General features: G+C 45.2%; 47 protein-coding genes and 1 pseudogene (1 of these 48 running past the window's edge). 19 read left to right on the forward strand and 29 right to left on the reverse strand.

Translation table 11 applies throughout. The annotated features are described in order from the left end of the window. Positions 1 to 137 precede the first annotated feature (137 nt). Entirely contained in the window at positions 138 to 485 is a 348-nt protein-coding gene (locus GCHA_RS17210) for an antibiotic biosynthesis monooxygenase family protein (RefSeq protein ID WP_007990540.1), read from the reverse strand. A gap of 52 nt (positions 486 to 537) precedes the next feature. After that, complete coding sequence (locus GCHA_RS17215; RefSeq protein WP_007990542.1) at positions 538 to 1,290, reverse strand: outer membrane protein; 753 nt, start codon at positions 1,288 to 1,290, stop codon at positions 538 to 540. Positions 1,291 to 1,438: 148 nt separating this feature from the next. Between GCHA_RS17215 and GCHA_RS17220 the strand changes: the two genes are divergently transcribed. After that, entirely contained in the window at positions 1,439 to 2,323 is an 885-nt protein-coding gene (locus GCHA_RS17220; RefSeq protein WP_007990544.1) for a LysR family transcriptional regulator, read from the forward strand. A 33-nt stretch (positions 2,324 to 2,356) separates the two neighbouring features. Here GCHA_RS17220 and GCHA_RS17225 read toward each other — a convergent pair whose 3' ends face one another. The 5 genes from GCHA_RS17225 to GCHA_RS17245 all read right to left on the reverse strand — a co-directional run bounded on the left by GCHA_RS17225 (position 2,357) and on the right by GCHA_RS17245 (position 9,090). Further along, positions 2,357 to 3,466, reverse strand: coding sequence for a mechanosensitive ion channel family protein (locus GCHA_RS17225; protein WP_007990545.1), 1,110 nt, complete (start codon positions 3,464 to 3,466; stop codon positions 2,357 to 2,359). 260 nt (positions 3,467 to 3,726) lie between these two features. Next, positions 3,727 to 4,509 (reverse strand): tetratricopeptide repeat protein, encoded by a 783-nt coding sequence (locus GCHA_RS17230; protein ID WP_039992720.1) that lies wholly within the window; start codon positions 4,507 to 4,509, stop codon positions 3,727 to 3,729. Positions 4,510 to 4,642: 133 nt separating this feature from the next. After that, complete coding sequence (locus GCHA_RS17235) at positions 4,643 to 6,952, reverse strand: FdhF/YdeP family oxidoreductase (RefSeq protein ID WP_007990548.1); 2,310 nt, start codon at positions 6,950 to 6,952, stop codon at positions 4,643 to 4,645. A 73-nt stretch (positions 6,953 to 7,025) separates the two neighbouring features. Further along, a complete protein-coding gene (locus GCHA_RS17240; protein WP_039992722.1) occupies positions 7,026 to 8,021 on the reverse strand; it encodes a formate dehydrogenase accessory sulfurtransferase FdhD in 996 nt (331 codons plus the stop codon). Between the two features lie 109 nt (positions 8,022 to 8,130). Next, positions 8,131 to 9,090 (reverse strand): sulfite exporter TauE/SafE family protein, encoded by a 960-nt coding sequence (locus GCHA_RS17245; protein WP_007990550.1) that lies wholly within the window; start codon positions 9,088 to 9,090, stop codon positions 8,131 to 8,133. A gap of 228 nt (positions 9,091 to 9,318) precedes the next feature. Between GCHA_RS17245 and GCHA_RS17250 the strand changes: the two genes are divergently transcribed. Then, on the forward strand, positions 9,319 to 9,816 hold the full coding sequence (locus GCHA_RS17250; RefSeq protein WP_007990551.1) for a DUF2244 domain-containing protein: 498 nt from the start codon (positions 9,319 to 9,321) through the stop codon (positions 9,814 to 9,816). A 283-nt stretch (positions 9,817 to 10,099) separates the two neighbouring features. Here the strand turns inward: GCHA_RS17250 and GCHA_RS17255 are convergent, their stop codons facing one another. Further along, positions 10,100 to 11,236, reverse strand: coding sequence for a DUF2855 family protein (locus GCHA_RS17255; RefSeq protein ID WP_007990552.1), 1,137 nt, complete (start codon positions 11,234 to 11,236; stop codon positions 10,100 to 10,102). A gap of 170 nt (positions 11,237 to 11,406) precedes the next feature. Here GCHA_RS17255 and GCHA_RS17260 point away from each other — a divergent pair, with 170 nt between their 5' ends. Then, complete coding sequence (locus GCHA_RS17260; protein ID WP_039992725.1) at positions 11,407 to 12,363, forward strand: MBL fold metallo-hydrolase; 957 nt, start codon at positions 11,407 to 11,409, stop codon at positions 12,361 to 12,363. A gap of 175 nt (positions 12,364 to 12,538) precedes the next feature. Here the strand turns inward: GCHA_RS17260 and GCHA_RS17265 are convergent, their stop codons facing one another. From GCHA_RS17265 to GCHA_RS17275, 3 genes are all read right to left on the reverse strand, one after another. Then, positions 12,539 to 13,042: a DUF2059 domain-containing protein gene (locus GCHA_RS17265; protein WP_007990557.1), complete on the reverse strand. Its 504-nt coding sequence runs from the start codon at positions 13,040 to 13,042 to the stop codon at positions 12,539 to 12,541. Between the two features lie 474 nt (positions 13,043 to 13,516). Beyond that, complete coding sequence (locus GCHA_RS17270) at positions 13,517 to 16,168, reverse strand: TonB-dependent receptor (protein ID WP_007990559.1); 2,652 nt, start codon at positions 16,166 to 16,168, stop codon at positions 13,517 to 13,519. 1,249 nt (positions 16,169 to 17,417) lie between these two features. Continuing rightward, positions 17,418 to 18,404, reverse strand: a complete 987-nt coding sequence (locus tag GCHA_RS17275) for a DNA topoisomerase IB (protein WP_193362834.1) — start codon at positions 18,402 to 18,404, stop codon at positions 17,418 to 17,420. A gap of 292 nt (positions 18,405 to 18,696) precedes the next feature. Between GCHA_RS17275 and GCHA_RS17280 the strand changes: the two genes are divergently transcribed. The 4 genes from GCHA_RS17280 (at position 18,697) to GCHA_RS17295 (ending at position 23,063) form a co-directional block, all read left to right on the forward strand. Further along, entirely contained in the window at positions 18,697 to 19,221 is a 525-nt protein-coding gene (locus GCHA_RS17280) for a TetR/AcrR family transcriptional regulator (RefSeq protein ID WP_007990565.1), read from the forward strand. Further along, entirely contained in the window at positions 19,214 to 20,284 is a 1,071-nt protein-coding gene (locus GCHA_RS17285; protein WP_007990567.1) for an alcohol dehydrogenase family protein, read from the forward strand. The genes GCHA_RS17280 and GCHA_RS17285 overlap by 8 nt, the downstream gene beginning before the upstream one ends. Before the next feature lie 162 nt (positions 20,285 to 20,446). Further along, on the forward strand, positions 20,447 to 20,941 hold the full coding sequence (locus GCHA_RS17290) for a GNAT family N-acetyltransferase (protein ID WP_007990568.1): 495 nt from the start codon (positions 20,447 to 20,449) through the stop codon (positions 20,939 to 20,941). Between the two features lie 154 nt (positions 20,942 to 21,095). Continuing rightward, positions 21,096 to 23,063, forward strand: coding sequence for an alkaline phosphatase D family protein (locus GCHA_RS17295; protein ID WP_007990570.1), 1,968 nt, complete (start codon positions 21,096 to 21,098; stop codon positions 23,061 to 23,063). Positions 23,064 to 23,086: 23 nt separating this feature from the next. On the opposite strand, the gene GCHA_RS17300 is transcribed toward GCHA_RS17295, so the two are convergent. The 6 genes from GCHA_RS17300 to GCHA_RS17325 all read right to left on the reverse strand — a co-directional run bounded on the left by GCHA_RS17300 (position 23,087) and on the right by GCHA_RS17325 (position 30,595). Next, positions 23,087 to 23,836, reverse strand: a complete 750-nt coding sequence (locus tag GCHA_RS17300; protein WP_007990571.1) for a GntR family transcriptional regulator — start codon at positions 23,834 to 23,836, stop codon at positions 23,087 to 23,089. 213 nt (positions 23,837 to 24,049) lie between these two features. After that, a complete protein-coding gene (cydC, locus tag GCHA_RS17305; protein ID WP_007990575.1) occupies positions 24,050 to 25,879 on the reverse strand; it encodes a thiol reductant ABC exporter subunit CydC in 1,830 nt (609 codons plus the stop codon). Further along, positions 25,872 to 27,659, reverse strand: a complete 1,788-nt coding sequence (gene cydD / locus GCHA_RS17310) for a thiol reductant ABC exporter subunit CydD (RefSeq protein WP_007990577.1) — start codon at positions 27,657 to 27,659, stop codon at positions 25,872 to 25,874. The genes cydC and cydD overlap by 8 nt, the downstream gene beginning before the upstream one ends. Continuing rightward, positions 27,649 to 27,801 carry a cytochrome bd-I oxidase subunit CydX gene (gene cydX, locus GCHA_RS17315; RefSeq protein ID WP_007990579.1) on the reverse strand — a complete coding sequence of 51 codons (153 nt, stop codon included), beginning with the start codon at positions 27,799 to 27,801 and terminating at the stop codon, positions 27,649 to 27,651. The genes cydD and cydX overlap by 11 nt, the downstream gene beginning before the upstream one ends. 71 nt (positions 27,802 to 27,872) lie before the next feature. Next, positions 27,873 to 29,012, reverse strand: coding sequence for a cytochrome d ubiquinol oxidase subunit II (cydB, locus tag GCHA_RS17320; protein ID WP_007990580.1), 1,140 nt, complete (start codon positions 29,010 to 29,012; stop codon positions 27,873 to 27,875). Next, the gene (locus tag GCHA_RS17325) at positions 29,009 to 30,595 is read right to left on the reverse strand and encodes a cytochrome ubiquinol oxidase subunit I (protein ID WP_007990581.1); all 1,587 of its coding nucleotides are present in this window, start codon (positions 30,593 to 30,595) and stop codon (positions 29,009 to 29,011) included. Before GCHA_RS17325 ends, cydB begins: the two co-directional genes overlap by 4 nt. A gap of 368 nt (positions 30,596 to 30,963) precedes the next feature. Here GCHA_RS17325 and GCHA_RS17330 point away from each other — a divergent pair, with 368 nt between their 5' ends. Continuing rightward, complete coding sequence (locus GCHA_RS17330; protein ID WP_039992729.1) at positions 30,964 to 31,593, forward strand: LysE family translocator; 630 nt, start codon at positions 30,964 to 30,966, stop codon at positions 31,591 to 31,593. Positions 31,594 to 31,637: 44 nt separating this feature from the next. On the opposite strand, the gene GCHA_RS17335 is transcribed toward GCHA_RS17330, so the two are convergent. The 3 genes and pseudogenes from GCHA_RS17335 to GCHA_RS17350 form a co-directional block, all read right to left on the reverse strand. Then, positions 31,638 to 31,985 carry a VOC family protein gene (locus tag GCHA_RS17335; RefSeq protein ID WP_007990583.1) on the reverse strand — a complete coding sequence of 116 codons (348 nt, stop codon included), beginning with the start codon at positions 31,983 to 31,985 and terminating at the stop codon, positions 31,638 to 31,640. Positions 31,986 to 32,023: 38 nt separating this feature from the next. Then, positions 32,024 to 32,573: pseudogene (locus GCHA_RS23330) on the reverse strand (GNAT family protein). 41 nt (positions 32,574 to 32,614) lie between these two features. Next, on the reverse strand, positions 32,615 to 34,999 hold the full coding sequence (locus GCHA_RS17350) for a multiheme c-type cytochrome (RefSeq protein WP_007990584.1): 2,385 nt from the start codon (positions 34,997 to 34,999) through the stop codon (positions 32,615 to 32,617). Positions 35,000 to 35,798: 799 nt separating this feature from the next. Here GCHA_RS17350 and hmgA point away from each other — a divergent pair. From hmgA to GCHA_RS17375, 6 genes are all read left to right on the forward strand, one after another. Then, complete coding sequence (gene hmgA / locus GCHA_RS17355; RefSeq protein ID WP_007990595.1) at positions 35,799 to 37,103, forward strand: homogentisate 1,2-dioxygenase; 1,305 nt, start codon at positions 35,799 to 35,801, stop codon at positions 37,101 to 37,103. 30 nt (positions 37,104 to 37,133) lie between these two features. Further along, positions 37,134 to 38,447 (forward strand): fumarylacetoacetase, encoded by a 1,314-nt coding sequence (fahA, locus tag GCHA_RS17360; protein ID WP_007990596.1) that lies wholly within the window; start codon positions 37,134 to 37,136, stop codon positions 38,445 to 38,447. Between the two features lie 92 nt (positions 38,448 to 38,539). Beyond that, positions 38,540 to 39,193, forward strand: coding sequence for a maleylacetoacetate isomerase (gene maiA / locus GCHA_RS17365; RefSeq protein ID WP_007990599.1), 654 nt, complete (start codon positions 38,540 to 38,542; stop codon positions 39,191 to 39,193). A gap of 176 nt (positions 39,194 to 39,369) precedes the next feature. After that, positions 39,370 to 39,831, forward strand: coding sequence for a Rossmann-fold NAD(P)-binding domain-containing protein (locus tag GCHA_RS23235; protein WP_318249011.1), 462 nt, complete (start codon positions 39,370 to 39,372; stop codon positions 39,829 to 39,831). 2 nt (positions 39,832 to 39,833) lie between these two features. After that, positions 39,834 to 40,301 carry an NAD(P)-dependent oxidoreductase gene (locus tag GCHA_RS23240; protein WP_318249012.1) on the forward strand — a complete coding sequence of 156 codons (468 nt, stop codon included), beginning with the start codon at positions 39,834 to 39,836 and terminating at the stop codon, positions 40,299 to 40,301. A gap of 31 nt (positions 40,302 to 40,332) precedes the next feature. After that, positions 40,333 to 40,758 carry a GNAT family N-acetyltransferase gene (locus GCHA_RS17375; protein ID WP_007990601.1) on the forward strand — a complete coding sequence of 142 codons (426 nt, stop codon included), beginning with the start codon at positions 40,333 to 40,335 and terminating at the stop codon, positions 40,756 to 40,758. Between the two features lie 225 nt (positions 40,759 to 40,983). Here the strand turns inward: GCHA_RS17375 and GCHA_RS17380 are convergent, their stop codons facing one another. Next, on the reverse strand, positions 40,984 to 41,910 hold the full coding sequence (locus tag GCHA_RS17380) for a bestrophin family protein (RefSeq protein ID WP_007990606.1): 927 nt from the start codon (positions 41,908 to 41,910) through the stop codon (positions 40,984 to 40,986). A gap of 273 nt (positions 41,911 to 42,183) precedes the next feature. On the opposite strand from GCHA_RS17380, the gene GCHA_RS17385 reads away from it, so the two are divergent. Further along, on the forward strand, positions 42,184 to 43,491 hold the full coding sequence (locus GCHA_RS17385; RefSeq protein WP_007990608.1) for a short-chain fatty acid transporter: 1,308 nt from the start codon (positions 42,184 to 42,186) through the stop codon (positions 43,489 to 43,491). Between the two features lie 151 nt (positions 43,492 to 43,642). On the opposite strand, the gene GCHA_RS17390 is transcribed toward GCHA_RS17385, so the two are convergent. Continuing rightward, positions 43,643 to 44,101 (reverse strand): cupin domain-containing protein, encoded by a 459-nt coding sequence (locus tag GCHA_RS17390; protein ID WP_007990610.1) that lies wholly within the window; start codon positions 44,099 to 44,101, stop codon positions 43,643 to 43,645. A gap of 96 nt (positions 44,102 to 44,197) precedes the next feature. Here GCHA_RS17390 and GCHA_RS17395 point away from each other — a divergent pair, with 96 nt between their 5' ends. Continuing rightward, positions 44,198 to 44,785 carry a TetR/AcrR family transcriptional regulator gene (locus GCHA_RS17395; protein WP_007990612.1) on the forward strand — a complete coding sequence of 196 codons (588 nt, stop codon included), beginning with the start codon at positions 44,198 to 44,200 and terminating at the stop codon, positions 44,783 to 44,785. Here the strand turns inward: GCHA_RS17395 and GCHA_RS17400 are convergent. Continuing rightward, complete coding sequence (locus tag GCHA_RS17400) at positions 44,782 to 45,615, reverse strand: DUF4437 domain-containing protein (RefSeq protein WP_007990614.1); 834 nt, start codon at positions 45,613 to 45,615, stop codon at positions 44,782 to 44,784. The genes GCHA_RS17395 and GCHA_RS17400 overlap by 4 nt on opposite strands. 149 nt (positions 45,616 to 45,764) lie before the next feature. On the opposite strand from GCHA_RS17400, the gene GCHA_RS17405 reads away from it, so the two are divergent. Then, entirely contained in the window at positions 45,765 to 46,724 is a 960-nt protein-coding gene (locus tag GCHA_RS17405; RefSeq protein WP_007990616.1) for a LysR family transcriptional regulator, read from the forward strand. 155 nt (positions 46,725 to 46,879) lie between these two features. Here GCHA_RS17405 and GCHA_RS17410 read toward each other — a convergent pair whose 3' ends face one another. From GCHA_RS17410 to GCHA_RS17435, 6 genes are all read right to left on the reverse strand, one after another. Beyond that, positions 46,880 to 49,210, reverse strand: a complete 2,331-nt coding sequence (locus tag GCHA_RS17410) for a beta-galactosidase (protein ID WP_039992732.1) — start codon at positions 49,208 to 49,210, stop codon at positions 46,880 to 46,882. A 250-nt stretch (positions 49,211 to 49,460) separates the two neighbouring features. Beyond that, positions 49,461 to 51,956, reverse strand: coding sequence for a glycoside hydrolase family 2 TIM barrel-domain containing protein (locus GCHA_RS17415; RefSeq protein ID WP_318249013.1), 2,496 nt, complete (start codon positions 51,954 to 51,956; stop codon positions 49,461 to 49,463). 310 nt (positions 51,957 to 52,266) lie between these two features. Continuing rightward, positions 52,267 to 53,859 (reverse strand): glutamate--cysteine ligase, encoded by a 1,593-nt coding sequence (gene gshA, locus GCHA_RS17420; protein WP_007990621.1) that lies wholly within the window; start codon positions 53,857 to 53,859, stop codon positions 52,267 to 52,269. Between the two features lie 139 nt (positions 53,860 to 53,998). Beyond that, entirely contained in the window at positions 53,999 to 54,841 is an 843-nt protein-coding gene (gene fghA, locus GCHA_RS17425) for an S-formylglutathione hydrolase (RefSeq protein ID WP_007990623.1), read from the reverse strand. A 113-nt stretch (positions 54,842 to 54,954) separates the two neighbouring features. Then, positions 54,955 to 56,079, reverse strand: coding sequence for an S-(hydroxymethyl)glutathione dehydrogenase/class III alcohol dehydrogenase (locus GCHA_RS17430; RefSeq protein ID WP_007990625.1), 1,125 nt, complete (start codon positions 56,077 to 56,079; stop codon positions 54,955 to 54,957). 170 nt (positions 56,080 to 56,249) lie between these two features. Next, positions 56,250 to 56,576, reverse strand: a complete 327-nt coding sequence (locus GCHA_RS17435; RefSeq protein ID WP_007990628.1) for a DMT family transporter — start codon at positions 56,574 to 56,576, stop codon at positions 56,250 to 56,252. Positions 56,577 to 56,695: 119 nt separating this feature from the next. On the opposite strand from GCHA_RS17435, the gene GCHA_RS17440 reads away from it, so the two are divergent. Both GCHA_RS17440 and GCHA_RS17445 read left to right on the forward strand, forming a co-directional pair. Beyond that, positions 56,696 to 57,562, forward strand: a complete 867-nt coding sequence (locus GCHA_RS17440; protein WP_007990629.1) for a LysR substrate-binding domain-containing protein — start codon at positions 56,696 to 56,698, stop codon at positions 57,560 to 57,562. Between the two features lie 70 nt (positions 57,563 to 57,632). Further along, positions 57,633 to 57,671: the 5' portion of a VOC family protein gene (locus GCHA_RS17445; protein WP_039992735.1), read on the forward strand. 333 nt of this gene lie beyond the right edge of the window; only the first 39 of its 372 coding nucleotides appear in the window; the start codon lies at positions 57,633 to 57,635; the stop codon falls past the right edge of the window.

Here is a 57,671-nt window from a genome sequence, read left to right on the forward strand (position 1 = left end):
TTACACTGCGTTGCATGACTTCGAAAGAGAACAACTATTCATTCAGTCATGCGCCTTGTTTAAGTCCTTTTAAACTCTCGCTGAGTGATCACTTATTAACGTGGAATGGTATAATTGTCATAACGTCACCTAATCGCTTACTTTGAATAGTGCTTCATGACCATGGTCGATGCGTCTATTTTTGCCATAAAATCTGAGGCGGCCGGTACTTGCATAAAACTGCGCATAGAGGCTTCAGCGTCTTCCTCTGTCACCCAGTGCACTACAACTAGCCATTCACCATTTTGTCCCTTGGCTGTTTCACGCGAAATAAACCCCGGCTGCTTAGCCACATGTTCCACTTCTACAGCCTTATCAATTGGTGCAAACGCCTCATATGTCACGCCTTCTTTCAATGTAAACGTTGCTACTTCAATCACCTCTGCATAGCTCAATGTTGGAATTAATAACGCCAGACTTAATAGCACTTGAGTAATCATCTTCATCTTATTCTCCGTATCTTCTTTTCAATTTTTTAACGTGACGTTGTAATAAGTACTACAACGCGTAACGCACACCAATCACCACTTCGTGACTGGCTATATCATCGATTTTAAAGCCGTCAGTGAACGAGTCTTGTCCCGTATTGATGTCGCCAAACGAGGCATATTGGTATTCACCGTATAGACTAAATTTTTGTGTGATTTGGTAATTTCCACCAAAGCCCACATTCCACGTAAATTGGGTAGCATCACCGTCGGCGTATGCATCATAATAACCGTCTACTGCTCCATCGAACGCATCGAAGCCAGCAACTCCCTGCCCACCTAAGCGCGCAGAATAACTGTTATCGGAAACGCCCACTCCAACTTTTATATACGGCGTGAAAGCGGTCTTATTTGGGAAGTCGTAAAAGCCTTCCACGGTTAGCGTTGTACTCTGAATATCGCCATCAAGAATGTATTCTTGACCTTCGCGCGTACCAGTACCGAATTGTGTTTCGCTAAAGCTACCTTCTCGATAGCTTAAGCGCCCTTCGATTCGAAAGTTATCATCGAATTTGTATCCTAAACCAATCCCACCGACCACGCCGTCCCCGGCATCAAATTCAGCTGGGAAATCAGCATCAACAGCGATGTTTTGACCAATGGCTTCAGAATCATTCACCTGTTGGCTATAGCCTACCTGTCCTGAAACATAAAAACCGACCTCAGATTTATCCGCTTGGGCAATTTCCTGTGCGTAAACCAAAGTAGGCAATGCAGATGTAAGCGCAGTGGCGGCAACCAATGCAGTATTGCGACATTTCATAGTGACTCCAATCAGTGTTTTTTTGCTTCAAAAACGTTTCAAAGCAATCTTTAAATGGGTTAGTGCTAAGTACGGAGCTATTATGACGTTTACAAATTGATATGAATATGCACAATAAACACATTTAACTATTCCGAAAAACAGAACAATGATTAATTACCTACGCCATATGGCGGTATTCGTAAAAGTGGTAGATGAAGGGGCCTTTCGCGCTGCTGCCCGTGAGTTAGGTGTGGCGCCTTCTAGAGTGAGTGAAACAGTGTCAGATCTAGAACAATACTTAGGCGTTACACTTTTCTATCGAACAACACGCAAACTGTTTTTAACCAACGAGGGCCAGCGTTTTTACGCACATGTGGTGAATATTACAAAAAGTGCTGAGTTAGGCGTCAATGAGCTCAACAGTCGTACTCAAGATTTGATCGGAGAACTTAAAGTTTCGCTCCCGGCATTTTTAGCGTCGTCTGCACTGTCGAGTGCGATTGCTGAATTTGCTCACCAATATCCCAAGGTGTCATTGCATATTAATTACACAGATACGAAAGTGGATATCCTAAAAGAAGGGCTTGATATGTGTATTCGTGCGGGTTGGCTGCAAGACAGCTCAATGATGTCCCGCAAGCTAGGAGAAAGTAGGCGCTTTTTGGTAGCAGGAAAAGCCTATGTCGATGCTCGCCCACTCGCTAAGCATCCATCAGATTTAGCCGACTGGGATTGGGTGCACTTTAGCATGCGTAACACCACTACCGAGTTTGTCTCTAAAAAAGGCGACGTAGCAAGCGTCACTGAAAAAACACGTATCAAGCTAAATAGCGCCGGGGCTTTACTGCATTTTGTTGAGCAGAATTTGGGGCTCACTATTTTACCAGAGCACTTAGTGACTCAAGGAATAAAATCCGGCGAACTGGTACATGTATTACCCCAATGGGAGATAAAGCCTCTTGGTATTTACGCTCTATGGCCTGACGCTTCTCGCAGAGAGAACCTCACCCTACAATTGGTGCGATTTTTAGCAGAGCGAGACTTATCCTAAATCTCGCTAGAGTTTAAAACGATACAATTACGTTTACTCAGCCTCACCTTTTGGCTCGCCTGCATATTTTTTGGGCATTTCTTTGATGTACAAATCGTGTTTCGAGTAAGGGATCTCAATTTTACGCTGCCTAAATTGTTTAAATATTTCGCTGTTTAAAATGTCTATGACTCGACCTCGAAGTGCTGGTTTGGTTATCCATACCAGTAATTCAAATTCCAGAGCAGATGCACCATAACGACGAAAGCGCACTCTTGGTTCTGGATCTTCACATACATATTCTTTTTCTGTTAACGCGATTTGCATCAAGACTTCACGAACCTCATCAATATCCGCATCGTACGACACACCCACAGGTACTCGGCAGCGAGATTTCTCATGCGGCCCACCAGATTCGTTAATGATTTTAGAGTTGCCCATGACAGAGTTCGGGATTGTGACCTCCACATCTTCACGGGTCAGCATTCGCGTACTGCGCATGCCGATATGGGTGACCTCCCCGCGTTCACCAGAATCAAGCACAATGTAATCGCCAATCTTATAAGGGGCATCAGCCATGATGAACACGCCCGAAAACAGATTAGCTAAGGTGTCTTTAGCAGCAAAGCCCACAGCGATACCAACAATCCCCGCTGATGCCAGCCAAGCAGTCATGTCAACGCCCCAAACCGAAAAAACGAAGTACACACAAAGCACTAAAATAATGATGTTTACCAAGTTTAAAAACAGAGGCAGTGTTTTATTGTTCACGGCGTGAAAACGGTTGGGATTGAGGGCAATTTTGCGCAGTACTACGTGGTTTGCGCGCAAAAAGAATGCGGTCCAAATCAAGATTGCTACCGACTGCAGCGAGGAAAAAATGATATATCCACTGAGCTCAGACGGAGCAACAATAGACGCCGCACTGGAAAACCCCATTAACAATAAGCTGTAGTAAATTGGTGTATGCAGTAGGTTTAAAAAACTGCTATCTAAACTTACATGAATACGTGCAATAAAGGCTTTAAGCCCCACCATCAATACGTATTTAAATATCGACGCGACGATAAATGAAAGCGCAATGACAAGCCCGGCTTGGGTGTAAATATTGTCTCCGAAAATCTCTAGAAATGGGGTTATTGCTTGGTTTAACTGCTCAAACATGTAGGTGTTTCCACGAATTTTATAGGAAGTATAAGCGAATGCGCTTTTTATAGCAGTATAAGCGCCAGCGCAACACTTATCCTAACGTCCAATTCAACCAAGATCAGATGGAAAGTTTAAAGGGCCAGTCATTTCTGCTGTACCTTTTTCGTGGTGAAAACGTCCGACAGGAACAGCATGGAAGTGAAAAGCATAGCCCATGATGACTTTCGATACGTTATGCGCACAAGTAAGAGTGTTAAACTGTAGCTATGCTCGCATCAATCCTTTGCTATTTTAACCAGAAGCTCGTCGATGGCTATCCGGCGGTACTTATCGGCAATGGGTCTATCTGCGCGCGGTGGAGCTTGTTTGGCCCGTAATAAGTAAGCTTTTGCGTCTTCACTATCTCCATCGTTAAATAAAAACTCACCAAAGAAAAAGTTAGTATCAATGCTAAATGGATGACGCTCTACAGCTTTACTCAACAATTTCTTGGCTTCTTTGTCACTGCCGAAGCTCAACGGCCAACCTGGTACCTTGTGGTACAGCGTACCTAATGAGAAGGTCGCAACGCCTTCTAAGGCGTCCCCGTCAAGTTTGAGAGATTTTTCAAACGAAGCTTTGGCTTTTTTAGCTAGCGAAAGGGCGTCAGTACCGCCGATTGCCGCAGCCGAAGTGGACTGGCAAATACCTAACCAGGCCCAATAGCCCGCATTTTTTGGCTCGCTGAGAACCAGTTCATTCGCTCGGCTGACAAGTGAGGTAAATGCCGTAATTTGCTCATCGCCCGTCATGGTATAATTCACTTTTGCCCAGCGCTGTTGCAATGCATGCAGCTCAGGCGTAACGCCAACATCAAGTTCGATACCCTCCGCGAGCGCGCTGTTCAGGTCACTATTTAACACACCGTTCTCGCTAATCGTGCTACCACTGGCTCCGTTTTCAAAGGGGAGCTCAGCGTGAGCGAATGTTGATGCTAGGCTGCAGGTAAACAATGAAATCGCAATTACGCTGTTTATCGTCGCTACTCTATGGAAAGTTTCAACCTTTGTTTTACTCACTTAGTTTTACTCACTGTATTATGTCTGCCTTTGTGTTGAGCACTGGCTATTAAAACCGGTTAGTAAAAAGTGCATATCAGTCATTCTCAGCATACTTCGATATGCAAAGCCATCGCATTTAAACCGTGAGCAATTAGCCATGCAGGCTAATAACAATCGACTTATAAGCCGGTGTATTGCTCTTATCTGCCACGCTGCCAAGTGGTATTAAGTCGTTCGTTTCAGGGTAATACGCCGCAGCGCACCCTCTTGGAATACCATATTCAACCAAAGCAAAATCAGTCACTTCACGTAACGCAGCTTTGTCATGTGGCCAATGACTACGAATCCTTACACGTTGACCGGCTTTTAAGCCTAATTCTTCCATATCTAAGCGATTCACAAACAACACTTTACGTGTACCGTGAATACCACGATAACGATCGTTATTGGTATACACAGTGGTGTTGAATTGGTCATGACTGCGGATAGTCATCATCAATAAGTGCCCCGCTGGCACGTCAATGTTTTCAATATCGTGTACCACAAAGTTGGCTTTACCTGTGGCGGTAGCAAATTGACGCGCATCTCTGACCGCATTAGGCAACACAAATTCGCCTAATTCATCAATGCGCTGATTAAAGTTTTCAAAGCCAGGGATCACATTGGCGATATGGTCGCGTATGAGACGATAATCTGAGCGAAATGCTAGCCAGCCCAACTCGTCGTTTGGAAGTGTATTAACAGCAAGCTCTGCAAGAATATCGATTTCACTTTTGAGTAGCTCAGATGCAGGAGGAATTTTACCGTGGGACGTTTGCACTACCCCCATGGAATTTTCAACCGTAATCGTTTGAATACCGCTGGCTTGGGTATCAATTTCAGTACGTCCTAAGGCGGGTAATATTAACGCTTGCTTGCCAGTATGTAAGTGTGACCGATTAAGCTTAGTGGATACTTGCACCGTTAATTCACACTGCCTTAAGCCTGCATCGTTAGCTTGGTGATCTGGCATGGCTCTGAAAAAGTTTCCACCAAGGGCGAACAAGACTTTTATTTGTCCTTTTTGCATGCCGTGAACGGTTTCGACTGCGTCTACGCCGTTCTCTCGAGGCGGGCTAAAATGAAATTCTTTTTCCAGCGCATCTAAAAATTTAGGATCTGGTTTCTCCCATATACCCATGGTGCGGTCGCCTTGCACATTACTGTGACCTCGCACTGGGCATACGCCGGCGCCGGGCTTGCCTAAATTCCCTTGCAACATTAAAAAGTTCGTCATCAATTGAATATTGGCCACCGCATTTTTGTGTTGGGTCATGCCCATTGCCCAACAACAAATCGTCTTTTTAGAGGCACACGCAATATCTGCAGCCTGTTCAATCTGCGCTTGCGTTAGCCCACTGCCTTGTTCAATAGCGTGCCAAGTCGTTTGCTCTATATCACTTTTAAACGCGTCAAAACCATGGCAATAGTGCTCAATAAATTCATGATCTAGCACTGGCTGATGATGACTGTCACGCTCTATCAATGACTTGCACAACCCTTTGAGTAAGGCCACATCACCATTGATTTTAACTGGCAAATACAGGTCGCGTAACGCGGTTCCCTTTCCTACCACCCCAGACACCTCTTGGGGGTTTTTAAATCGTTTTAATCCTGTTTCATCCAGCGGGTTAATCGCAACAATTTTAGCCCCTCGGCGCTTTGCATCTTGTAGCGATGACAACATACGTGGGTGATTTGTCCCCGGATTTTGCCCAAAGACAAAAATCGCTTCAGCGTGCTCTAAATCCTCAAGACTCACCGTGCCCTTACCAACACCTATGGTTTCCCCGAGGCCAACACCACTTGATTCATGGCACATGTTTGAACAATCAGGCAGATTATTGGTGCCAAATTTGCGCACAAATAATTGATATAAAAAGGCTGCTTCGTTGCCTGTGCGTCCCGAGGTATAAAACGCTGCTTCATTCGGGCTTTGCAGTGCGTTTAATTGCTGAGCAATAAGTTTAAATGCCTCAGCCCACTCGATTGGCTGATAATGACTCGCGCCTTCTGGCAGCCACATTGGTTGTACTAATCGCCCTTGATCATTCAGCCAGCGATCAGATTGGCCACGCATTTTATCTACACTGTGCTTTGCAAAAAATGCCGCATCTGCACGCTTGGTCGTCGCCTCATCCGCAACGGCTTTTGCGCCATTTTCACAAAATTCAAACGTAGCGCGCTTTTTAAGTGGGTCAGGCCAAGCACAACCTGGGCAATCAAACCCTTCAATTTGGTTTAAATCCGATAATAACCGCGTGCCTTTAATGGGGCCGGCTTTGGTGGTCACATTCTTGTATGCAGACAATACCGCAGGGATCCCCGCGGCCCACTCTTTGGGCTGACTGATCTCAATACGCTGGCTATCCGCAGGATCAAATGAGGGTGATTTTGCTGCCTCTGGCGATTCGGTTTTCATTTTGGCTCCTTAAACAACGTTCACTTGCCTGTAGCGACAAGCAATGCGTTATGATTCTATATTTGGTAACTCACTACACAATTCTGTGATCACAAGTGTATACATTGATACGGTTTTGACCGATGAAGCCCGCTATGCAAATATCGCATTCTTGAGCCAGCTCAATAGCTAAGCTAGAGGGAGCGCCCATGGCCAAAATCATACCTATGTTGGCCATGGCTGCTTTTTGCACTATATCAAAGCTTATCCGCGAACTTATCACCACACCATATTCGGGCGCTTTTTCAGCCGGTTTTTCAGAAGTTATCTCAGCCCCTTGATTAAGCGTTTTTTTCGGTATTAATAGCGACAAGTTTGCCCCGATAAGTTTATCAAGTGCATTGTGCCGACCAATGTCTTCTCGCACATCGACAAGTTCACTATGGTACGTATGCGCTTTGCCTAGGATAAATAACCCAGCACCGTGGCACCCGCCAGTGAGTGCAAAAACACCTTGCTGGCTACGCAAGTTAGCGGCCAAAGAGAATACTTCACGGGCAGTTAGTTTAGTTCTACTTTGCGTTTCTTGAGCTGGGATTTTATCAAGCAAAACATCAATTGAGCGCTGCCCACAGACACCACAACCTGAATTGACGTATTCAATGTGACTGCCCCCTTGGCTGTGCAGCGAATGAATGTCGAAGTGTGATTGGGGATGCAAAGTAACTAAAACTTGATTAGCCGTACTACCTTTAACGCGCCCGCTGCCAGTGTGGGTAATACGCTGTACGTCTGCATCATTATCAAGTAAACCACTGGTATGTAGCCAGCCTTTGACCAAGGCAATATCGTCCCCTGGGCTGCGCATGGTGGTCAGTAGCAAGCTTGCTTTACCTGCTTGTTTAAGGGGGTGTTTTAGCCAAATTTCAAGGGGCTCTTCACTGGCAACTTGGTCGTCTATTGGCAGTCGTTCGTGACTTTTTTGGAGCTCAAGGCCTTTTGCGGGCTCAAGGCTGTTCCCCTCTTGTTTAAAAGAAGGCGCATTGGTGGATAACAAGCGGGTTATGGGAAATGTTTTGACTCTGATCACCTTTAAGTAAAAGAAAATAAATCAGTGCTGACTGCCCTTGCTGAACTATATGATGACGCGCGCGAAACCAAAATGTGCACACGCAAAAAATGGTCTGCTTGCTCAACGGTTAAAAAATCAAACCCGATGCGCCTAATATTAAAATCCAGCTAGCGAAAAACAGTTTTAGATGTGTAGGTGAGAAATGCAGCACTAAACGTTTCGCTAAGATCCCCCCGATCACAGCGCCTGGCCCAGCAAACAACACAACAGGCCAATAAACAGCTTGACTGATCATGACATGATGTACCACACCTGACCACACAGTCGCAGCGCTCAATATCACCGCACATGCAATAGAAAATGTCACATTAAAACCGCGCATGATTAAGTAGACAGCGAGTAGCTCTCCTACACCGATTGACAAATATGCCGTAATTACGCCGCCACAAATACAAATAATCGGTAACAAAATACTATCTAACCGTCGTAATTGGGTTATCAGTGAGCCACGGCCCGCCAGCGCCACCATTAAAAACATACTTATTGCGAGCATGATAGAAAACACACCAAAGCCAATGTGTAACTTATCGCCTTGGGCAAGTGCGCCAAACCAACTAGGGTTAAATTGCGCGGTTAATAATCCAGCCACAGAAGCAGGAATACTCAGTAATAATACCGGATACAAGCTTTGCCACTGCTGAATGTGCAAGGTTTCTGTGCGCTGGGCATCTGAATATTGCGCTGCGCTATCGTCAAATTGCTCTATTGCTTGCACGTTATCGCCACTTTGCGCCAAGTGAAAGCGCCACCATGTCACCGCTCCGGCAGTCATACCAAAACACTGAATGGCAAAACTGGTGGCGACTGTTGCGCTAGGAGATAAGCCCATTTGATTAAAGAAAGGTACGAACACCACACCACCGCCGGCACCGGTCGCATTCGCGAAAACGGCACCGAGTATGCCTAAAAACGTAAAACCAGCATACTGTACAAACAAGCGAATAGGCTCTTGTTGAAGCGCAAATACAACGCACCATATTAGGATCAAGAAACCACGAATTTGCCCAGCAGAAAATTGAGAAAACATTGAATTTACACTACATTTTGATATCGACAGCACTTTGCCAGAAAACCCAAATTCTGGCAAAGTAATTCAGTTAATCACGGATGTTCGCATTGAATGCTCGCAGGTATTTTTATTCAACTTTCCCCTCCCCTTTGTTACGTTTATCACAGCTCGGCTTACCACAGTGAGGACTTTGTCTTGTATGCTTGTGTTTTATTAAAATGATCCAAACGAGAGCGCTAAAGCGCAATGGTTAATTTAAACAACACTAACGAAAGCTGGGTGCTGACGTTGTCACCCAATCGCTCAGCAAACTGGGCACAAACCAAACTATTGATAGCTGTAGTGGCGTTTATGGTGCTGATGATAGCGTTAGCCTGGGCATTTGTGGGAGCTTGGTTAATTCTGCCTTTTGCTGGCATTGAGGTGGGCTTGTTGTGGTATATCTCGTATCGTGTGTCACTTTTCACTTATCAGCAGCAAGTCATTACCATCAGCGAAGGTATTATTAAGTTACAAGCGGGTACGTATCGGCCACGCAAGAGCTGGCGTTTTATTCGTCAGCAAACTTATGTAGGGCTAGTGAAAGCCAGTGGCCAATTTGACTGCATTCAACTGCGTTTTGTTGATGACACCCAGCAGGTAGTATTCGGTGAGTTTTTAAATCAAAGCGACCGCTTAATTGTATTAGCGCACTTAAAAGCGGTGCCAATTCAGGTATTAAATGACAAATGGTGGCAAGCCTAACCCGCCACCTTCGCCTTCACTGTGTTGAACGACTAATACCAATCCGCATTAATAAGTGCCCCCTCAGAATGCGTCCAGCGGTTTTTGATTAAGGCGTCGCTATAAAGTAATGGTTGTTCCCTTTCGAATAGTGAGAACGCAGAGCAAAAGCTGCTGGGGCATTCCTTTCAGGCGAGTTTTAAAAGGGCTTACACTGCGTTGCATGACTTCGAAAGAGAACAACTATTCATTCAGTCATGCGCCTTGTTTAAGCCCTTTTAAACTCTCGCTGAGTGATCACTTACTAACGTGGAATGGTATAAAAGGTTAATACGTTAATTTCTTCATTATTCAATGTGCCAGCCAAACCTTGTTGATACAATTCTTGAATAGCCTTGGCCCCTTGGTATTCCACTACTTGAATCTTATCCTGCATATTAGCGTTAAAGCTGCTCCAAGCTTTAGCATAACGTTCATTAAACCCTTCTCGGGTCCATTCTTCAGTACGCTTTTTCACTTGATGGGGAGCAAAAAACAGCTGCCCGTGTAATTTGCCTTTGGGCTTATTAGTCTGTGATTTCACATCAGTGGCGCCAATAAAGACTTCACGAGACAGTTTGTCCCCTAACAGGTCTTGTAAATCAAGCAGCAACTGCTTGTTACCCGCAAAATCGAGCACCCAGCTTTCACCGTCTCGGCTTATCTGCTCAATATCCTTGTATTCGAGTACCTCGTCGTAACAGCCAAAGGATTCAGTCAAGGCTTTGTTTGCTGCGCTGGTTAACCCCACCACCCGATAATGGCCGCCGCGCTGTGCTTTGTGCTTCATAAGCAAATGTGCACAGCCGTAGGCCGTTTTGCTTGATGCACTGGTGAGTAACACAGTCGTTACTTTGTCGCTGATATGCTCGCCAACAAAGTCATCCAGTACGAAGGAGGTCATAAACAAGGGGCGATAATTCAATAACCAAGCTTTAGAATCTTCTTGGTAGGACGGGTCTTGTGCGCAGCGTAAATAATTGTCATACACAGGAGAACTGCTGACGCGCTGTGGGTGATTGTCAAAAAAGCTCACGTCATTGGCTTTATCAACATTGACCAACAAGTGCGTACCCATAGGGAAATAACCGTATACCACTTCCCCCACTTGGGCCCGGGGATGCTTAGACGCGATTACTGTGCCAAAGCCCCACACAGGCACTATGCCCCATTGTTCGTTTGCGGGAAAAAAGCCCCAGTAGCCCATTTTTTCACCGGTTACGGCATAGCTGATATTGTTTGCAGAAAAACCAAAACTGTCGACTTTGAGGATCGCTTGACCGTCTTGCAGTGCAGCGGTGTCTATTTGACCTTGAACCACTTTGGTTTGTGATATATCTGCTTTGTTTACCCAAATCTCTGTACTGTTTAGTTGTGTATCGTTGTGCTTATTATCTGACATGAGATGTGTCCTTGTTGTGAGAATCGCCAAAAGAGGTAGCGACAAGAAAGCTCGAACGATTATAGGGATGTAGTGAAATTTTTATGCTACAAAATCCATCATATTTGTGAATACGCGCACATAACAGCGACTAATTTCTGCGCAATCACCTTATTAATCAGGGATAAACCATGCCAATAATCAACACTGAAACACGCTTCATTTCGCTAAAATCACTGGTATCACACGCCGCTACGATGTTGTTGCTTACCACCGGTTTTAGTGCGCACTCAGCACCCACCCAGAGCTGTGCACAGCAGGCAGTGACCTTACAAGTGCTGGGCTCTGGTGGCCCAGAATTAAACGATGACCGAGTGTCTTCTAGCTATTTAATCTGGCATAAAAACAAAGCCAGAATATTGATTGATGCGGGGCCCGGTAGTAGCGTTAATTTTGGCGCTTCAGGGGCAGATTTCACTGATGTTCAGGCGGTACTGTTAACCCATTTACATGTTGATCATAGCGCAGATTTACCCGCCTACGTGAAAGGTTCATATTTTACTCAGCGCAACGAAGAAATAACGGTATATGGGCCAAGTGCAAATGCGTTAATGCCAAGTACAAGCGATTATTTAGCCAGTTTAATGGGCAATGAGGGAGCGTTTGCTTATTTGAGCGATTACACAGACGCCAGCAGTCAAGCAGATTATCATATCAAGGCACAGAACATTCCGCTGACACCGATAAAGCAACACAGTGAAAAACTTAGCGAAGATATCACTATTACTGCTATTCCCGTACATCACGGGCCCGTTGCCGCAGTCGCGTGGCGAGTGGATATAGGCACCTGCAGCATCACCTTTTCAGGGGATATGAGTAACAAAAACAATGTCTTGGCAACACTGGCCAAGGACAGTGATATTTTGGTCATGCATAACGCCGTCCCGCAAAGTGCAACCGGCGCAGCCATTAACTTACACATGCGCCCACTGGATATAGGAAAAATAGCCAACCAGGCCAATGCTAAGCGCGTGGTTTTATCACACTTTATGAACCGTACGCGCAATGACACCCAAGCTACGCTAAAATTCGTTCAGCAGCATTATTCAGGAAAAGTAGAAATAGCAACGGATATGGCTAGGTTTTAATGTGTTTTGAAATACGCTGATACGCTTGGCTTTTTATGGCTTTAAAGAAGATAATCTATCAGCCAGATGAACTATACCCGTTAAAATAAAAAGCCGCCGCATTCAATGATGCTTGGCGGCTTTATATGTCACTGGGCACAACAAGGCCAGTAAGCAGCTTACGTAAACGTGTTTATTATTCGCCTTCTTGCTGCCTAACTTGTTGTATTTCACTTTGCATTTCTTCGGCAATGGCTTGTACTTGCGGCATAATATCTCGCATGGCTTGCTGACCTGCCATCATAGAGTCTCGCATTACTAATGGCATTTTTTGGGTCATGCTCTTACCCACATCCGACTGATAAAATTCAATCAAGCCGTCGATCTCAGTCTGATTAAAATGAGTCAGGTAGACATTGATCATTGGCTCTTTGAATTGATCCCACGTCATATTTTCTTTGAGCAAGTTATCAATTTTCCCCATGTACTTTTCAAATGCGGGCCTTTCTTGCTCAGAAATATTCATTTGGCTCGCCATGTTGTTAAACATGCTACTCACCTGCCCTTGCATCGATTCCATGATTTTTGATACATCGGTTAACATCATCAGCTTTTCAACAGATTCGCGGCTTGCCTTAGACTCGGCATGTGCAGTAAAGGTAAAGCACGTCAGTGCTACCAGTAAAATTGTAAACTTCATTTTTAATCCTTTAGGTTTGAGAGCATTTTTTGAAGGCAAAATGTGTCACCCGCCTTCCACTTGAGGTATTCCTGATACTTATATTTTGCCATCAAGATAAAATAACCTTCGTCATATCAGTTGGTCATCTCAGCAAATAGCGGCCTCTAGCATAAACCATTTTTACCCCCCTATGTTTAATTCACACTCAAAAAATATTTACTAAAGATGTATCAAAAATCACCCAGCGAATACGACAACCAAAAATTTTTATATAGACATATATGGACGCTCCCGATATGTCCTGATTACTTTTTTTAGCATTCATCATTTATGACGGGCTCTGTAATGGCGTTTATGTCAGGTACCTTAATGGCGTTAATTTACAGAAGCGTTTGTTCAAAATGAGCTTTTTTGTCGACCATAAAAAAAATCCGGTAAATAAGATTTACCGGATTTCGCTTAATGTATATGACTGATTAGCAATTCATTAGTTTAAAAACGCGCTGTGACCTTGGCGTGATAATAGCGGCCCATTACGTCGTAAACTTCAGGTACCGTATTGGCATTGTTCCATGAGTAGATATAAGGAGGCGTTTTATCGAACAAGTTGTCGATGCCTGCTGAAACCGACCATGTGTCATTCATAAAATATTGCCCAGCTATATCGTGATAGGTAACAGAACCCACAGTCTGCACTAAATCATATGCTGCGTAATAATCATCGGTCATACTACCGATATAACGCGCTTTGTAGCTTGCCGTCCAATCATCCTGACTGATTTTAATGCCTAAATTCGACTTCCACTTGGCAAATCCACCATTGGTTCCGTCAATTTTACCTGTATATTCTACTTCGTCCTCTGTGTATTCAAGCAAACGAGTGGCATCTAAATCTATGCCCCAATCAAATCCCATGGCTTCAAAAGCGTAAGTCACGTTCATATCAACGCCGCGTGTTTCAACCGTACCCACGTTCGTCAATGGTGACTCCATGTAATCAATATTGCCGGTGATTTCATTACGGGTGATGCTTAACACATCGCAGTAACTTGTTTCGCCAGCATAGCATTGATCCAAATAAGTCTGCGTTGAAATGCGAGATATAGCATTGCTCACTTCAATATTGAAGTAGTCAACCGTAGCCGAAAACCCTTCAATAAATTGCGGGTTGTACACCAAGCCTAGGGTAAAGGTATCGGCTTCTTCTGGGGTCAAATTGGCCACAGTGGTATAGGTGTTTTCAATTTGCCCATCGCTGTACACAAAGTTTGTATTGTTGATTTGCGCCGCACAGGTTTGATACAAAGTTGAGCTAGCATCGCCAGCGCCGTAACCTGAACATGGATCAGTTAAGTAATCGTACGAGCCAACATCGCCGCCGTACAGCTCATCAACAGTTGGCGCGCGAAACGCAGTAGAGGCAACTCCGCGCAACATCAAATCATCATTCACGTGCCAGCTCAGTCCCAATTTCCAGGTTGTATCAGAATCAAACGTACTGTAGTCAAACCAACGAATGGCCGCATCAACAGATAAGCTTTTCACTAGGGGCAAATCAGCTAATAAAGGCACAGCGAATTCAGCGTAGATTTGTGTAGTATCAAAGTCTCCTGATGTAGGATCTTGAGCAGAAGCGCTACCGTCTCCCGCAACCGTAACGGCATCTGGCTGATACCAACCTTTTTCTCGGCGATATTCAGCGCCTGCAGCAAAACCAACAAAACCAGCCGGAAGCTCAAGTAAATCACCAGAAAGGTTAAGGTTTACGATGTTAAATTCATTACCGCCACTGGCTTGATCCGTATAAGAAATATAGTCGATGGTGTCAGTTGACAACTCGCCTTCGTTGACAAACCAATCTTGGCACGGAATGCTTACGTCATTACAAATTGACGCGTCCATGGTGTTGTAGAGCTTGGTTAAGTTTATGTAGTTTGAAGAGCGATCGGTCGCATCGTTGCGCCCGTAAGAATAAGACACGTCCCAATCGTAGCCAGATCCAACATCCCATACACCTTGCGCCCCCAACACCACACGCAGTGTATCGGTCACCTGATCAAATACGCGATCCCCCACTTCTGTCATGCGTCGGCGCATAGAGGTAGCAGTACCAAATGGATTACCGGTTGCATCAGCAGTTAGTATGGCTTCAATAGGTGACGGCGCCATCTGTTGAGTCGATGTACGCTTGGTATACAATGATTCAAAGTATATTTGTGTATCTTCCGCGATATCGTAATTGGCATTGGCAAATAGCCCTACTCGCTGTTGCGGTGTATAAAGGTATGAGCTATCTGCATAATTGTACGCCTCGTATCCTTCTGACCAGTTCTTGTCACTGTCTAAGGTTCCCCATCCATCTCCGGAATTGTAATTCCCGCCAGGAATATAAGAGCTACCGCTTAGGCATGCTCCTGTGTCGTCGAGTTCGTTATCAGGACACGCTGAGAAACCGCGATTTCCCTGCATTGCGGTGCCACGGTCCACGTAGCTCAAGCCGATTACAAAGTTGCCTTTATCACTGCTGCCGCCTGTGACTAAGCTGATATCCCCAGTGTTCGCATCTCCTTGCGCCGAACCTGCGTAACCAACCGATAACTCGAGTCCTTCAAAATTGGTTTTGGTAATAATATTAACGACGCCAGCGACAGCATCAGAGCCATATACTGCGGATGCTCCGTCTTTAAGTACTTCAATGCGTTCAATTGCTGCCAGTGGTATCGTATTTAAGTCAACCGCTGAGTCTGCCCCTGTACCTGAATTCACCATTCTTCGGCCATTCACCAAAACTAAAGTCCGGCTAATGCCAAGTCCTCGTAAATTAATACGAGCAGCGCCGGCACCACCATTATTAGTGGCGGCTCCCGTTGCCATTCCGCTAGAAGCAGTGCTTTGCTGCAATACTTGCTCAACGGATGTAAAGCCGCCTAATGTTATGTCTTGTGCACTAATGATCGATACTGGGCTAGCCGATTCAAGATCCGTGCGCTTAATGCGAGAGCCTGTTATTTGAATTTTCTCAACTGACTTGGCTTGCTCATCAGATGTCTGCGCTGAAACAAAACCACTTGGTAATAGCATTGCGGAACTAGTGACCAGTAAAGAAAAGCGGATTGAACGCGCCAATAGGTTATTTTTAAACATTTTTAATTCCCTAAAGCACACCAACACTAAATAAATTTAATGAATGGGCTTTATTATTATTTTATTGGTTACATCGTGTGTAGATTTACTTATTTGGGGAGTACCCAAGCGCGGAATTAAGCACCGAGCATAAGAATGAATCAAATCAAAACGGGAAAAAAAGCCGCAATATTACAATAATTTACGCTTCACTTACTCAGGCATGACAGTCACTGACACTAACTTGCATAACTATGCAAAAAAGAATAAAAATTAGGCAGGTAAGAAAGAAGAAAAATAATTTTAGAATGTTATATCTAGGAGGACTTTAATTTCCCCCTCTTAAGAAAATAGAACATCTCGCTAGATAACCCTTTACACGCAAAGGGCAAACAATACAATCACGAATTAAAAAGATAAGGCAATGAGTGTTGTTATTGTTTATTTTAAAAACTAGCCTGAAACAGACCAAATTAATAACATGCAATACAAATAGATAAAAATGCACTTTTTATGCACATTCTTTACGCGCAATTTACACTAATACTATGCATTTTATGGAGTGAGTTCGGCATAATACCCATCGACAGCGTAGTGAACTGTTATGTACCTCCCTGGTGCTTATAGCTGCTAGTTGATATCAACTAGCAGCCTTCTTTCTCTCATGCTTAAGCCAACCTACTCACTCCCAAAAGTCGATTAAAAACCTAAACATCATTCACAAAGTAAATATAAAATAACTAAATAGCACCCTAAATTTAGAACCAATAACCTCTTTCAACGTGCTACTAATAACCGGTCGTCGTGTGTTTGATATATACGACGTGCAAGATACATATTAAAAAGCCACAGAGGATAGTAAAAAGCGATACATCTCACACTCTTTTCGTCACCACGTAAAATATTCGTAAAGCAATCAGTGAACGAATACCAATCCGCATTAACAAACGGCCTCGTCAGAATGAGCCCAGCGACTTTGATTAAAGTGTCGCGATGTACTAATGGTTTTTCTCTTTTAAATCGTGAGAACTTTCAAGTAGTGAGCGCTTCTAAATAGTGAGCGCTTCTAAATAGTGAGCGCTTTCAAATAGTGAGTTCGCAGCGTAAAAGCTACTGGGGCATTTCTGTCAGATGAGCTTCAAGGGGCGTCCCTTGTGTTTTAAGGCTTTGAAAAAGAACACTATTCATTCAGTCATGCGCTTTGTTTACGCCTTTAAACTCACGCTGAGTGCGCACTTATTAACGTGGAATGGTATAACGGGTAAATAACTCAATTTGTGTCAACTAAATATTCAAGCAGTTTTAATGTGGCTTTTTCATCTGGGCTGAAATACTTCGTTTTAGTGCGCTTAAGTTGCTTGCGAAAATAAGCCAAGGTTCTTCCACTTTCATAATGGAATATCACATTGGGATGAATATAGTTTGCACGGCACACCGCAGGCGTATTCCCTAGCTCACTCGCCACTTTCTTAACCGCTGCCAAAACATTACTTTGGCTGAGCTTTTGATCATTCGCAGGGCCAATTTGCTCAAGTGCAACAGCCATAAGCACAGTTCCCGCCCAGGTTCTAAAATCCTTCGCGCTAAAGTCCTCCCCCATCACTTGGGCAATATATTGGTTCAAATCCTGGGAGGTTACTTTTTTGCGCTCCCCCTCTGGTAACTTAATATCGAACAACTCATAACCTGTCATTTTCTCAAGTTGTGTTAACACCTTGGCCACGTGTTTATCGTCTACTTCTCTGTGTTGTTGCTGATGGCTTTTCCCTACGTAATCAAACTCCACATGATTACCTGAAATATTCATATGTTTAACCCTTAACGTCGTAAGCCCGTAGGTTTCATTATCTTTGGTATAAGTGGGGTTACCAGGGCGAAAAAAAGCATCATCGAGCATACGCGTCATGCAAGCCAGCACCACTTTTTCATCAATGGGTCGCTGAGTGATATGCTGCCCAGTGACGCGGCGCATAGTCGATAACGCTTTAGCGAAGCGTAATATACGTTCAAATTTTTGCTCGCTCGCCTGCTCGGTCCATTTGGGGTTATAAATATATTGCTTGCGATTTTGTGCATCTCGGCCAACAGCAAAAACCTTAGCGCTTCGATCGAGATCAATTTGCACCTCTTGCCATGCAGGCGGTATCGCTAGACTCTTCACCCAGCGCCTAATGCCTTTATTTTTAACGGTTTTACCAGACGGATACTGGTAGGTGAACGTATCTCCGAAAGGTTTGCGAATGATAAAATTTTCCATTTTCCCCCCTAAGCCACAGGCGTTAATCTTGCGCAATTATTTTCTCGTTGAATACATTAATACCTTTTTTATCTCAAGTGAGTTCAGCGCTACTACTACTTTTTTTTGTAAATAACTTTTTTGTGGGTAACAAACCCTTCCGTTTCCTACCAATAAATACGTATTCGAGCGTTAGCATATTCTCACCAGTGATCAAAGCAAACGAAATGGGTTCACTTGACTCGGTAGAACAAACGCTCCACCCTGCCAAGTAGAATGAATACTCTACCTTAGTAAATATTGGAATTCGAACATGTTAAAAGCGCAAATTGCACAGCGTTTAGAAGCAGTATTTAGCCAGTACGGCTTCGCCGAAGCGAGTGTGTCTCAATTAAAGACTGCGTGTGATGTAAGTTTGCGCACACTATATAAACATTACCCTTCCAAGGAATTAATGATAGTGGCCGCCCTGAATCACAGACATCAACGCTATTTGGCATTTTTATCAGCACCATCAGTGAACAAAGGTGAAGCACGCATTCTGGCTATATTTGAAAGGCTCAATGATTGGATGAGTGAATTTGCTCCACACGGTTGCATGTCACTTAGTGCACTGGCTGCCTTTCCTGAGAATGAAGAAATAAAAACAGCCGTTGCAAAGCACAAAGACGATGTCCGCATACTGCTAGGCGAGCAAGCCATGCGGCCTGATTTAGCGACGGTGCTTTTCATACTGCATGAAGGCGTTTCCAGCGTTTGGCCCATTATGGGGTACTCATCAATCGAATCAGCCAATGGCGTCATTAAACAGTTAATGGAGCAAAGTAAAAATGCATAATACTTCAAGCACATCGAACATTCCCAAACACATGAAAGGGGTACTATTAACAGGGCACGGCGGCCCAGAAATGCTTCAATATAAGGAAGACATCCCAGTGCCCTCCCCTAAAGCTTATGAAGTACTTATACGAGTCAAGGCTGCAGGGGTTAACAATACAGATATCAATACACGAACAGCTTGGTACTCTAAAAGCGATGGCAGTGATACCGATGCGAGTTGGTCGGGCAGTGCTTTAACCTTCCCCTTTATACAAGGGGCGGATGTATGCGGTGAAATTGTTGCACTGGGAAGTGAAGTAAACAACAAGCGCATTGGTGAGCGGGTATTAATAGAGCCCTGCCTACAACACGTCAACGGCGAGAAGCTAGAAACACCTTGGTACTTTGGCTCAGAGTGCAATGGCGGCTTTGCTGAGTATACAGTGGTTGATGCTCGTCATGCTGTGTGTATTAACAGTGAATTAAGCGATCTCGAATTAGCCACTTTCCCCTGTTCCTATTCGACGGCTGAAAACATGCTCACGCGTACTCAATTAGCCGCGAACGAACGCGTGTTGATCACAGGTGCATCTGGCGGTGTTGGCTCCGCAGCCATTCAATTGGCAAAAGCCCGTGGCGCTTATGTCATTGCCGTTACCAGCCCAGCCAAAAAAGAGCAGCTATTGGCTTTAGGCGCTGATGAAGTCATTCACCGTGATGCTGACTTAACAGCAACACTTGGGGCAAATAGCGTTGACGTAGTCATTGATTTAGTGGCCGGCCCAACATGGCCTAAATTGCTCGACGTGCTTAAATGCCATGGCCGATACGCGGTTTCTGGTGCGATAGCCGGCCCTATCGTCGAACTAGACATACGAACGCTTTATTTAAAAGATCTCAGTTTTTACGGCTGCACCATTCTTGAGCCTGAGGTGTTTCAAAACCTAATAAATTGTATTGAGCAGAAAAAGATTGCCCCTATCCTTGCCCAGTCATTCCCATTAAACGAGATAGGCCAAGCACAACAGAGCTTCCTTGAGAAAAAACATGTTGGTAAAATAGTGCTTTCTTGTACTGAGTAAATCTAGCAGAAAGCTAAATGCACTTGAATGATAGCAGTGCTAATCGATAGCGCTGTTATCTAAAGGCAGGTTTAGGTTCTGCTTGCCGAGCGCGGTAAAAACACGCAAACTGAAAACACTACGGCCCTTAGCAAGTTTATTTAAGCACTTTTTCGATACCTAATGATACTGTCACTTCAAACATTCGCCACAGAGCACAAAGCGAGTCTAATACACAACTTAAACACCCCTAATGTGACTCGCTATTTGTCGAGCCGCATTCCCTCCCCTTATACAGAAGATGACGCCACTTGGTGGATTGAGCATGGAAGCAAAAATGGCATTATTCGCGCAATTGAAGTGGACGGTGAATTTGTTGGCTGTATCGGTGCTGAGCCCGGCAAATTTGAATACGCCTATTCAGCTGAGGTCGGCTACTGGTTGGCTGAGCCGTTTTGGGGCAAGGGCTGCGGTTCAAAAGCGCTTTCGTTACTGGTTAACGAAGTGAAAAATAACAGTGAGATAGTGCGCTTACACGCCAGTGTATTTGAAGGTAATCAGGCATCTTGCAAGGTGCTAGAAAATTGCGGCTTTATATTAGAAGGTAGGTTTAAAAAGGCGGTCTACAAGCAAGGAGAGTTTTATAATACGCACCTTTACGCCAAGGTAATTCGGTAGCCGGACTGCATGCTTATCAGCCTCATTTAACATTAAACTTCGTACATTTGTAACATGCCCTTTAGTAACTAAATGCATGACTGTGTGGATCAACCCAAGAGAACATTGCTAAAGTAACTGCCACTCTATTGACTATCAAAGTTAGGAAGACGATTTGCAACAGTCAGCATTAAAAGTACTCGCAGGGCCTATTTTAAAAAAACTTAGCGTCGATCACGTGACGTTGTGGCTGGTGACTTCCCAACCCGTTGACCTTACGCTGACTTTGTTACCAGAGGGCGAAACAAAACGCACTTTCCCTCTCAAGCAAACTCCTTTTAAGCACAACACACAAACACGTGATAAAACCTCCTCTACCACATTACCTGAACACAGGTGTATACAGGTAGGCGAGCATTTTTATATTCACTTGGTGCATTTATCTTTGGCATCTCCCCTGCCTACTGACTGCTGGGTGGGCTATCAACTCGCCTTCCACAATGAACACAACGCTGGTGTTACCTTAACCGAGTTACTTAGCGATATTTGCTACCCTGAGCGCGACACGCCGGGTTTTGTTGTACATACTAAATTACGAAAAATGCTGCATGGCTCTTGTCGCAAACCCCATCATGACAGCCCTGATGGTTTAGTGATTGCAGATAACCTGTTAAGTAGCTTGCAAGAAGAGCCACTTCAGTGGCCTAGCTTGCTAATGATGACCGGAGATCAAATATACGCTGATGATGTGGCGACGCCTATGTTAGCGGCAATTCACAGTGTTATTCCTACACTGGGAATTGATAATGAAACCTTTGCTGACTCAACCGTTGCCGACAGCCGCTCTTTGCACAGTGAACAGGCACTGTACAACCACAGAGTGCAAATTTTGCCGAATGATAAGCACAGTCAAAAATTAACAATTCCGCTTTTCAAATCCGCTGAAAAACCTGTTTTCACCACAGTGCATGCCAATAATCATCTTGTATCGTTCGCGGAAGTGATCACCATGTATTTACTGTGCTGGTCGCCGCAATGCTGGGAAAATGCCTGTACCGAAAAACCACAGTCGATCGATAAACAATCGGCAAGCGGCGCACAAACGGTAGATGAATATCAAAATGAACTGAGACTAATTGAACAGTTTGTCTCTGGTTTGTCACAAGCGAGGCGAGTAATGGCTCACCTACCCTGCCCCATGATGTTTGACGATCACGATGTGACTGATGATTGGAATCTTACCGCAGATTGGGAACAAACTGCTTATGGTAACGATTTCTCAAGGCGTATTATCGGCAACGCCCTAATGGCCTATTTACTGTGTCAGGGATGGGGCAATTCGCCGTACAGTTTCAGTGATGAATTACTGAGCAAAGTGCAAACCAGTCTAAATGACTTAGGCTGCGCTGAGCACGATGACACCATTAGCGAATTACTAGAGTTTGAGCAATGGCATTATCAATGGCCGACCTCGCCTAAATTATTGGTGCTAGACACCCGCACCCAGCGTTGGTGGTCAGAATCGAATGCCAACAAGCCGTCAGGTTTGATGGATTGGGAATCACTTACTGAATTGCAGCAAGCTTTGATCAATGAACCTGCCGTGGTGCTGGTCTCCCCAGCGCCGATATTTGGGGTAAAACTCATCGAAGCTATTCAACGTGTTTTCACCCGTATCGGAAAACCCCTGATGGTGGATGCAGAGAACTGGATGGCACACCCGGGCAGTGCAAATTACCTACTTAATTTATTCACCCACCGGAAAACCCCACAGAACTTCGTGATTTTGTCGGGGGATGTGCACTATTCCTATGCGTACCATGTAAAGCTAAAGCGCAGACGAAACAGCCCAGATATTTGGCAAATCACCAGCAGCGGCTTACGGAACACTTTCCCAGAAGGTTTGCTCAATTGGCTCGACCGATTAAACCGCTGGCTGTACGCGCCGTATTCGCCTTTAAACATATTTACCAAACGGCGAAATATGCGCGTCACACCATTAAAACCGTCTCACGCTTCGGCCGGTGAACGATTAGTTAATGGCTCGGGCGTGGGGTTAGTTGAACTAGACAACGAAGGAAAGCCAATACAGATCAGCCAACTATTAGCAGATAAAAAAATACATTTCGAGCACGATGATTAACGCGTTATAAGAAAAATGTATTTCTAGTTCAATTCAACCAAGTAATGATATTTGTCACTGCGACAGCGACTAACACGATATTCCATGGGCTTGTCGTTTAGCGATTGCGCAATACGCGTGACTTCCAAAAGAGGCTCGCCCAACTTGATATTGAGCATATCTACATCATTTTGCGTGGCCAGTTCCGCTTTAATACTGTCGCGAATAGTGTGTACCGTTAAATTAAAATTCGTTTGATAAAAATGATATAGGGTATGAGGCACTTCTTTTTCATCGAGTAACGCCTTGAACCACTTATGAGGCAAATAAATCGTTTCCGCGATACAAAACTCATCTTCTAGAATACGACGCCTAACCAACACAATAACTTTATCTTTGGCCTTCAATGTTAAGGCGGCAGCCACTTTTTTGCTGGCGGTTTGGGTCGTAATAGACAACAACTCTGCTTTGGGTAGTTCAGGGTTTTTACCATCGCCAATAAGAGGATAAAAACGATACAAACCGTGGTGCCCTGTGTGCTCAGATACAAACGTTCCTATGCCTTGTTTACGGGTCAGTATTTTAGAGCTCGTTAGGCTGTTTAGTGCTTTGCGCACCGTCCCCTGGCTCACGCCAAATTCGCTGGCAAGTTGGAATTCATTCGGCAGCATTTCACCGGGCTTCCAGCGTTGCTCAACGATAAGTTGAGTGACTTGCTCCTCTACTTGTTTATATAGAGGCTGGAAAGCTAAACCAGGACGGCTGAGTTTATTGTCAAAGCGATTTTCGTTCATATACGGCAAATTTGTTGAAACAAAAGATAAGAGTAATATTAACTGTATGTCTTATACAAGATATTATCGTTTGGTTTACATTTATCTTTCCTTTGCGAGTGATTAAAATCAAAATCTACTGCGATTCTTGGGCCTTTTATCGCAAATAACCATATATAATCAGCAGCGTAAATTTCATTAAGTTCATTTTTTACAATACCATAATACAATGACTTACACTCTGGTGATCAACTCTACATAGGCTTGGTGTCCAGTCAGCAATGCCTGATGACTGGCCTGACCTTTCACCTGTCCATCTTCGAGCCAAACGACCTTATCCATGCTTTCCAAAAGCGCGGGATCATGGGTAATACACAGCACTGTACTGTAACGCATCGCGTGCATAACGGCCTCCATGACCGCTTGTTTTGATTGGTTATCTAAGCCCTCTGTGGGTTCATCTAACACTAAAATAGCGGGCTGGCGTAATAACATTTGCGCAATCGCCAGTCGACGAGACTGGCCCTGTGATAGCCGTCTACCTGCGCTTCCAAGTCGCGTATCTAACCCGTTTGGCAATGTCTGTAACCACTGGCCTAGCTGAGCCTGCTCACATGCTTGGATCATTTGCGTTTTGCTCGCTTCTGGTGAAGCATAATGTAGGTTATCGGCTATGGTGCCATCGAATATGTGATGCTGCTGAGCCAAAATGCCGATTAAACTGCTACGTTGTTCGAAGCTTAACGTCTTAGCCATAACGGAAATATCATTGGTATTTGGCTCTTTCACCTGACGATTAAATGATATATCCCCCTGTTGCTCAGGCCACAATCCACTCAATAGGTTAACCAAAGTTGATTTACCACTGCCGCTTGCCCCTACTAATGCGATATTTTCGTTTGCTTGAACTGAAAAACTAAGGTTTTGCAAGGCATAGTGTTCGCTTATCTCTTGGGGCCGACTGTTAAGCGCATTGGTTAACGGGTCATTGGCATATTGGTAGCTGACGTTTTGCACTGTTAGCCCAACGCCTTGGGTCTTTGAATTTATAACACTCGGTGTTGCGCATAAAGGTGTATCTAAGGGCATATCAACCGCTTGAGGTAACATATCATGCAGCGCAAATATTCGCCCCGCAGCACTTAACGCTACAGGCAACTGAATAAAAGCACTGGGTAAACTCAAAACCGTTTCAAAACTGGCTAGAACAAACAGGCTTAGCATGGCTAAGTGCACATTAGGTAATTGTTCTAACTGCACCAAAGGCACGAGTATCACCACGCTAGCAAGCATAGCGAACTGCACCACAATAAGACTGAGGCCGTCACTGTCAGCAAGCGCCTTATGGCGCTTATCTAAAAGGGCATTGTAGCTTTTCTGTACCTCGTTGCATTTCGCTAGTTGATGCTCAGTGGCTTGGTAAATAGCTAACTCACGTTGACCGCTGAGAGTATCAGATAGGATCTCACGCAGCTGAGCAGAGCGCTTAATCTGCTGGGCAGCGCTGCGGCTTAGTTTTTTATTCAGCAGTAATGGCAGCCCCACGCCAACTAATAGTATTCCGCATAAGCAAATTAACGCCACCGCTGGGTTAAATCCGGCAATGATCCAGACGACTATTGGCACACATACCAGAGCCACTAGCATGGGTAGCAGCACGTTAAGGTAGAACTTGTCTAGCGCATCAACGTCGTTTTGCATCCGATTGAACAAGTCAGCACTGCGGTTCATGGCCAATTGTTGATTATTTAACTGGCTCAAGGTTGCAAATACATTTACCCGAATCTCGCTTAGTAGCAAAAAGGTCGCATTGTGCGTGACTAAGCGTTCACCATAACGAGATGCCGTACGTACTATGGCTAAAAAGCGGATAATGCCCGCAGGGGTAAAGTAATTCATTTGTGCGCTCGCGATCCCAGCGGCGGCCATGGAAGCCAAAAACCAGCCAGAAATAGCAAGTAGCCCAACATTCGACAGCACAGTCAGAACAGTCAGAAAAATCCCCAACAACATGGCTTTGTAATGGGGGCGACAAAGTCGTAACAAGCGAATGAAATTACTCATTTTCAACCTCATGCATGTCGCTTGTCAGTAGGGTTTTAAAAGGCCCGTCTTGCTGACTCAGGCTTTGATAGTCACCTTGTTGCACGATACGTCCGTTATTTAGCAGCACAATATTACTGGCTTGTTTTAAGGTGTTTAATCGATGGGCAATCACCAGCACTAAGTGAGATTTAGCAAACTCGTTTATCGCATGTTGAACGCTAAACTCTGTCGCGCTGTCTAGATGCGCTGTCGGCTCGTCTAGCATCAAAATTGGCGCTTGCTTCAAGAACACTCTGGCAAGGGCGATACGCTGTTTTTGCCCGCCAGATAAACCCTCACCTTGCTCGCCTAATAGGGTATCAAAGCCGGTGGGTAATAATTCGATAAAATCCAGCGCGCCCGCCTGTTGTGCGGCCCTTTTCACCTCTTCCATGGTGGCGTTTGGCTTGGCTAACAGGATGTTCTCTCTAATCGTGGTATAAAACAAAGTTGGCTGTTGGGGGACCCACGCGATACCTTGCTGCCAACTAGGAATATCGTCTTCGCTAAGGGGCAGATTATTCACATTCACATGAGGTATTACCTGCGGGTGAAAGCCTAATAAACAATCAAATAGTGTGCTTTTACCTGCACCGCTCGCCCCCACAAATGCCACCATGCCAGTTGCTGGTAAACATAATGACACGTCGTGGAGTCCTTCATTGCTATCGGGGTAGGTAAAATTCAGTTTTTTAAGCGTAATCGCGGGGTTATTCGTCAAGCAAGTAAACCCACTGGATGCTGTTTTTTTAGACTCTGAGGAAGAGCTTTCCGGTGTTTGGAGTATCTCTAGCATATCGCCAGCTGCGCTTATTCCCTCTAGACGAGCGTGATAATGATTCCCTAGTTTGCGCAAGGGTAAATAAAATTCAGGTGCTAGCAGCAGCACTACAAAACCAGTCGCAAAATCTAATGTACCGAAAAACAACCTGAAGCCAATGATGACTGCTACAAGCGCAACACTAATAGTGGCTAAAAACTCCAATGCGAAGGAAGACAAAAACGCGATCTTGAGCACACTTAAGGTCGCATGGCGAAAATCATCAGATATTTTCGCTATTTGTGTTAACTCACGCTTGGTCGCATTGAACAGCTTTAACTGCGTTAAGCCTCGTACTCGGTCAAAGAAATAATTGCCCAACACCGCTAGTTGCTGCCACCTAGCTTGATTCAGTTGCTCCGCTTTGTGGCCAACTAAAATCATAAAAAACGGAATGAGCGGTGCGGTGAATAAAAAGATGAGACCAGCTTGCCAATCGGTTGGAAATATCACCACTAAAATTGCCAGCGGGATAAGTGCGCTGTATGCCACACTCGGCAGGTAATTCGCATAATAGTCGTGTAATGCCTCGACCCCATCATGCAAAGTATTCAGCATAGCGCCGTGGCCTTTTTGCTCGGTAAACGCTGGCCCTAACCGAGTGATTTTTTCCAGTAAATTAGCTCGCATACTGGATTTAATATTGCGTGCAGCATGTGCACTTAGGCGTTGGCTAAGCGCTAAGAAAATCCCTCGAGCCAAAATAATGCCACCTAGCGCCCAGAGTAAGTAAGACACATCATTCAATCCCGCTGCGTCAAACATCACCTCGTGCACTATTTTCGCCAGTAAGTATGCTCCGGCAATCATCAATAACGCATTAAATGTGCCCAGAGCGATACTGAATTTAAGCGCTGAGGCGGCAGGCTTAGATTCGCGCTTTAAGAAACCGCGCAGCAACAATTGCTGAGCGCGGTCTGGACGGGCTTTAGTTGTCACGTTCTTTTTGCAGCTTCTCGTACAATTCTTTTTGATCGTCCGCTATGCTGTCTTTGTTCTGTTGAAATTCGTACCACATCACGTTTATGACTCCTAGTGTACACGCTAATAGCACGCCTAAAATCCACGCAAAATACCACATATAATATCTCCTTAGCCTAGGTGTCAGCGTGTAAAAAGATGACACCGGAAAATGGTTTAATCACTGAGCTGCTAATAGCTACCGTGGGTGTTATTTTCAATTTCATCCACTGTTACCTTGCGCCACATTTTAACGTAACACCAAGTGGTGTAGCCCAGAATCAAAGGGACAAAGATAATCGCCGCGACAAACATCACGTTTAAGGTCATATGGCTAGACACTGCATCCCACATGGTTAAACTGACGTCAGGATTGGTGCTAGATGGCATCACAAATGGGAACAAGGATGCGCCAGCAGTCATTATTACGCCCACTAGCATCAAGCTAGAGGAGGCCAAGCCAAGTGCAGGTTTGCCCATTTTTGAAAACAGCAAAGCAAGCACCGCCATGGCAAAAGCTAATATGGGAAAAACAATGGTCAGCGGCACAGCACTGTAATTATTTAACCAGGCACCAGGGGCTGTCGTCACAACCTTACCGATGGGATTGGCGTAACTTTGGGTGTCTGGCATGCTAACAATTTGATAGCCGTTCATGTTTGCCACCCAAACACCTGCTGCAGCAAATAGCGCAATAAACGCCAGTAATGCATAGCGGCCATATTGCCCAGAACGCGTAGCTACATCACTATCAGTACGTAACTGTAACCACATACCCGCATGCCCCATCAACATGGTAATGCTAACTAAGCCGGCTAAGATGCCAAATGGATTAAGTAAACCGAAGAACGAACCTTGGTAACTAGCACGCAGCAAGTTGTCGATATTAAACGGCACCCCTAAAAACAGGTTGCCAAACGCAACACCGAATACTAAAGCTGGAATGGCACTACCGCAAAACAGCGCCCAGTCCCAATTGTTACGCCAGCGGTACGTATCAATTTTACTACGGTAATCAAACGCAAGAGGGCGAAAGAATAAAGCAAACAAAACTAGGATCATGGCAAAGTAAAAACCTGAAAATGCCGCCGCATACACCATGGGCCAGGCCGCAAATAACGCCCCACCAGCGGTAATGAACCACACTTGGTTTCCGTCCCAGTGGGCGCCAATTGTATTGATGACTGTTCTGCGTTCGCTGTCCGTTTTCCCCACAAGGCGTAATAACATTGCCACGCCCATGTCCATACCATCCGTTACCGCAAAACCAATCAGTAGAATACCAATGAACAGCCACCACAATAATTTCAACGTTTCGTAATCAAAAATCATGCGTTTGCTCCTTGTTCGTCATTGGGTTGTTGGTTGATTTGCTCAAAATGATATTTATTAGTATGCAGCGAACTAGGCCCCTGTTTCACAAAGCGTAACATCAGCCAGCCCTCCACGATTGCCAGCCCTGTGTAAAACACAATAAAACCCGCAATACTGATCAGTAAGTCATTTGTGGTCAAAGACGAGGTGGCTAGAAAAGTCGGTAATATTTCCGATATCGCCCAAGGTTGCCTACCGTATTCAGCGACTACCCAACCAAATTCAATGGCAATCCATGGTAACGGAATACTGAATACTGCCGCCCAGAGTAGCCAGCGTTTTTGCTCGATTACGCGGTGGGCGTTGTAGTAGAACGACAACACAAATACCACCAGCATGATCATGCCGCAGCCCACCATGATTCTAAACGACCAAAACATGGGGCCTACTTTCGGGAAGGAATCTTTCACCGCTTGTTGTATTTGTGCGTCAGTGGCATCAACCACCGTCGGCGTGTAGCGTTTAAGCAGTAAGCCGTAGCCCAAATCGGCTTTTAAGGTATCAAAAGTGGCGACGTTCTCTGGGGTGTCCTGGCCGTTTCTGAGTTTCTCTAAATACTCATACGCCAGCATACCGTTGCGAATTCTTTTTTCGTGTTTTACTTCTAAGTCGTCAATCCCTATCACTTCTTCATCAAGCGAGCGCGTCGCTATTATGCCCATGGCGTAGGGAATTTTAACCGCTGCGTAGGTCACCTGCTCTTCTGAGTCAGGAAAACCAAATAAGGTGAATGCTGCTGGCGCTTCTTCGGTCTCCCATTCAGCCTCTATAGCGGCAAGCTTCACTTTTTGAACTTCACCTACCTCATACCCAGACTCATCCCCCAATAGAATAACGCACAATATTGACGCTAAACCAAACCCACAAGCCACCGAGAATGAACGCTTGGCAAAGGACACATCACGCCCTTTAAGGATGTAGTAACTGCTGATGCCTAACACAAACATGGACGCCGCCACATAGCCTGCGGAGACGGTATGAATAAATTTAACCTGCGCAACTGGGTTAAATACCAACTCAGCAAAGCTCGTCATCTCCATGCGCATGGTTTGATAATTAAACTCGGCCCCGACAGGATTTTGCATCCAGCCGTTAGCGATTAATATCCACAGTGCCGATAGGTTGGTCCCCACAGCCATCAAAAAAGTCACACCCAGATGCTGTCTGCGGGTCAATCTATCCCAGCCTAGGAAAAACATCCCCACGAAGGTCGACTCTAAAAAGAAGGCCATGAGCCCTTCTATCGCTAAAGGCGCACCGAACACATCCCCCACATAGTGTGAGTAATAAGACCAGTTAGTGCCGAATTCGAACTCCATCGTCAGGCCCGTTGCCACGCCCACCGCGAAGTTAATGCCGAATAGCTTGCCCCAGAATTTTGTCATGTCTCGGTATATTTCTCGGCCTGTCATGACGAAAACCGACTCCATGATCACCAAGATCCAGGTCATGCCCAATGTTAAAGGCACGAATAAAAAATGAAACAGAGCGGTGATCGCAAACTGTAATCTCGATAGATCCACGAAGGTTTCATCTATCATGTTAAAGGCTCCTTGTGAGGTCGCTTTAGCGACGCAAATTTTCAGTGTAATCTGGGGATAATATTACTTTAACTTCTAAAGTTTCAGTAATTACTGAAACTTCATTAACTTTACTCCTATTGGTCATTTTATGTCAAGAGAAGGCTTGTATTTAAATACGTCAATACGCGTGTTATTGATCTGCATCAGGCACAGCTAAAGCGCTTTATACTCGCAAGACAGAGAGTGTTTCTCCTGCTGGTAACTCAGCTGATTTCAACGTAAAGTACGCGCAGCTAAATAAGACATTTACGCAAGCCGCTAATCTCATCATACAAACTTGAGGCGTGCTTTAGATGACATTTTCAATAAAACGCTTGGAACACAGCATGGACATTCACGCTTACCTGATTTTTTTAACCACCACCATCATCGTATGTATGTCGCCCGGGCCAGCGGTAATTACGATCGCTTCTCAAGGAGCACGTCATGGGGCAAAAAAAGCGCTTTTTGGGGTGACAGGTGTTGCCAGCGCAAATGTGGTTTATTTTCTGTTATCCGCGACTGGGATCGCCTCACTACTGGTTGCGTCAAACCTAGTGTTTTCAATTATTAAGTGGGTTGGCGTGGCGTACTTGGTCTATCTTGGATTAAACGCTTTATTCAGTAAAAGCGGCGGCTTAAGAATAAACAAAAGCACTAGCTCAAACACCAAAGGGGTTGCCCTGTTTAGTCAGGGGTTTATCGTAGAATTGGCAAACCCTAAAGCACTGCTCTACTTTTTAGCCTTATTGCCACAGTTTATTGATGTTGAAAAACCTATTTTACTGCAGTTATTTATCATGGGGGCTTCGTGTTTGGTGGTCGATTTGCTGTCGTACACCATGTATGCGTATATAGGACAAAAGCTTTCTAGCGGCTCGGTTAAAGCCTCTATCGTAAATCTAATTAACAAATCAGCAGGTGGTTTTTTACTGTTTGCGGGCATTAAAATGGCAGCGGTCAGTTCAAACGTTTGAGGTTTTTCCGGTCACTTCCCTACTGCGTATTCAGTCTCAACGATTTAACCACTGAGCCGTGTAATATGCCATAGCTCACCAGCTGGCCCCGATAAGTAAATTACCTTGCCCCAAGTTTCTTGTTGAATAGGTTCGTACTTATCGACTAACTCGCCCATACTTTCGATTTGCTTGAGCGCCGCATTAATATCTTTGACGATAAGCTGCATCATTAGATTCTCAGCGAGCGCTTGGTTATAAAAATTCTGCAAAAAGAACGTGCATTCGCCCTGACTAAAAATGCATAACTGATCATTTACCGGATCTCTGCTAAAACCTAATGCCTGATAGAATGTTTGAGAAAAAGCGAAGTCTTTAGACGGGATAAACAGACGAATATCAGTGGGTTGCATAGCTTGTCCTTTTTGGCGTATTGAGTGTTAGCTTAAGTTCATAGCGCTAGGTGTAATAGTGGATAAGGCTTACCTTGGCCGTCGAGTTCAGAGCGCCCAACGACTTTGAACCCAATACGCTGATAAAAACCCAGCGCTTTCGGGTTTTGCTCGTTAACGTCCACCTTTGTTGCTTGCTGTTTCGCTATTGCATTATTTATACCAATCCGCATTAATAAGTGCCCCCCTCAGAATGCGTCCAGCGGTTTTTGATTAAGGCGTCACTATGTAGTAATGGTTGTTCCCTTTCAAATAGTGAGAACGCAGAGCAAAAGCCGCTGGGGCATTCCTTGCAGGCGAGACAAACAACATCTAGATATTTTGCGCATGCACCCCGCAAAACCCTATCATTTCGCCAGAGCTGCTTTTAATGCAGCGCAAATCAACAGCATCAAAATAATGCTGTAAAATTAGCGGCTTTAATTCAGCGATATCCTCTTCAGGAAGAAAGTCATGGGTGGCACGCACTGCACCTTACCAAATGGCGATCAACGCTGAGTAATCGCTCTGTGTTACTGTGTGAACAACCCAATTAATATTCAAAATCATATTAATAACGCTTACGTCCTAGTGCAGAGTAATTTAACCAATTAACGTTGCAATGTTTGTAGCTTAGATTGGTATTGTTGTGCCTTGTCATTCTGGCCAGTTTTGCGTAAATAACTGATAAGGGCACTCATCACATCCCCATCCCTCGGCCAGCGCTGATGGGCTTTTTCCAATTCACTAATAGCGAGCTTGATCTGATCTTGTTGCTCAAGTCCAACCGCATAAATATAGGCAAAAGACGGCATTGCTTCATCGCTGTGTGCCGCTATTTTTAAGTTACTCAGGGCTTGCCCATATTGTTTCTGACGAATTTTGAATAAACCTAACGCATGATTAGCTTGAGCGTTGTTCGGTTCAACTTTCAACGCCTTACTCAAATATCCCGCGCCTTTTTCATCTTGACCTTGCTGACGGTAAAATTCAGAAATTTGAATTAACACAGGTATATAACTGGGTTCAATTTTATACGCGGTTATATAAGCCTGCTCTGCGCCCGCTAAATCGCCTAGCTGAGTGTTTAAATTGCCAATGGCCAGCTGAGTAATAGGTGAATCAGCATTTATCTCAAGCATTTCACGATATTCGTTTAGCAAGGGCTGTAGATTAGCTTTGTCGCTGCGAGACAACTGTCCTAGGCTATCGGTGAGTAATCGCGCCATTTCAAAACGCACTGACTTACTGGGCTCATTCAGCTTTTGGCTTAAAACCTGCCAACGAGCTTGGGGGCTTAGGATTTCCAGCGACTCTACCGCAGCTCGGCGCAGCAAAGCGCTGTCACTCTCGAGATTTTCAAGGGCAATATCTACCCCTTGTTGCGAGCGGTACTGGCTCAAGTCTGCCAACAAAGATGCTTGTCGCAAGCGGCTGTTAGCTGGGTTTTGTATAAAGGCGATCGCTTGTTCTAGGCCTTCAGGCGTACCATCTTGCACCTGCTGGCGCGTAGCTTGCCATACATTCGAATTTGTATTGCTACCCCATACTTTTTGGCTCTTCTGGCGCCAATGATCATCCTCTTTATCGTGACACGCCAAGCACGTTTGCGGCTCACTTGAGTCACCATTAAAGCTCAGATCAGGAATTAAAAAGCTGTGATCGCGCCTGTCGTCTACGCCCATATAGGTTTTTTCAGGCATATGACAATTCACGCACATAGCGCCTTCGGTTTGTGGCGCATGGTGGTGATGCTCAGGGCTGTTAAAAGTTTCTGCTTGATGGCACTGTAAGCACAAGCCATTGCCTTGAATTTTGACCTTACCTGTGTGGGCGTTATGGCAGTTTGAGCACGTCACACCAGCATGCTGCATTTTACTTTGCATGAACGAGCCTGCGACAAACACCTCTTCATTTATGCTGCCATTTACATGGTAAAACGGTGCGCGGATCCACTCCAGCCGGTTGTCATCGACGAAACGTTGCTGGGGCTGCTTAGCATGAGGATTGTGGTTACTTTTACCGTGGATGTCCTGATAATTCTTTTTGGAATTTGCAGCTGTTTTATCATGGGTGTCTTGATAATTCTTTTTGGGATTTGCAGCTGTCTTATCATGGGTGTCTTGATAAGCTTGCTCAGTGTTAGTGAATGGTTGGGTTAATGGCGTGCGCAACGAATGGCAACGCGCACACACATTAATTTCACTGTTGTTTGGTTTTCCATCGGCATGGGCAATCGGATTATTCGGGCTAAACGAAAAGTTTTTTAGCGCGGGTAAGGTTTGACGAAAGCCTGAATCTTGCGCGCTCAGCGCCCCCTTTTTTGCTAGCTTGATGTGTTGCCCTGCGGGCCCGTGGCAACTCTCACAGGCGACGTTTACTTCACTAAATTGCGTAGCAAATGTATTGCTTTTCGGCTCAAAATTGCGTTTGAGATCAGTTGTATGACAATCCGCACAGCGGCTGTTCCAGTTTTGAAAATGACGCTGCCAAAAGAAAGGATGTTCAGGTGTGATTTTTTCAATAGGTTGTAAATGAAACCAACGTTGTCCGCCCTCTTCTTTGCTGCGGCTGTCCCAAGCAATATTAAACGCTTGTAACTTCCCCTCACCCACATCGACTAAGTACTGCTGTAGCGGGTAAAAACCGAAGGTGTAGGGCACATCAAAGGTTTGGACTTTATTCTGTTTGTTGGTAGTGGTTAACTTGTACTGACCATCTTCAACAAAAAAGCGGGTCGCTATGTCGTGAAAGTTCACTTCAATATCATTGAAATCACCTAGCACAGTGTCTTTGTTCGCCGTTTGCATGGCTTTGAAATGATCGGACTGTTGCCACTGGTCATATTCACTTTGATGGCAACTTTGGCATGCTTGCACGCCAATATAATCTGACTCACCTTTTACTTGTGCCCAAAGCAAAGTATGGCTAAAAAGGAACATCAAGCCCAATATAAAGGGTAATATACCACGCAACACTTTTTGCTCGCTCCCCACCTCGTTACTCCCTTACTTTCTTGCTTTTACACGCTAATTCGCTATACAGATAAATCGGGGTGCGTATGTCTAAGTTTCATCAAGAATATCGATTCGCATCTACATACTTCGCCTTTACAAACTAACCAAACATAACATGTTGTTTATTCACACAAATGTAACATGCATTAGGCTACAGACAAAGAAGCGTCGTAGTGCATATCGTATTTTAATGTCCCTCGACAAGGATATAGCAACGCCTGTCTGAGCAGTAAAGATTAAAAATGAATTCATGCCGCATGCGTTACCAGCTAACGTGCATGTCACAATAAGCGTCAGCGAGTCGCCTTTCGCGGTTACATCGCCTGATGACATGAAAAGATCGTAACGTGAAAAAGCGCGTGAACTGGAAAAAGCTCTGCGGCGTTAAAGCAAGTTCAGTAGCGTTCCGCTTGCCTGTTTCCCTCCTCATTAACTCGTTCATTTCATGCAGTTCAAAGCCACGATATATAGCAAAGGCAATAGCCAAAAAACACAAGTCATACAAGACCCTTTGAAATGTCTTTTAGTCACAAGGATTAACCACAGCATGACCTGATTGATGGCTTGGTCACAGTTTATTTTACGAGGGGCTGGGCATAAAAGAGAAACAAAAGTTTACAGATAGCGTGTCAAAGTTCAGAGCTAATTACGTCATTTTACTGTTAATCCATTGTCATCAGTTGGTTAAAAAATTAGATTAAAACATAGACTTCCCGCTTATTTATAAAAGCTATTATCGGATGAAGGTCGTTTATTTTCGCGTTTCACAGGACAACACATGAGCACAAACACTGAGCTTTCATATTTAGCCGGTTTCAACAACGAACACCAAACAGAAGCCCTACCAGGTGCGCTCCCTGTAGGGCAGTTCAGCCCACAGCGCTGCCCATATGGGCTTTACGCCGAGCAATTTAGTACCAGTGCATTTACGCGCCCACGTCACGAAAACCGGCGCACGTGGACTTACCGAATTCGCCCTTCTATTGCCATGGGTGACTTTAACAAAATGGATAAAGGCGCTGTGTGCTCAGGGCCTATCACCGAGGTGGATTGCCCGCCCAATGTCATGCGCTGGGACGCTCTACCCATCCCAGAAGCCCCAACAGACTTTATTGATGGCCTAACCACCATGGCGGCCAACGGTGATGTGCGAGGTCAATCAGGGATCGGTATTCATGTGTATACCGCCAACCAAGGTATGGGCGATCGTTCGTTCTATTCCGCTGACGGCGAGTTACTCTTTATTCCTCAACTTGGGGAGTTTATGGCGATAACCGAAATGGGCAAGTTAGCCATTAAACCTGGGGAAATCTTGCTAATCCCGCGAGGCATAAAGTTTAAAATTGAGCCCATAAATGGCCCCATAAGGGGTTACCTGTGTGAAAATTATGGCAGCCCAATGGAGCTAGCCGAGCGCGGGCCCGCTGGCGCAAACGGCTTCGCTAATCAAAGAGACTTTGAATATCCCGTAGCCTATTTTGAGGATAGCGAAGAGCAACACACAGTTGTGGCTAAATTTTGCGGTGAGTTGTACCAGGCCAAACAAAATCACAGCCCGTTTGATGTAGTGGCGTGGGTTGGCAACAGCGCACCTTATAAATACGACTTGTCCCGTTTTAATGTGCTCAACACTGTCAGTTTTGATCACCCCGACCCATCAATTTTTACCGTTTTAACCTCGCCTAGTGGTGAAACAGGCGTAGCCAATGTCGATTTTGTGATTTTCCCACCACGCTGGATGGTGGCCGAAAATACGTTCCGCCCACCTTGGTACCACAGAAACTTTATGAGTGAGTTTATGGGCTTGATTGAAGGCACATATGATGCCAAAGAGAAAGGCTTTGCCCCCGGCGGTATGAGCCTACATAACTGTATGACACCCCATGGCCCAGAGGCCGACGTATTCGAGAAAGCCACCCAAGCTGAGCTTGTCCCTCAGCGCTATGAAAACACCATGGCATTTATGCTTGAATCACGTTACATCATTGCACCGACAGAATTTGCCCTTAACACGCCCCAACGCCAAAAACAGTATTTGGCCTGTTGGGGCGACCTTAAAAAACATTTTAACGGCCAGCCATAGCCACCAGTGAATAACATAGGAATTAATATCATGACGTTATTAAACGAAACTCACGATCCAGCACGTAAAAGCTGGGTCGATTCAGCCAATGGCCACGACCAATTTCCCATTCAAAATTTACCTTTTTCGATATTTCGCGAAGCAAACGGCCAAACCCAATGGCGCGGTGGCGTCGCCATTGGTGATTTTATTCTCGATATGGCTAAAGTCGCCAAATTAAACATGTTCGATGGCGCTGCCCAGCGCGGCGCACAAGCAGCGGGTGAAACAAGCCTTAACACCTTGATGGGCCTAGGGGCGACAACAAACTCAGCGCTACGTTTGGCGCTATCAAATGCCTTAAGTGAAGGGTCAGCACTTCAAGGTGCGCTCGAAGATTGCTTAATCGCCCACACTGACGCTGAATTTAACATGCCATGCCAAGTTACTGATTACACTGATTTTTACACCTCTATTCACCATGCAACAGCAGTGGGTAGTTTATTTCGTCCAGACAATCCGCTACTGCCAAACTACAAATGGGTACCGATTGGCTATCACGGCCGCTCGTCAAGTATTGATGTGTCTGGGCAAGCCTTTCCTCGCCCTATCGGCCAAACCAAAAAGCCCGATGCGAATACCCCTGATTTCGGCCCATGCCAACGCCTTGATTATGAACTTGAAATGGGGGTATTTATTGGTCAAGGAACACGTCTTGGCGAGCGCATCAATATTACTGACGCCGAACAACACATTTTTGGTATGTGTATTTTAAATGACTGGTCGGCGCGCGATATTCAAGCTTGGGAATACCAACCCCTTGGGCCATTTCTCGCTAAAAATTTCGCTTCTACTATATCTCCATGGATAGTCACCACCGAAGCCCTTGCGCCATTTAGAGAGGCCTTTACTCGCCCAGAAAGTGACCCGCAGCCCCTTGAATATTTGACCAGCGAGGCGAATACCCAAGCCGGTAATCTTGATATAGAGCTAAGCTGCCTGATCCAAACAGAGAAAATGCGCCAAAGTAATCAAGCACCGCAGCAATTATCACAATCAAACTTCAAACACTCATATTGGACACCTGCACAGTTAGTTACCCACCACAGTGTTAATGGTTGCCCAATGACCCCAGGCGACTTATTAGGCTCAGGCACACAATCAGGCCCGCAAGCCGACGAAGCAGGCTCGCTGCTGGAACTTACGCACGGTGGAAAGCAATCCCTGACGCTAGAAAATGGAGAATCGCGAAAATTTTTAGAAGACGGTGACAGCATAATTATGCGTGCACATTGCAGCCGTGACGGCGCTGTTACCATAGGTTTTGGTGAAGTGATTGGCACTTTGTTGCCTGCTCGTCCCTAAATCGAGTCTGATTTCGCCAACTTTAAACTCGTTGAGCACGCTGCACTTGTGCTCAACGTATTCACGCGATTGGGATCTTAGGAAAACAAATCATGAAACTACTCACTTACTTTCGCTCATCAGCGGCCTATCGGGTACGTATCGCATTAAACTTAAAAAGCATCAAACATGAGCTTGTTCCAGTGAATTTGCTTAAAGGTGAACATCTGGGGGCAGAATATACCTCTTTGCAACCACAAGGATTAGTGCCATGTATGCAGCTTGATAATGGAGAAGTGTTGACGCAATCCGGGGCGATCCTAGCTTATCTTGAAGGTCAATACTCCGAATACCCTTTGATGCCAGATGACCTAATGGCGGCCGTCAAGGTACGCAGCATAGTGGATATAATAGCCTGTGACATTCACCCAGTGAATAATTTGCGCGTATTGAAATATCTCAGTAACGATTTGGCTGTGCAAGATACGCAAAAGCAGCAATGGTATCGCCACTGGATTGAACAAGGCTTTAACGCCATTGAAGCCCAGCTCGTAGCTGATGAAGGCCCCGCTAATCAAGCCAAGTACGCTCTAGGAAAAAAAATCACCATGGCCGATGTTTATTTGATTCCACAGGTATACAACGCCTTGCGGTTCAATGTAGACATGCAGCCCTACCCTAAGATAATGCGCGCTTATCAAGCCTGTAACGAACTACAGGCGTTCACCCTTGCAGCACCAAAAAACCAGCCAGACAGCACACTCTAACCTAACCTTGCGTCACGGGTATCAGATAACAGGTGTTGAGTGACATGTTTTGCGTTGCGGACAAAGATGAATAACACACATCTAAAAACGAATCTCTTTTTGCGAATACCATTTTCAACTCACTCAGGATAGGATACCGCCACAGCGCTAACAACCAGAGAACGAGGCAAATTTTCATGACAACCCATGTGCTTTTTCGCGGCCCTCAATCACGCAACGATAACTGGCAAACATTGTTTGCTGATGCCCTGCCTGATGTAACTTGGCATCACTGGCCACACGTTGAAAATAAAGCCGCAATCGAGCTGATGATAGTGTGGAAATTACCCCGTGATTACCAACAAGACTACCCCAACCTAAAAGTCATATTTTCTGTTGGTGCCGGCGTTGACCAACTCGATTTGGCCAGCGTGCCTGAGCATATTCAGGTAGTACGAATGCTCGACCCTGGTATTACCAAAGGCATGAGCGAATTTATTGCTATGCATGTGCTGAATATTCACCGAGATACCTTTTCATATATCAATGCTAATAAAAACGCGACGTGGCAGCAAATACCCACTATCCCGAGCAAAAAAAGGCGCGTGGGTATTTTTGGTTTAGGTCATTTGGGTCAAGCAGCAGCAAAACGGTTTTAGATTTGGGTTTTAGCGTCAATGGCTGGAGTCGCAGCCCGAAACAAGTGAGTCAGGTAAACTGCTTTAGCGGCGATAAGGAATTGCCCGAGTTTTTATCTCAAACAGATATTCTAGTGTCCTTAGTACCGCTCACACCAGAAACACGGGGCATACTCAATTTAAATACCTTGAGCCTATTACCTAAAGGGGCAAGCATCATTAATGTAGGGCGCGGTGAACAACTTATTCCAGAAGATGTAATCACGCTGCTGGACGCAGAGCATTTGGCCCATGCAGTGCTCGATGTATTTGCTATCGAGCCACTGCCTGAAACTCACCCACTATGGCAGCACCCTCAGGTTTTGGTGACTCCGCATATCGCTGCGGTAACCCAAGACGATAGCGCAGGCCAAGTTTTACTGGCCAATGTGCAGCGTTACATTAATCAAACGCCGTTGATTGGCGCAGTGGACAGAGAACTTGGTTACTGAGCGCTGTAACCACGACTAACAAGGAGGCTTAGTGAGTATCACCTTTGTAGCAACTGAAAACCTTCACCGGGCAGCACGTTTCACCTATGAGAATATGCGTGTCTACTATGAACAATTCGCCCCAGATTGGAATGTGGCTAAAGTACTTGAAGTGACCCAGGAACTGGAAAACCTCGATATCGTGTTTCAGCAAGAAGTAGTCGGTGTGATGAGATTAGCGACCGGCGATGAAGGGTATATTTTACGAGATCTTCAAGTGCTACCCACCTTTCAAAATCGAGGTATTGGTAAAGCAGCGGTAAAGGAAGCAAAGCGCATAGCCGCTAACGCCAACGTCAATACCCTCACCTTGCGAGTATTAAAAATAAGCCCTGCCATCACGCTGTATACAAGAAATGGTTTTACGATACGCAGCGAAGATGAACGCTTTTATCATATGGCAGCAAACGTTCGTTAGGCGTTACTATAAAAACGGTTAAGGGTTGTCGCGATAACCGTTGAGCGTTTTCTCTTAGCCTGTTTGCTGTGCAGGCGATAAAAAAAAGGGTGCGAGCACGCCTTAGCTAACGTATTTCTGAATAAGTAAATAACCAAGCAACCATCCATCCATCCATCCATCCATCCAAAAGATACCAATCAAAATTGCGTTCACGCTGCCTTTATATTTGGAGTCTAACGCACACTAGGCTAGGCGGTGTTTTTTTGCTTCGATAGGATCAGGTAATGGCTTCTCACCGAGTATATCCAACAGGTTAATTTCTATCGTCCGCGAAATAGCGTGCAAAGGTAAGTGATTTGCAGACAGACCAAAAGGCGCGGCCAACTCTTCGCTTAACGCATCTAAACCAAAAAAGGTGTAGGCAATAATAGCGCTGAACAAAGGCGTGACTAAGCCCTGAGTCGCTACGATGCCAAAGGGTAAAATGAAGCAATACAAGTACGCCGTACGCTGCACGAGTAACATGTACGCGAATGGCAGCGGGGTAGTTTGAATTCGCTCACACGCCGCCTGCACTTCTGCCATCGCAGTAATGTGCTCATGCAAGCTCACTTGCAAAATGTCTGACAACAAACCTTGCTCCCGGCACTGCCTGATTTTTAGCGAGATCAAACGCAATATGGCATCTGGAAGGCTGTTTGCTGCGCGCAAGAATGGTGTGTCTTGTTCAGTGACATACCCTTGTATGTCGGGCCATGCATCAGTATTACGAAGTTTATGGCGCAGTGCGTGAACAAAGGCAATGGATAGCTTAATGGCATATTTTTGTGCATCAGCACCTGCTTTTTCACTGCCGTCAATGTAAGACACCAATTGGCGCGATAAACTGCGCGAGGCCACCACCAATTGCCCCCACTGCTTACGCCCCTCCCACCAACGATCGTAACTAGCATTATTTCTAAAACCAAGAAACAGCGACAGCGCGACACCAAACAAAGCCACAGGTGCAAGGGTAAAATCAGGGAATACTTTAGGGTAAAAATGTTGAGCCACCGACACTGCCACGCCCAGCAATGTAATGAACAGAATTTTTCCGTAGATGAGCGGTAAAACCGACCCACGCAAAATAAAAAACAACCTAAATGAATGAGGGGTATCGCGAACTATCATAAGTGCCTCAAGCTGGGTATTGCACATGCATCAAGCTAGGTATTATAAAGGCAAACCCCTCGTTAGTTTGTTAATAGATTGAATAGATAGGTTTGTACTTATTGGTTTTTTTCAGGCTAATTCAGGGTGTGGGTTAAAACCTGATACGCTGCTTCATGTCACGCGTTATCGCCAACTGTGTCACCGGCTTTCCAGCAACAATACCAAGGCATATACTTTGACTTAAAATACGCTAAGATACGTCTTGTTATCAATATGTTGTAGGCGTTCTATATGCTAAACCGTGCCGCAAAACCTTTTATAAAATTAGTAGAACGTTATCTCCCCGACCCTTATATTTTCGTACTCTTGTTAACGCTAATCACCATAGGCGCCGCGGTCATTGTTGAGCAACAACCGCTAATGACCGTCATAGACCAATGGGGCAACGGCTTATGGGGCTTACTGAGCTTTTCTATGCAAATGCTGCTAGTACTCGTCAGCGGGTTTATGTTGGCCAGCACCCCTTTAATGAAAAACATTTTGGCGCGCCTAGCGAAACTAGGTAATACCCCAGGTAAAGCGATCGTCTTAGTCACTTTGATATCACTCACCGCCAGTTGGATAAACTGGGGGTTTGGTTTAGTTATTGGGGCACTGTTCGCCAAAGCGCTTGCCCGCAACACGCAGGTAGATTATCGCTTGTTGGTGGCCAGTGCATATTCAGGCTTTGTGGTCTGGCATGGCGGTTTAGCCGGCTCAATCCCCCTGACAATTGCCACACGTGGGCACTTTAGTGAAAACCAAATCGGCGTGATCGCCACAGGCAACACTATTTTCAGCGGCTTTAACCTCACATTACTCGGTATCCTATTTGTTGTAGTTCCCCTTGTTAATCGCATGATGTTGCCCCCTGCAGACGAGAGCATTATCGTCAGCCCAGATAAGCTGCGCGATGAGCCTATGCCAACTGCGGCCAATACAAGACCAGCAGATAAACTAGAGAACAGTAAGCTATTGGCAGTCATTGGTGGTTTCGTCGGCATTGCCTACCTAGTGAACTACTTCGCCCAAGGCGGCGGCCTTAATCTGAATATAGTTAACAGTCTCTTTTTATTTTTAGCTATAGTGCTACACGGCACCCCCAAACGTTTGCTGCACAGTCTTCAACAAGCCATTCAAGGTGGAAGCGGTATTATTATTCAGTTTCCTTTTTACGCTGGCATTATGGCCGTCATGGTGCAGTCAGGATTGGCCCAAAGCATGTCTCAGTGGTTAATTAGTTTTGCCAGCGCCGAATCGCTACCAGTATGGAGCTTCATCAGTGCCGGTATCGTCAATGTTTTTGTGCCTTCAGGCGGCGGGCAATGGGCAGTACAAGCCCCGGTTATCTTGCCCGCAGCAGCTGAACTTGGCGCAGATGTAAACCGCGTTGCCATGGCAGTGGCGTGGGGCGATGCGTGGACAAATTTAATCCAACCGTTTTGGGCGTTGCCCGTGCTAGCCATTGCTGGGCTAAAGGCCAAAGATATTATGGGCTTTTGCTTGGTACAGCTTATTGTCACCGGGCTCATCATTGGCTTGGTGCTGCGCTTTGTTTAAAGAACAAAACAATAAATACTTGGAATAAGCGTCAGGCAAAGCAATTTCATTTGGTTTTCTCTGTAGGGAAAGCCATAAACTCTGCTCCGCGCACTCCCTCACACAAAAGTGAACACTGTATCTTAAATAGAGATTAAAGCCTTTTGTTGCCTTATCGCTTATCCTGTTGTGATACAAAGCTCACCTTATGGCGCTGGCCAATTGCAGGCATTTTCACCAAATCATTTGGAAGTTCGGTAACGGTATCGTTGATTTCTTTAAAGAAGCGATGGGAGTGTCCAGGTGATTCAAAGGCGATCATTAACCCTTCTTCGTCAGACAAACCGGTAAATGCGTGAGTAGTATCGGCCGGAGACAATATATAATCTCCCGGTTTGAGCAGATAAACTTCATCCCCTACCTGAAACTCCACCTCACCTTTTAACACATAAAAAGCTTCATCCCATGGGTGCTGATGGGGCGGCGCACCACACCCTTTTGGCACGGTATTAAGCATGCTCGAATAACGACCTTGGGTGTCATCGCTGGTGCATAAAAACTGCAGTTGCATGCCAAGCACATTTAGCCACTTTCCTTCTTGGGCTCGCTTGATGATAGGTTGTATTGCCATTGACTCATTCCTTTTCGTTAGCTTAGGGTCTAGCTAAAAAATAGTAATTGACACATAATAAGTCAAGTTGACATAGGTTATGACAATTGGATATTTATGAGCCTACTGCAAGAGAAGAAAGCCGCATTCACCGTTAATTTACTGCTTGATGCAGCCTGGGAGCTATTAAAGCGCTGCGACATTGATGAACTGAGTTTTAAAAAAGTTGCCGAACAAGCCGATATTTCACAGCGCACAATGTTTCGCTACTTTACCACGCGAGAAGCATTCTTAGATGCCCTCACCGCTAGGCTGTATGCTGAGTTAGACATGCCGAATGTTCCTGATGAGGTCGATGCCCTCCCCTCGTACATTGCCACACTCTATGCAAAGCTTGACGCACAGCCCAGAAAAGTCATGGTTCTGCTCAGTGCTGACTTGCTTCCTCGCGTGTTAAACGCCAATACCAAGCAGCGTCTTCAAGCGTTAGAAGATTTGCTCAAAAATCACTTTTCATATGTCTCAGCTGACGACATCAAAAAAACAGCGGCTAATTTGCGCTATGTTATGAGTGCCAGTAGTTGGCGTTATTACCGTATGCACTTTGAATTTGATAGCCAAATGGCCACAGAGTGTGGCCAATTGTTTGTCACGCAATCCCTCGCATACTTAGGTTCAAAAAACCTATCTCAAAATCCTGCTTAATTGACTTGGTATTTACTATTAGTGCGAATGTAGATAACCGCTGGGGTATCTGCTTTGTTTGCAATACTGTGGGTAAAATTCCCTTTTGATTCTACATAGCTGCCTGCACTTAGCGCTTGAGCCTCGCTTTGCTCATTTGAGCTGTACTCAACCGCACCGGCTATGACGACGGCTCGAAACTCATTTGCGTTGGTGGTAATGTCACCGTTAAAGCCTGCAGGTAATTTAACCATTGAGCCATTCATGTCAGCAGTATTTCCCCACAGGTAAGTAGACTGCACACCATCAACATTAATCTGATTTAAATCGCTATCGGCTAACCACACCATATTATCTTTGTGTAGATTTAACGGGCGCTCGCCATTATCGAATTTTTCATTCGATGGCTTGACAAGATAAGGCCCCGAGTCGATTTCAAGGTAAATTAGATTCGTATCAGCGTTCGCCGCTGTTGTGTGATTTTCACCTGCGGGCTGTGTCCAGAACGAGCCAGCTGGCATCCACATTTTTTCAGCACTGGGGTCATCATTGTGCATTTGCCCTTCAATCACAATGCCGCGGTAGGTAATGTTGTGAATATGCGGTGGAGACTCAAACCCTTTATTAAAGCGAACTAGCATTCCCGTTGCGGTATCTGTGGTGCGATTGCCCCAAAGATCCGCTGCCCCCGGGCTTTTATCGCCGCGAAGTGGGTTAAGGTACCCCCATTTAATATCGCTCGCGGCAACGACTTTTGACGCAGGCTCGTCTGCAAAAGCAACTGGTGTTAAAAGCGCTGCGATTAACGCAGTGGTGAAGGCTATTGGGGCTACATTAGGTAATTTTATCATTGGGTTTTCTCCGTTAAGTTAGTATGGGTGCATGTTATGCTGAAAAATTCATTCGATAAACGGGCAAATCTCCAATACACTTTCGCGAAAACGTGGATAATAGCCAAAACACAGCATAGTAGTTCAATGCCGATACACAAGAGACCGAAATGAAAATTGCTGATTTACATGTATTACTAAAAGTCGCCGAACTTCATTCTATTACCGCTGCGGCCAACCAATTAGATATGAGCTCATCAGCGGCCAGCGTGTCGCTTAAACGCGTTGAACAGGAGCTGGGCGCGCAATTGTTTGTACGAACCACGCGGCAATTGCGCCTGACAACTGAAGGCGAACGCTATTTACCCCTTTGTCAGCAGGCGTTAGATTTGTTGCAACAAGGTCAGGTATTAATTAACGAAGAGCAGCAATCAATCACAGGCGAAGTCCGTATGGCCGTTTCATCAGAAATGGGCCGAAATTTAATGCGTGTTTTGCTCAACAATATTATGCGTAAATACAACACGGTTACATTGCGCCTGCACGCAAGTGACAGTCGCGCCGATTTTTATCGTGACGGTGTTGATGTTGCCTTGCGCGCAATCACTAAAGATGCAGCAAAAGATCTCAACTTATATGGCTTCAAGGTGTGTAACATCCCCCATATGCTCTGCGCTGCCCCCACCTATATTGCAAGGCATGGTGAGCCACAAACCCCTGACGACCTGCCCCATCATAATGCGCTCCTATACAAACTTTATGAAGTAGTACACGACGGTTGGGAGCTTTATCAACATGAGCAAAAATACAAAATTAAAATGAACAGTGACCGAGCCGTTAACGATGGGGATATTGTCAGGCGCTGGTGTGTTGACGGCGAAGGTATTGCCAAAAAATCAGCCATAGATGTGGCCCAAGATTTACTAGCAGGTCGGCTTAAGCGGCTCATGCCCGAGTATAAAATCCCGTTAACGGAAATGTGGTTAGTATTGCCTAGCCGGCAGCTAATATCGCCTGCTATTCGTCTTATTCGTGATGAACTCAAACACCACATTAACGATTTAAGGGCACAGTTAATTGCCAATAAACTCTTAGACGAAGACGAATGGCCAGAAGCACAGGAAAGCTAAAGGCAGCTATAAAGTTGAAGTGAGAACTGGAGTGAGAATGAGAATTGGAGTCAGAGTTAAAAATACAAGTCAGCGTTAGTTTTATATTAAGGTAACAGAAATAATGAAAAAGACGGCAGCGATGCCGTCTTTTAGACAAGCTCTGATCGAGAGCGTTATTTAACTGCGTCTTTGAATTTTCGCGGATACAATTCTTGATTTATCTCTCGCGCCGCTTCAACCATTTCTTTATAGGGTACATCTGCGTTAGTAACAAAGCCTACATTGTAATTCTCACCGTCGTACGCACGGCCAGTAACGGGCGAATCTGTGTATTGGAACCAATGCGCCCCCACCATATAGGGGTTGTCTATTACTTTACGCATGTAAGCTTGATACCCTCTTGCGCGATCTTTTTGGTCAGAAGAGTGAATTAACCCCGGGTGGTACAGTCCCGTATCCATCGCACCAAAGTGGTATTCCCCAATAATGCTCGGCATATCTATCTGTGGAAGAATATCCCAAGTTGAGTCATGCATACCTTCTCGATAGTAGTTATAACTCATCACATCCACGTATTTTTTAGCTGCACGAACCCCTTCAGGGTTGATGCTCCAAGCGGCCATTCGCACACCCATGTATAAGTGATTTGGCATAACTTCTCTTAATGCGCTATTGACCACCTCAAAATATTGGCTGGTGTAGGTTTCAAGAATAACCGACATATCTTCAATCATGGCATCGTTGATTTGCTCTACATCAAATTTTTTGGCGAACGAATCCCAAGAAGGAATATTGGTTTCCCATGCACGATTAAGCGTTGCAATATCTCCATATTTATCTTGCAGCAACTTAGTAAACTCAGCTTTAGCTGGGCTTTGGCTCGCATCCATTTTAAAGTTTTGAATAGGGATACGATAATGGCTTTCTATACTCGCTGGATTACCCCAGCTTTTTTCATTATCAATAAACACGCCTATACACCACGGATTGTTTTTGACCTCGTCGGCAATGACTTGCGTCGTGACTTTCGCGCGTCGGGCAAACTCTGGATCGTAAGGGTCCGGCATCGGCGACCAACCATGTCCATCGGCGGTAACAGTTTTGAAATCCCCAATAATCCAACCATTGGCAAAATAGGGAAACTGGTTTTTATGATAAAATTCTGGGTCCACCCAATTTCCAAATGATGTCATTCCCCAGCTGCGCATGCGTTTAATGGTCACATCTTCCCAGTCATCAATGAACGACTCTGGATAACGTTCTCCGTAGCGACGCTCTAAATTAGCCTGATAAAAGCTAAAGGTTTCACCATGTGCTAAAGGGCCTTTATGCGTACTTCTTCTATATGAATAATGATCGGCTAATTCATCGTCATAATCTGGTAGCCAATTGAACATACTGTGTCGTAATTCAGATGAGATATAGCGCGTCTTTTGCGCTTTTGCAGAAACAGGCCGTATTCCCAAAGAGTCTTCCGGGGTAACATCTTCAGGGTCAATATAGCGTACCTGATCGTCTTTGAAGTCGACCCCTGTTAATGTTGTAGTGTTAGCAATACGAATATTGGCAATACCCGATGAGAAGAACAAATATCCTTCAGGGTCAACTAAAGACCAAACGCCGTTAACCTTTTCTGTTCTAAAAAATCCTGTGGCTTCTAATTTTGGGCCGTTCTTCCAGCCGCCGTATTTAGAACGGTCCGCTAATACCGGGTTAGCCGCTAAATCAGCTAGCTCTTCTTCGGCAAGTTGTTTTAAATGGCTGTCAGATTTCACTTTATCTTTGAAATTAGATTTTGCAGGTTGACCAAATGCGTCCACTAACCCCACTAAATACTCGGGGTCGATGGCCGGATTACTTCTTGCTCTTACATTGTCCAAGATGACTTGCTTGTCTTGAATATTCGATGAAATGTAAAAGCTCACTTCTTTTATTTCACTAGTATCTAAGAGCTTATTACCGGTCATATATGGCATTCTAAATTCATCCGACGACCAAGCCGGTGGATCGGCTCGTAAACCACTGTCTAAGGAAATTTGTGGGCCGCTCAAATCAGCATAGTAGGTGGCACTGCTATGAGCTGGGATCGAGATACTTCTGGTTTGCATTTGGTGCGTATCATTCACCCGAAGATATAAATGAACCGACACATCGCTTGTGTTTGTGGCATCAAAAGCGAGGTTCATATCGCCCAATAAAGAGAAATCCCAAGGTTTGGCTGGTTGAAGAGATAACGTTGAATACTCTGAGCCTGAGTCGAATGTTAGCTCAATCGCCTGATTGCCACTGGTGATGCCTGCGGCTTTCGTTATTTGAGCTTGAATATGATCCCGTTGGATCCAGCTAGGCAACGCAGCCTCTTCAAAATCAGCTAACATCACTAGTTCATTATTTTGTTGATTCGAAGCAGACGGTTTAACGCTATTCGAGGAAACGTCATTGTTACATGCACTTAACCCTGCAGTAAGAAGCGACAGTAACAGTCCGTGAGATAGTTTTGACATCGGCGAACACCATTGTTTATTGTTAACAAGATTCAATAATATATTATTTATATGTAAAAAACATTATTTAAATAAGAATTAAATTTTGTTTCCGTCGTATTCTGTCTTCGTATCTTTCGCGTTTTAGTTATCGTTAGCATTGGCAAAATTCGGCGCGCATAGCTGCTCGTAAAACAGCTACACGGAACATAGCCAATGCGCACCTTTACCTACGTTTTGCTAAGATGTTGATAGGCTTGACTGCCTGTCGTCATTTAACCGTTAAGTGCAATGAAGCTGCTTTTACCCCTGAACTACTGGCCGTCACTGTGACTTCGCCAGGGGTTAGCGTTGATTGCAACATCAAAAGCGCACGTCCTTTTGCCGTGGTCACTTGTTCGGCCCGGTAAGGTTGTAAACTGTCTGGTGCGCCGTTATCCACACCTAGTACTGTCACAGGGCCGGTAATATCAAACTGTATAGTTTGCTCATCTAGAACAACTGGTCTGCCTTGGTTGTCTTGCAACTGCAATTCAATATGTGCAACCCCATAGCCATCTGCGGGTAATACTTGGCGATCCGCGTGTAGGTTTATTTGACTGGCATTTGCGGCAGTTTGCAGCTGATCTTGCGTTTGGCAGGTTCCTAGGCCTTTCGCCTGCACCCTGCCCTGTGTATACGGCACTGCCCATTTCATAATTCGATCAGGAAAATCAGCAAGCTGTTTAACCCCTTTTGATTGACCATTTACCAACAGCTCTACTTCAGCACAATTGGTGTACACCTCAATGGCGACAAGCGTATCCTTGTTATAATTCCAGTGGTGATTAACGTCGTGCCAGCCCCATACATATTGTTGCCAGGCATCTTTCTTCTTCTCTACTACATCGCCGTTATCGTCCAATTTATAGGGTGACAATGGCATTGTTTGGGTGGTTAAGTACAGGTGAGGCGTCTCATTCCATAGGCTTTTAAATAAATGATATGCGGGCTTATCAAAGCCTGCTAGGTCCAACAAACCTGTGGCGCTCGACTTCTTAGGCCATTGGTTATGTGCTTCCCCAAGGTAATCAATACCCGTCCATAAAAACGTACCGCCGATAAAATCACGTTCCATTACCGCTTTCCATTCATGCCATTGGGGAACGTTTTCTGTGCCCATAATCATTTTGTCAGGGTAACGCTCATGCCCATAATCGTATATCACACGCCGATAACTGTACCCAATCACATCAAGCGCATCTGCGTAGCCGGAAATATGGCTCACGGAAGGTAAAATTAAATTGGCGGTCACCGGACGTGATGTGTCTAACGCTTTGACCCACTCAGACAATTTTTTAGCCGTTTTGGCCAGTACATGTTCCCCCTCAGAGCTTTGATGGAAGCGGCGGGTTATTTCTTCAGTCGTGATAAACGGCGGGTTAAAAAAGTAATTTCCCCCTGCATTCATATCAAAATAACCCGTAGCCGCTGCATAACGTGGATAGGTCCATTCAATTTCATTGCCAATGCTCCACATGATCACCGATGGGTGATTACGATCACGGGTGACTGCTGCAGTTAAGTCTTGCTTCGCGTCTCGGGCAAAAATATCGGCATAACCTCGGCTAATATCATCTGAATGACGTTCTTGTTGATTCAAGCGTTTGTCTTTGGGATTGTCCCACTCGTCAAATATTTCTACTTGTACCATCAAGCCCAGCTCGTCACACAAATCTAAAAACGCTTGTGAAGAAGGGTTATGTGCTACGCGTATTGCGTTGACCCCGGCCTCCTTTAATTTTAGTAAACGACGACGCCAAACGTCATCCGGTACAGCGCTACCTACCAACCCAGCGTCGTGATGCAAATTCACCCCTTTTATTTTTAATGAGCGGCCATTAAGAAAGAAGCCTTTATCGGCATCGAAACGCAGTTCTCGTATACCAAAATGAGTACGATATTCATCGATAACACGGTCGTTTTGTAAAATCCTACTGACCACAGTGTACTGATACGGGTTATTAATATCCCAACGAATGGGCCGCGCAATGTTCATCTCTTGGTTAGCGGTTAGCGTACTGTTGGCCGCGAGTTGATGCACTTGCTCGTGCTTAGCAACTACCTGCTGCTGAGCATTTTCAATATACGATTGCACGGTGAACTGGGCAGATTGTGCTTGAGCGTTGGCGATTTTGGTGGCCAGCACTACGTGTGCGTTGCTATCTGTGATGCTGGGTGTGAGCACATAGGAGCCCCAAATAGGAATGTGCAGCGCACCTGTGGTAATGAACTCAACGTCTCGGTAAATGCCTGAGCCTGTGTACCAACGACTGTCAATATACCGAGAATGATTGACCCTGACAGCGATCACGTTGTCTTCACCTTCTGGTGCTAATACATCGGTAACATCGTAGTAAAATGGCGTGTAACCGTATTCTTGAGCGCCTAGTTTTTGTCCGTTTAGGTAAACGTCTGAACGGTTATACACGCCATCGAAGTATACGAAGTGTCGCTGCTGCGCTTTAGGCTGATCTGATGAGTTGCTCGGGGTAGTAAAGTGCTTGCGATACCAGCCTACTCCACCAGGTAAGTAGCCTGTAGCGCCGTCACCCTTTTGCTTATCAAAGGCGAGTTCTACGCTCCAATCGTGAGGAAGGTCAAGCGTTCGCCATGCACTGTCGTCAAAATTTGTGTTGCTATATTGCGTGTTATCACTAAGGGAAAATAGCCAATCGCGATTGAAATCACGCGCCACCCGCTGGTGATCTTGGCTGTGCTTGTTCACCGCGATAGAGAGCGCCTTATCATCAACCGGCACACTTTGATTTGATGAGCTCTCGTGAGGCGCGCAGCCCAATATGAAAAAGTGAAACTAGTGTAATTAAAAATATCTTAATACGCCCTATAACAACAAAATCCATTACATTTAACCCTTATCACATTCGTAAATGAATAAGGTACATTATTGAAATATTGTTAACAACATTTTGTTAACAATACCTTATTAGCAATATTAAGTTGCGATAATCCTATTTAGTTTAATAACTAGCAGGCTAACGAAAATCCGTTTGTATGTTGAACAGCTGCGCCCAACGCTAGGCAGAATATTGCATACGTAGAAACTCATCAAAGCTGTGGTGCTCATGCGCTTCTATTTGGTCTTGCTGAATCAACGACTCCACCGCGGCTAAATGAAGTTCAGCTTCCAAGTCGTTGTCGTTATCTTGAGCGAGAAAGTATTGCTGATGGCGCTTAGCCCTTGTCAGCATTGACGCTACGAATTCTTCACCCTCTTGGGTTTCTTGCATGAGCTTGGCTGATGGCGTTAATGCGCTGTTTTCAACTTTACTCATCTGAGCATCTAGAGCGTATTGGTAGCTGTGCGCGGTAACGGCCGGGTTCATGCTGTTTTGATGGGCGCTATCAAGCTGTGCAGCAAAAGATTTCATTTCAGCCAATAGTTGCTTTGCAACAAGCTTCAAGCCTAACGACTGGCCGTTTTTCAGTAGCTGCAGAGCAGGGTTACGCCCCTCTAGTGCTACTCGCTGCTGATTATGTTTGATTTCAGCGCACTCCTCACTGGATAACACTGGGCTATCAGCCATCAAGCAATACAGCAAAAAGGTGTCTAAAAAGCGAATTTGTTCGGCATCGATCCCCACTGGTAGCAATGGGTTGGTATCGAGTATTCGTACTTCAATGTATTCAACCCCTCTATTTTTGAGCGCTTGACTAGGCGTTTCAGTGCCTTTTGTTACTCGTTTTGGGCGAATTTCGCTGTAGTATTCATTCTCAATTTGCAGAATATTGCTATTTAGTTGACGGTAGCGACCGTTCACCTTTATGCCAATCTGTTCGTAGCCTGGGTAGCGGGTTTCAATGGCGCGATTCAGGTCATGAAGGTAACTGGGTAAATCATCATAGCGAATGTGCAAATCACGCTGAGCTTTACTTTGGTACCCCAAATCACTCATTCGCAGCGAGGTGGCATAAGGTAGCCCCAAGCTGTTGTTATAACGTGCTAAGTTGTGAGCGTTTTGTCCGTTTTTCTCAAGAAAGCTTTTATCTAAGCTTGGCGACGCACCAAATAGGTAAATAAGTAACCACCCGTGGCGGCGAAAATTACGAATGAGATCAAAGTAGCGGTTTGATTTAAAGGTGGCCAAATCCCCTGTATCCCCGCAGCTTCTCTGATGCTCAACCCAAAACGCGTCAGGCATAGAAAAATTGTAATGAATGCCCGCAATAGATTGCATAGTCCGTCCGTAACGATTCCCTAGCCCTTGACGATAAGCATGTTTCATTTGCCCGATATTGGAGCTGCCATACTCGGCAATAGGAATACTCTCACCCCCTGATAATCGACACGGCATGCTGGCGGGCCATAGGTATTCATCATCAAGCTGACGCACAGTGAATGCATGTAAACTGCTTAAGTAATCTATGCAGCCTTCCAGGTTCTGAAATACCGGCGTGATAAATTCAAGCAAGGCCTCTGAATAATCCGTGGTAATACAAGGGTGCGTTAGGGGAGAGCCTAACGCTTTAGGATGCTTTGACTGTGCAATGGTTGCGCTGGGCGTGACTCTCAACCCTTCTTTTTCGATTCCACGTTGTATTTGCGTAAGCAAAGAGAGGTTTTCTGGCGCTAGTAGGCACTGCCAACGAGAGTGAGACAAATCAGTCAAAACATTCTTCCATCTGTATGAATTAATCAAAAACGGCAAAAGTAAGTAAGCAGGTAAACTTGTGTAAAGGTAAGCGCAAGCGCTCACCTTCTTTGGTACTGAACCAACAAGGATAACTGCGAGAGAATTGGCTTTGGGCTTACGCCTTGTTCAAATGCTCAGCGTGAAAGCGTAAATGCCCTTCGATAAAACTACTGATAAAGTAGTAACTGTGATCGTAGCCTTCATGCAAATTCAGCGCTAAGGGATAACCGCTAGTATTTGCAGCACTTTGCAACGCTTCGGGCTTCAACTGCTCAGTTAGGAAATCATCAGACGCCCCTTGGTCAACCAAAGCAGGTACAAACTGAGTGGCTGCGCGCATGAGCTCACTAGCATCGTATTCACGCCATGTCGCTCTGTCTTTACCCAAATAAGCGCTAAACGCTTTTTCACCCCAAGGGCAGTTCAGTGGATTGCTGATCGGGCTAAATGCCGACACAGATGTGTAACGAGCTGGGTTACGCAGTGCAATAGTAAGCGCTCCATGGCCCCCCATTGAATGACCGGAAATGGCACGTTTATCCGATACAGGAAATGTCGCTTCAATTAGCTGTGGCAACTCATTTACCACATAATCATACATTTGGTAATGGCGATCCCAAGGGGCCTGAGTCGCATTCACGTAAAAACCTGCACCTTTGCCTAAGTCGTAGCCTTCGTCGTCTGCTACGTCGTCTCCGCGAGGGCTGGTATCAGGGGCGACAATCGCGATGCCTAGTTCAGCCGCAATGCGCTGTGCACCGGCTTTTTGCATGAAGTTTTCATCGGTGCAGGTCAAGCCTGACAACCAGTACAAAACGGGTACTTTACTACCGCTTGAGATTTGCGGCGGTAAATAAATCGCGAAGCGCATAGTGCAATTAAGCGTTTTTGATTGGTGACTATATTGTTTATGCCAACCAGCAAAACTTTTGTTTACAGAGAGATTTTCAATTGTCATATGCTCACCTAAAACTCATCTAGAAGCCGTTATGGCTTTATTGTTCTATCGTTAAAACAGCGAAAAGAATGACTGCTTGCCCAAGGGCAAACAGTCATAGAGAAGATGTACGTTTAGAAGTGAATAACGCTGCGAATACTTTCACCTTTGTGCATCAACTCGAATGATTCGTTGATGTCTTCAAGGCCCATAGTATGCGTAATGAAATCACTTAGTTTGAATTCACCTTGTAGGTAACGCTCTACGTAATCTGGCAATTCAGAGCGACCTTTCACCCCACCAAATGCCGAACCACGCCATACGCGGCCTGTGACTAATTGGAACGGACGTGTTGCTATTTCTTGACCCGCACCGGCCACACCGATGATCACAGACTCGCCCCAACCTTTGTGGCAACATTCAAGCGCTGAACGCATTAGGTTAACGTTACCGATACACTCAAATGAGTAATCAACGCCGCCATCGGTAAGCTCAACAATGACATCTTGAATAGGCTTGTCGTAGTCTTTGGGGTTGATAAAGTCAGTTGCACCCAATCTTTTCGCTAATTCGAATTTACTTTCGTTAATGTCGATTGCAATAATGCGACTGGCTTTCGCCATGGTTGCCCCAATCACGGCAGATAAACCAATGCCACCTAAACCGAAGATGGCCACAGTGGCGCCTTCTTCTACTTTGGCGGTATTCATCACTGCGCCCATGCCTGTGGTCACACCACAGCCAAGTAAGCACACCTCTTCTAACGGTGCTTCTTTGTTTACTTTTGCTAATGAAATTTCAGGTAAAACCGTATATTCAGAAAACGTTGAGCAACCCATGTAGTGAAAAATAGGCTGACCGTCTTTGTAGAAACGTGTGGTGCCGTCTGGCATCAAGCCTTTACCTTGGGTTTCACGGATTTTCTGGCACAGGTTCGTTTTACCAGACAAACAGAACTTACATTCGCCGCACTCAGGGGTATAAAGCGGAATAACGTGATCGCCAACCGATACACTGGTTACACCTTCGCCCACTTGCTCAACAATACCACCACCTTCGTGACCTAAAATAACAGGGAAAATGCCTTCAGGATCTTCACCAGACAAGGTAAATGCATCTGTGTGACACACACCAGAGGCAATCACTTTAATTAATACTTCGCCTTTACGCGGTAGCATCACGTCTACTTCTTCGATAGACAATGGCTGCTTAGGTCCCCAAGCAATGGCGGCTTTAGATTTAATAAATTGATCTGTCATTATGATCCTCACTTTTAGTTAATTAACTCGTTACGTTATTTGTGTTTAATTACATATATTTAAATTGCAAAACCTTGGCTATTTCAGCGACGTTCGTATCCTTTTACACAGCGGATTTAAACCGCAAACAAGGCCGAATAGCTTCGAAAAATACCTGACCGCAATGACGCTTAATGGCTATGGCCTTGCGACAAATTGATCATCGCCACTCCAATGGCGACAAAGGCCATACCAAACCAAGTCGTTAAGTCTAGGTGTTGGCGGTAAATAACCGTCGACAATAACGTTACGGTCACTATCGCTAAGCCCGCCCACAGTGCATGCACTATGCCGATAGGCATGCCTTTCATTGCTTGTCCTAAAAAGACAAAAGCTGCCAAATGCCCCATTAACACCAAGGCGCTAGGGATAACTTTGGTAAAGCCATTTGTCTCTTTTAACGCCACGTGAGACATAGCTTCTGCAACCACACCTAGTATTAAAAATAACCAACTCATGTTTGTTTCCCATATTGTGCTTGAACGCGCTGCGTTATCGATGCAGAGCATTATATTTATTTCCTGTGAAATGATAATATACTGTTTATGCAAATTACTTTTACTCACAGGTAACAATAATGCAATGGGAAGGGATCAACGAATTCGTTTACGTGGCTGAAACTGAAAGTTTCACTCAAGCATCAAAAAACTTGGCGATTTCTACCGCCCAAGTCAGTCGCCAAATTAGCGCACTTGAAACACGGCTTAATGTGAAACTGTTTTATCGCACCACGCGCAAAGTGTCCTTGACCGAAGAAGGCCGCCTTTTTTATCAACATTGTCGTAGCGTGCTTGACGGCCTTGAAGCTGCAGAACGGGCTATCACCAATTTACAATCTAAGCCCCAAGGTACGATCCGCCTCACCGCCCCCGTGACCTATGGTGAGCAACAAATTCTGCCCTTAGTGAATGATTTTATGCAGCTTTATCCTGACGTAGAGGTGTCGGCATATTTAAGTAACCAGAAAATAGACTTAGTAGAGCAAGGGTACGATCTGGCCATTCGCTTAGGTAAATTAAGCGACTCATCTATGATGGCGAAAAAGCTCGCAACCCGCACCAACTCAGTTTGTGCCTCTCCTGAGTATTTGGCCAAATACGGCTTTCCTCACTCTTTATCTGAGCTAAATAAACACAGTTGTTTGCTGGGCACATTGGATTACTGGCACTTTCGAGACGAGAACAAAGAGCGAAATATCCGCGTGAAAGGCAGGCTAAGGTACAACAGTGGGTTTAGCTTGGTTGATGCCGCGCTCAAAGGGTTAGGCATAGTGCAACTGCCAGATTATTACGTACAAGAACACATCGAAAGTGGCGCATTAGTGAGCCTGCTTGATAACTACCGTGAATCTGAAGAAGGTATTTGGGCGATATATCCGCGCAACCGGCATTTATCGCCCAAAATTCGTTCGCTAGTTGATTACTTAGCTGAGCATTTGGTTTAGGCGCTGTATTTTGCACGCGGCGCGCTTTGGTGCTAGCGTCAATATAAGAGCAAACGATAAGGAGAACACCATGGAGCTCGGCGCATTTTCACTTAGTTTAGCGGTCAAA

The organism is Paraglaciecola chathamensis S18K6, assembly GCA_000314955.1.
Taxonomy (GTDB): Bacteria; Pseudomonadota; Gammaproteobacteria; order Enterobacterales; family Alteromonadaceae; genus Paraglaciecola; species Paraglaciecola chathamensis.

Excerpts from the sequence above, each read along its gene's own strand:
- GCHA_RS17385 (WP_007990608.1), top strand. The coding sequence starts at position 42,184 with ATGCTAAACCGTGCCGCAAAACCTTTTATAAAATTAGTAGAACGTTAT.
- GCHA_RS17300 (WP_007990571.1), bottom strand. The coding sequence starts at position 23,836 with ATGAACGAAAATCGCTTTGACAATAAACTCAGCCGTCCTGGTTTAGCT.
- GCHA_RS17235 (WP_007990548.1), bottom strand. The coding sequence starts at position 6,952 with ATGAAAACCGAATCGCCAGAGGCAGCAAAATCACCCTCATTTGATCCT.
- GCHA_RS17285 (WP_007990567.1), top strand. The coding sequence starts at position 19,214 with ATGCATAATACTTCAAGCACATCGAACATTCCCAAACACATGAAAGGG.
- fghA (WP_007990623.1), bottom strand. The coding sequence starts at position 54,841 with ATGACAATTGAAAATCTCTCTGTAAACAAAAGTTTTGCTGGTTGGCAT.
- GCHA_RS17325 (WP_007990581.1), bottom strand. The coding sequence starts at position 30,595 with ATGATAGATGAAACCTTCGTGGATCTATCGAGATTACAGTTTGCGATC.
- GCHA_RS17215 (WP_007990542.1), bottom strand. The coding sequence starts at position 1,290 with ATGAAATGTCGCAATACTGCATTGGTTGCCGCCACTGCGCTTACATCT.
- GCHA_RS17265 (WP_007990557.1), bottom strand. The coding sequence starts at position 13,042 with ATGAAGTTTACAATTTTACTGGTAGCACTGACGTGCTTTACCTTTACT.
- GCHA_RS17250 (WP_007990551.1), top strand. The coding sequence starts at position 9,319 with ATGGTTAATTTAAACAACACTAACGAAAGCTGGGTGCTGACGTTGTCA.
- GCHA_RS23235 (WP_318249011.1), top strand. The coding sequence starts at position 39,370 with ATGACAACCCATGTGCTTTTTCGCGGCCCTCAATCACGCAACGATAAC.
- GCHA_RS17225 (WP_007990545.1), bottom strand. The coding sequence starts at position 3,466 with ATGTTTGAGCAGTTAAACCAAGCAATAACCCCATTTCTAGAGATTTTC.
- hmgA (WP_007990595.1), top strand. The coding sequence starts at position 35,799 with ATGAGCACAAACACTGAGCTTTCATATTTAGCCGGTTTCAACAACGAA.
- GCHA_RS17435 (WP_007990628.1), bottom strand. The coding sequence starts at position 56,576 with ATGAGTTGGTTATTTTTAATACTAGGTGTGGTTGCAGAAGCTATGTCT.
- GCHA_RS17390 (WP_007990610.1), bottom strand. The coding sequence starts at position 44,101 with ATGGCAATACAACCTATCATCAAGCGAGCCCAAGAAGGAAAGTGGCTA.
- GCHA_RS17220 (WP_007990544.1), top strand. The coding sequence starts at position 1,439 with ATGATTAATTACCTACGCCATATGGCGGTATTCGTAAAAGTGGTAGAT.
- maiA (WP_007990599.1), top strand. The coding sequence starts at position 38,540 with ATGAAACTACTCACTTACTTTCGCTCATCAGCGGCCTATCGGGTACGT.
- GCHA_RS17440 (WP_007990629.1), top strand. The coding sequence starts at position 56,696 with ATGCAATGGGAAGGGATCAACGAATTCGTTTACGTGGCTGAAACTGAA.
- GCHA_RS17430 (WP_007990625.1), bottom strand. The coding sequence starts at position 56,079 with ATGACAGATCAATTTATTAAATCTAAAGCCGCCATTGCTTGGGGACCT.
- GCHA_RS17255 (WP_007990552.1), bottom strand. The coding sequence starts at position 11,236 with ATGTCAGATAATAAGCACAACGATACACAACTAAACAGTACAGAGATT.
- GCHA_RS17275 (WP_193362834.1), bottom strand. The coding sequence starts at position 18,404 with ATGGAAAATTTTATCATTCGCAAACCTTTCGGAGATACGTTCACCTAC.
- GCHA_RS17380 (WP_007990606.1), bottom strand. The coding sequence starts at position 41,910 with ATGATAGTTCGCGATACCCCTCATTCATTTAGGTTGTTTTTTATTTTG.
- cydX (WP_007990579.1), bottom strand. The coding sequence starts at position 27,801 with ATGTGGTATTTTGCGTGGATTTTAGGCGTGCTATTAGCGTGTACACTA.
- GCHA_RS17410 (WP_039992732.1), bottom strand. The coding sequence starts at position 49,210 with ATGTCAAAACTATCTCACGGACTGTTACTGTCGCTTCTTACTGCAGGG.
- GCHA_RS17395 (WP_007990612.1), top strand. The coding sequence starts at position 44,198 with ATGAGCCTACTGCAAGAGAAGAAAGCCGCATTCACCGTTAATTTACTG.
- GCHA_RS17335 (WP_007990583.1), bottom strand. The coding sequence starts at position 31,985 with ATGCAACCCACTGATATTCGTCTGTTTATCCCGTCTAAAGACTTCGCT.
- GCHA_RS17400 (WP_007990614.1), bottom strand. The coding sequence starts at position 45,615 with ATGATAAAATTACCTAATGTAGCCCCAATAGCCTTCACCACTGCGTTA.
- GCHA_RS17405 (WP_007990616.1), top strand. The coding sequence starts at position 45,765 with ATGAAAATTGCTGATTTACATGTATTACTAAAAGTCGCCGAACTTCAT.
- cydC (WP_007990575.1), bottom strand. The coding sequence starts at position 25,879 with ATGAGTAATTTCATTCGCTTGTTACGACTTTGTCGCCCCCATTACAAA.
- GCHA_RS17260 (WP_039992725.1), top strand. The coding sequence starts at position 11,407 with ATGCCAATAATCAACACTGAAACACGCTTCATTTCGCTAAAATCACTG.
- GCHA_RS17290 (WP_007990568.1), top strand. The coding sequence starts at position 20,447 with ATGATACTGTCACTTCAAACATTCGCCACAGAGCACAAAGCGAGTCTA.
- GCHA_RS17210 (WP_007990540.1), bottom strand. The coding sequence starts at position 485 with ATGAAGATGATTACTCAAGTGCTATTAAGTCTGGCGTTATTAATTCCA.
- cydB (WP_007990580.1), bottom strand. The coding sequence starts at position 29,012 with ATGATTTTTGATTACGAAACGTTGAAATTATTGTGGTGGCTGTTCATT.
- GCHA_RS17245 (WP_007990550.1), bottom strand. The coding sequence starts at position 9,090 with ATGTTTTCTCAATTTTCTGCTGGGCAAATTCGTGGTTTCTTGATCCTA.
- GCHA_RS17280 (WP_007990565.1), top strand. The coding sequence starts at position 18,697 with ATGTTAAAAGCGCAAATTGCACAGCGTTTAGAAGCAGTATTTAGCCAG.
- GCHA_RS17270 (WP_007990559.1), bottom strand. The coding sequence starts at position 16,168 with ATGTTTAAAAATAACCTATTGGCGCGTTCAATCCGCTTTTCTTTACTG.
- fahA (WP_007990596.1), top strand. The coding sequence starts at position 37,134 with ATGACGTTATTAAACGAAACTCACGATCCAGCACGTAAAAGCTGGGTC.
- GCHA_RS17330 (WP_039992729.1), top strand. The coding sequence starts at position 30,964 with ATGGACATTCACGCTTACCTGATTTTTTTAACCACCACCATCATCGTA.